This is a genomic window from Pseudanabaena sp. FACHB-1998, assembly GCF_014696355.1.
Taxonomy (GTDB): domain Bacteria; phylum Cyanobacteriota; class Cyanobacteriia; order Pseudanabaenales; family Pseudanabaenaceae; genus Pseudanabaena.
Window position 1 is genome coordinate 57672 of the sequence record NZ_JACJQA010000045.1, and the last position, 57671, is coordinate 115342.

Genomic DNA, 57671 nt, shown 5'->3' on the forward strand with positions numbered 1-57671 from the left:
CATTGGTGATGTCAGAGATTTTCATAGCGTTAGTTCCTGTTTGCGTAATGCCGATGTCGTCTTTAATGCCGCAGCCTTAAAACAGGTTCCTACCTGTGAATATTTCCCCTTTGAAGCCGTCCAAACAAACATTGAGGGACCTCAAAACATAGTCAGAGCAATCCGCGAACTTAACCTTTCTGTGGAATTGGTGGTTGGTATTTCCACAGATAAAGCCTGTAAGCCAGTTAATGTTATGGGCATGACCAAAGCCATTCAGGAAAGATTATTTATTCGGGCTAATTTGGACTGTCCAGATACTCGGTTTATCTGTGTACGTTACGGCAATGTTCTCGCCTCGCGCGGTTCCGTAATTCCGTTATTTCATGAGCAAATTCGTCAAGGTGGCCCCATTACGATCACTACTGAAGACATGACTCGCTTTTTGCTAAGCCTAGATCAAGCAGTTGACACGATCTTTGCTGCTGTAAAAGATGGCTATCGAGGCGAAACCTATATTCCTAATGTTCCCTCCGCAAAAATGACCGATCTTGCTAAAGTAATGATCGGCGATCGCGCTATCAAGACTGAAATTACAGGTATCCGTCCAGGAGAAAAAATCCACGAAATATTAGTTTCCGAAGAAGAAGCCCATCGCACTATTCCCAGAAATGGCTATTATGTCATTCTGCCAATTCTACCCGAATTAAGAACAGCAGAAGAGGAAAGTAATTACCTCATCAAAGAATATAGCTCTGCCGACTATTTAATGTCTGAAAATGAATTAAAAAGACTTTTGTATGACTATCAGTTACTCAAAATAGAACAATCTGACTTGCAGCCTGAGCTATTGAGATAAAAAATATGTTTCTTAAATTAACACTTGAAACTCTTACTATAGATAAATGAAAATTATTACAATCTTAGGTACTAGACCTGAAATAATTCGCCTTAGTCGCATCATTAATAAACTTGATCAATTTTGTGATCATGTCTTAGTTCATACAGGACAGAACTTTGATAAAAATCTTAGTGATGTTTTCTTTGAGCAATTGCAAATAAGGAAGCCAAATTATTTCTTAGGAATTCGTGGAGATACCTTTGGCGAACAAATAGGCAAAATTATTATTGAATGTGAAAAAGTATTTAATAAAGAACAACCTGATAAAATTTTAATCCTCGGTGATACTAACAGCAGCCTTGCGGCGATCGTTGCTAAAAGAATGGGAATACCTGTTTACCATATGGAAGCAGGGAATAGATGTTATGACAATCGCGTTCCCGAAGAAGTTAATCGCAAAATTATCGATCACAGTAGCGATATTCTCATGCCCTACACAGAGAGAAGTCGCGCTAACTTACTGCGAGAAGGGATACCAAGCGATCGCATTTATGTCACAGGCAATCCCATATTTGAAGTAATTGAACATTATGCATCCCAAATTGCAGAATCTCAAATTTTGTCACATCTAGCCCTTAAGCCGCAAAAGTATTTTTTAGTTACCATGCATCGTCAAGAGAATGTTGACATTAAAGAAAGATTAATAGCTTTAACTCAATCCTTAGAATCTCTTCAAAAGCAATACCAAATACCAATAGTTTGTAGTTGGCATCCACGAACTAAATATTGGATGCAACAACATAGTATTTCTATACATAATTCTGAAATTTATTTTTGTGAGCCTTTTAATTTTTTTGATTTTATTTCACTAGAACGCCATGCTCTCTGTGTACTTAGCGATAGCGGAACCGTCCAAGAAGAATGCTGTATATTTCAAATCCCAAATGTCACCATCCGTGATGTGACTGAACGCCCAGAAACTATTGAATGTGGTAGCAATATATTAAGCGGAGCCGAGCCTGAAACAATAGAGCGTAGCGTGAAAATAGTTTTGTCAGAACCAAGTAACTGGGCTATTCCACCAGAATATTTAGTTGAATCCGTGAGCAATAAAGTTATCAAAATATTACTTGGATATTCTTTATGACCAATAAACCATTTTTTAGTATTCTTATCCCCACCTATAACCAAGCTCAGTATTTGGGCGCGGCTCTTGATAGTGCGATCGCGCAGACACATACAAACTGGGAAGCAATAATTATTAACGATGGCTCTACAGATACAACTGCGGAAATCATAGAAATATATTGTAATAAAGATTCTCGTTTTAAAGCGATCCATAAAGAAAATGGTGGAGTTAGTTCAGCTTTAAATAAAGGACTTGAAAATGCTCGAGGTGAATGGATCTGTTGGCTCAGTTCAGATGATTTATTTGAACCTAATAAATTAGAAATACATCAAAAGTGGATTAATGATTTTCCAGATTATAAATTTTTCTACTCTAATTATTATCAGCTATTTGAAACTACTAATGGTTTTACTAAAGTTAAGATTAACTTATCAAAAGAAATACCTCCAATTGAACTACAAGTAGTCCAATTGTTGAAAAACAACTATATTGCGGGTATTAATATATGCATTTCAAAATCTGCTTGGCTAAATGTTGGGTTATTTAACGAAAAATTACGATACGCTCAAGATCATGACATGTGGTTCCGTCTTATGATGAGATATCCAGCTTTGTTTATCTCGGAATATACTTGCTTGCGTAGAGTACATCAGGAACAAGGAACAAATAAATTTAGGAGCTTTTGTATATTTGATTCCGCTAAATTAACTATACAAATTCTAAACAAATATGAGATTGAAGATTTACTCCCATTAATAAACCTACAAGACTGTAAGCAAATAGAGTGTACTCTTAAATATATTTTAAACATAGCCTTAGATTCTAACTCATTTGTTTATAAATTTGGCTTCCATCCACTCTTAATATTTAAGATCCAAAAATTTATTGCTAAATATATTGATATGAGCAATAGTATAAATAAAGTCTTGATCGAAAAAATAAGGTTTTATTCTAATGTATTTGGAGATACTCCTCAAGGCTTTTGGTGTAAAATGACTAAAACCATTAACTCTGAATTCTCTTTTATCGTGGACGATTCCTTTTTTCTTTGTTTCGAGAAACTGGGGGAAAACTATTACTGGTGGTTAAATTATACTAATTCTGATTTGCAAGATGATGTTTTATATTACCTGCATTCTTTTTGTGGATATGAGATATCTTTTAAAAAGGATTGCAGTAGTAAATTTCAGAATGGTGTCAATGAAATAATTAAATTCAATAATTCCGAAAGTCAAGAAATATATACTAAACTATTAGAGAGGAACCAAGTTGACTTTTCTAAATATACCTTTACAGATCAAATAATTACCTTTGAAAAATTTAATGTTTCTCTTAAGTTGATATCTAAATTAGTTTTTGAAAAATATGGAAAAATAATAGGATATTTAATAGTTTTTAAAATATATACATTGCGAATTTTTCGTTTGTGTAAACAAGGAATTGTTTGGGTTCGTTTTAAGAATTATTTACTAAGTTTAATTTGTTGAATTATAACGAAAATACTACTTCAAATAATTCTTTGGTTCAAGCTTTTAAAGAATATCAGAAACTAATTTTTATTGTTAAAGTATATTATTAATTATGGATGTGAAATCTTCATCTCAAAGATCTACTATAATGAATCGTCTTACTTATGAGGCATCTGGAGATCCAGAAAAGTTTATTGTTCCTTTATTGCGGAATCAAGTCGAAGAGGTAGTGGCAAGGTATAGTAAACCAAAATCTACTAACCCACATGTTCTAGATGTTGGATGTGGTCGTCAGCCTTTCCGTGAAAAGCTTGAAGAAATTGGATATATCTACAAAAGCTTAGATGTAAAACAAAATTTAGAAAAATCAGTTGATATAATTTGGCAAATAGATAAATTACTACCAGAAAATCTTATTCCATTTGCATCTTTTGAGTTTATCTTTTGTACCGAAGTTTTAGAACATGTTGCTGATTGGGATATAGCATTTAATAATTTTAGTAAACTTTTAGAGGTAGGCGGAAGGTTATTTATAACTTGCCCTCATCTTTATATGCTTCATGAAGAACCTTATGACTTTTGGAGACCTACACCTTATGCTTTGAAGTATTTTGCTGATCGCTATGGATTTAAAGTCTTATATGAGGTTAAAGCAGGAAATGGGTGGGATGTAATAGGTACTGTATTGGCAAGTTGTTACTGTTCTCCAGTAAGTCGAAATATATTAGCTCGCTTATTAAACCAAATAATTGCTAAAACTCGTCGTCTATCGATTTTGCTTATTGCTAGTAAAATATTACAAAATCATGTGAACTTTGATAGTTCTCTTTACTTAAGTAATATTATTATGTTTGAAAAGTTGTAATATTTTATGGATTTTACTATAAACATTACAAATAAAAATGACAACATTCATATAGCATTTTGTATTGACAAAAATTATATTCAACACTGTGCAGTAACTATTACATCTATTTTTAATAATACAATAGCATCTAACATATCAATATCAATTATTTACAGCAATATTGATGATAAATCAAAATTAAAACTTGATTCATACATTAGAAAATTTACCTCTGATGTAAAATTTATATTAATCAATGAAAAGCGATTAAAAAGATTTCCAGTCTCAGATCATATTACTTTAGCTAGCTATTATCGAATCTTTTTAGCAGATCTTCTAGACTCAGAAATAAAAAAAGTTGTTTTCTTAGATTGTGACTTAATTGTTAGAAAAGATATTGTCGAGCTATGGAGCATTGATGTATCGAATTATAGCCATGCTGCGGCAATTGAAAATGGAGTAGATATTGCTCATAAAGATTCTATAGGAATAAAAGAGAATTTTCACTATTTTAACGCTGGTGTTATGTTGATAAATTTAGAATATTGGAGATCTAATAGCGTAGCTGAAAAAGCTGTGGAATATATAAATAAAAATACAAATAAAATTCAATTATGGGATCAGGATGTATTAAATTTTATATTACAGTCACAATGGTTAGTTATTAATTCCACTTGGAATGCTACTTGGATTGTTTTTATGAGTTCTGCTTGGACAAATTACAACTTTACAACACTAAAGTGTCAAGAATTAAAAGATATTAGTTTAGATCCTAGTATCATTCATTTTACTGGATCTGAAAAACCTTGGCATAGTTATTATGAGCATCCTTATAAAGACGAATACTATAATTATCTGAATAAAACTCCTTGGCAAAAATTTAGACCTATAAATAGACCTAACTTACTTGCAAAATTCTTGATAAGAATCAAGAAAATTATGTCTTGGTTTAACAATATTTTATGAAAGAGATACTGTACATTCCTATTATATTTATCCATTATGGTGACAGTGATTATCTAAGATATACACTCAAGTCAGCTAGAATATTTAATCCTAAAACTAGAATTATTCTATTAGGTGATCAGCTTAATCAACACTATATCAATCTAAATATTGAGCATTTTTTCTTTGATAAATATAGCAATTCTTCAGAAATTCTTTTGTTTAAAAAAGTATACAAGTTTATTGCTGGGAATAAACATGGAAAAAATGAGTGGACTCAATTTGTATTTCAACGCTGGTTCCATATTTTTGAGTTTATTCAATCTGAGTCAATTGAACAATTTTGGACGTTTGACTCTGACAACCTTATATTTACAGACTTACAAAAATATGTACCTCTTCTCTCAAACTATGACTGCACCGAACAATGTAATGGCTGTTGTATGAATGGATTTGTAAATAGTCCAAAAATTGTCAAAGGTTACATTGATACAATTAATAATTTGTTTATGGACTCAAATTATTTAGAGAAACAAATTCAGGAATTTGTTGATTATCCAGATTATGCTTTTACTGAAATGAGAGCATACTATGAATATCGAAAAACAAATAATCTAAATAGCATTCGACTCCAAAATATATCAAAGAATGAAACATTTGATGAATGCTTCTGCCAAGAGCATGGCATGGAATTTATAAATGGAAAGAAAAAACTTTGTTTTAAAGAAGGAATTGTTTATCAAATAAACAAACTAGATCAAAAGCCAGTAAAAGTAAATACAATTAATATGAGTTGGGCTAAATTATATCTCATAGAAGAAATATTTACCTACACTGTAAATAACCATTTCGATTTATTTCCTAAAAATTATTTTATTATTCTCTGTATTACTAGATGTAAATTCTATATTTTAAAGTTGATATCCACTATCAAAAAGCTTTTTATCAATCTAAATCTATAGTCTAAATCTAATGCTAAAAACTCCGATCGCTTTTTTGATTTTCCGTCGTCCTGACCTTACGTCTAAGGTGTTTGAAGCCATTAGGCAAGTTCAGCCACGACAATTGTTTATCGTTGCTGATGGCGCTCGAAATGAGACAGAAGATATATTATGTCAGCAAGCTCGCGCTGTAACTGAAGTTATTAATTGGGATTGTGAGGTGTTTAGAAACTATTCTGAAGAAAATCTTGGTTGCCGTAAGCGAGTAAGTAGTGGACTAGATTGGGTTTTTTCCCAAGTGGAAGAAGCTATTATTCTAGAAGATGATTGTCTACCCCATTTGTCATTTTTTGATTATTGCCAAAATTTGTTGGAATACTATCGTGAAGATCAACGAATTATGGGAATTAGTGGCAATAATTTTCAGAATGGAAAACATAAAAATGAATATAGTTACTACTTCTCAAAGTACAATCATTGTTGGGGATGGGCGACATGGCGGCGGGCTTGGAAATATTGGGATTGCAGTCCTGTAAAATGGATAGAATTTCATAAAATGGGCTTATTAAGAACTATATGTGAAGATCCCTACGAACATAAATACTGGGAAATGATATTTGATGAAATTTTCTTAAAAGGTAAACCTGATACTTGGGACTATATTTGGACTTTTACCTGTTGGTCGCAGGGCGGCTTAACGATCCTACCAAATGTTAATTTAGTCTCCAATATTGGTTTTGGCAAAGATGCTACTCATACTCATAAAGAGAGTCATTTCGCTAATATGAAAACCAATGAAATCATTTCAATTAAACATCCTCCTTTTATGATTAGGAACTTAGAAGCTGATAACTACACCTACAGAAAACATTACGCAAGTAAGTTTCAATTGATTAAGAAATTGATTAAATCTAAGTTAAAAAAATAGTAGAGTTAATACGATGCTTGAAGCTGCATTAACATAAAATCTGGATATAAGTAATGGAGTTAATAATTGATGAATGACATAGTATGTCCTATTTCTCAAAAATCAATGAAGCCGATCTTTGCTGAGACTATTTTAAATAAATATCTGGTTACTTACTACTATTGTGAAGAAAGTGGTTTATTAAAAACAGAAACTGCCTATTGGCTGGATGAAGCATATATTTCACCCATAGCTAACACAGACACAGGAATTTTACAAAGAAATATATATAACAGCTTGTTTCTTGAAGTATTACTTGGAAATTTATTTAAAGGAGAGGGAAAATTCCTTGATATATCAGGTGGATATGGAATCTTAGCTAGATTGATGAGAGATAAGGGATTTGATTTTTATACAACTGATAAATATTGTTCAAATATATTTGCAAATAATTTTGAACCAGAAATAGGATTTAAAGCTAATGCACTTTGTGCCTTTGAAGTGCTAGAACACATAGAAAATCCTAAACTTTTTTTGAGTAATACATTAGAAGAATTTAATTGTAGAACTTTAATATTCTCTACTGAAACATTCTTAAACGATCAAATTCCTGACAAGAGTTGGCAATATTATTCCTTTGAAACTGGACAACATATAACATTTTATCAGCCTAGAACTTTACAGCTATTAGCTGATTCATTACAACTTTCATACTATATGATCAATCCAAGTATGCACCTTATTACAGATTTAAAGCTGTCGCCAACACTTAGATATATAATATCTAAGTATAAGCTTCTAAAAATCCTTTCATTATGTTTTGAGTTTAAGTTTCCAAATAAGAGTAAATCCTTGGATGATCATATTTATATTAGCAAAGGATTAAAAAAGAGTAGATGAATATTTTCTATGACGGAGAGATTTATGCCACTTACTCCAATAGAGTAGGTGGCATCAGTAGATATTTTGATAATTTAATTAGTAGATTACCTGAAAATTTTTACCCTGTATTAACAACTGCACGCGATCGTAACGGAAGCCATCCAAATCATCCAAACTTAAAACTCTGTTACTATAATTTCAATTTCCGTCCTAGAGCCATAAGTAAGATCTTTAGAAATAAATATTTTCAGTCTCTCTCCAGTCATTTTCATCCACAGATAGCCCATCCCACTTATTACTTACTAATGACAGGGAGGGAAATCAGCGAATATAAATGTCCCACTGTCATTACAGTTTATGACATGATCCACGAGATATTTGCCGAATCAGTAAAAGGCTACAGACAAGTAGTTGCCTTTAAGAAAAAAGCACTTTTCTCATCTCAATCAATACTTTGTATTTCAGAAAATACGAAGAGAGACTTATTAGAGCGATATCCTTCATTAGAAGATCGCGTAACTGTGACTCTACTTGCTACCGAACTAAATAAAAGTTACATATGTCATTCCAATCTTGTCCCTGAAAAACCATATTATTTATACGTTGGTAGTCGGGAAAGTTATAAGAATTTTGATAGATTGCTACTGGCTTTTAGCCATATAGTCACTAAGTTCCCTGAGATATTACTATGCGTTGTTGGGGCTAGTTTAAATAAAGCTGAAAGCAAACGTATTATGGAACTTAATCTTGCTAATCATATAAAGTGCTACAGTTCTGCTAGTGATAGTCTACTTGCTACACTTTATAATTCTAGTATTGCACTTGTTTATCCCTCACTTTACGAAGGATTTGGCATCCCCCCATTGGAGGCTATGTCCTGTGGGACAACAGTTATTGCTTCAGCTTCATCTAGTATTCCGGAAGTAGTGGGAGAAGCAGGGTTACTTTTTAATCCTACTTCAACGGATGAGCTTGTCGATCAATTATTAGTTCTCTTAAATAACTCTAGTAAACGAGATATTTTGCTGGAAAAAGGGAGAGAGCAAGTGCAAAAATTTAGTTGGGAAAAAACAACGACAGAAACCGTTAATGTCTATAAATCATTACTTTAGTTACTCATTTAACTGAGGATTCAATAAAATGAAAAGAGCTTTAATTTGTGGTATATCAGGTCAAGATGGAACCTATCTAGCACAAATGCTCTTGAATCAAGGTTACGAAATTTGGGGAACATCTCGTGATGCGCAGATGACAAATTTCCATAACCTTGTAACTATTGGGATAAAGCATAAAGTAAAACTGGTATCAATGGCTCTAAATGATTTTCGGAGTGTTCTGCAAGCTCTAACCTTATGTAAGCCTGATGAAATTTATAACCTCGCTGGACAAAGTTCGGTCGGATTGTCATTTGAGCAACCTGTAGAAACTTTAGAAAGTATTGCCACGGGAACATTGAATCTACTAGAAGCAATTCGCTTTTTGGGCTTGCCAGTGAAATTTTATAATGCTAGTTCTAGTGAATGTTTTGGAAACGTTAATGAGAATGAGGCTGACGAGAATACTCCTTTTCGTCCACGTAGTCCCTATGGAGTCGCTAAAGCAGCAGCATTTTGGGAAGTAGTAAACTATCGAGAAGCTTATGGTTTATTTGCTTGTTCGGGAATTTTATTTAATCATGAGTCCCCATTACGTCCAGAAAGATTTGTGACACAAAAAATTGTTTCAGCAGCTTGTCGTATTGCTAGGGGATCAAATGAAACTTTATATTTAGGGAATATAGATATTAAAAGAGATTGGGGATGGGCTCCAGAATATGTAGTTGCGATGTTTTTAATGTTGCAAAAGTCAGAGCCGACAGATTATGTGATAGCCACAGGAGAAAGTCATTCTCTGTTAGATTTTGTCTCAGAAGCTTTTGAATACCTAGATTTAGATTGGAAGCACTATGTAAGTATAGATATTCAACTTATGCGACCAAACGATTTAGGAATAGGTCTAGGAAATGCATCTAAAGCCAAGACACAACTAGGGTGGCAAGCTAATTATAAAATGAAGGATGTCGTCAGAGAGATGATTAAGTATAATCTTATGAATAAGTAGTGACTATTAAAGCGTTACAAGCGCTCTAAAGGAAGAGTAATAGAGATGTCTATTCATATCATTGTTCCTGTTCATAATCGCAAATCTCTTACGTTAGCTTGTCTGGAGAATTTAAAAATCAATGGCGATTTGCAAAAATATCAGGTAGTAGTGATTGATGATGGATCGAGCGATCGCACTGTCGAAGAAATTACCACAAACTATCCCGAAGTGATTATTCTTAGGGGTGATGGAAATCTTTGGTGGACGGGGGCAATGGCTTTAGGCATGACCTATGCCTATGAAAGAGGGGCAAACTATTTTATTTGGTTAAATGATGATAGTTTGCCTGCAATGAATACCTTAGATTTATTAATTGATTTTTTGCGATCGCATCCTAATTCAATTGTTGGCGCAGCTTGTTATGCGTCGGAAACAGGAGAGTTAGTAGAGACTGGTTTTAAAGGACGACAAAGAATAAAAGCTATAGAAAATGAATTAGTAGAAGTTGATGGGTTAAGTGGTTATTGTGTGGGTATGGAATCAAGTATATTTAAAGAAATTGGCGCTCCTGATGCTGTTAGATTTCGTCAATATGCAGGGGATGGAATGTATACCCTTAAAGCAACTAGGGCAGGATTTAGAGCTTATATTTTAGGAAATGCAAAAGTAATCTTAGCCGAGGAAAAAGATCCAATTCACAACTTTAGTAGTTATATTCAAAAATTTAAAAAATATACTTTTAAATCAATTTTCTGGAACTATAAATCTCCCTATCATCTACCCACTCAGTTTTATTATCATACTTATAAATATGGTTATTTAATTGGTTTACCACTATTTATAATTAAAGCAACTTCTTGGGTAATAAGTTTCTATGTCTAAACCACTACATATTGTGATGATTCACGATCGCTATCAATATGTTGGTGGTGAGGATGTCTCGACTGATGCTGATGTGGAACTGTTGCGCGAATATGGTCATCAAGTGACACTAATTGAGGTTCACAATGACATTATTAAGGCTTATTCTCAATTTGAGAAACTTAAACTATTTGCCCAGACGGCTTGGAATTTTCAAGTTTATCGCGAGATGCGATCGCAGTTCCAAAAACTCCAGCCCGATCTTGTTCATGTACAGAACTTCTTTCCCCTATTTTCCCCCTCTGTCCATGCGGCGGCGCGATCGCTAAATATCCCTACAGTCCAACATCTGCATAACTTCCGTTTAGGTTGTCTAAATGGATATTTGCTCAAGGATGGCAAAATCTGTGAAGCCTGTGTGGGTCGAAATCCTTGGCGAGGGGTAGTTTATGGCTGTTATCGCCAATCTGTGATCGCTTCTATAGCAGTGTGGGCAATGGTGTCAGTTAATCGATGGCGGCGTACTTGGACGCAGGATGTGAATGCATTCATTACTCCTAGCCATTTTGCCGCTCGAAAACTGATAGAGATGGGGATTCCTCGCGATCGCCTCTATGTGAAACCCTATGTAATTAATCCCCCAAATAATCTCCATGATGCTGAACATCAAGATATTGTTATAAATTCTAGACATAGGGATACGGTTAATTTTCTGTTTGTGGGTCGATTATCGCCAGAAAAAGGCGTAATCAACTTATTAAAAGCATGGGCAGAATTAAATAGAACTGATTGGCAGTTAAATATTGTGGGGGAAGGGGATGAGAAGCTTACTTTACAGGGCTTTGTTAAGGATTTCGGTTTAACTAATGTTCAATTTTTTGGATATTTACCACCTTCCAAAATCATAGAAATCATGCAAACTGCAACAGCGATCGTCGTACCTTCACAATGGTATGAAACCTTTGGGCGGGTTGTAGTTGAATCTTTTGCCTGTGAGAAACCCGTTCTCGCTTCTGATTTGGGCGCTCTATCGGAATTGATTACTCCTGAGCATAATGGATTGCTAATTTCTAGCGATCGCCCCAGCGATTCTCTCAGTAGTGCATGGGCAGAAAAATTATACTGGTGCGGCACAAATCTTGAAGCTTTGGCAATTCTCGGGAAGAATGCATCTCAAACTTATCAAGAACTTTACACTCGGTCTACCAATTATCAGCAGTTAATGGAAATATATGCTTCAGTTCTATAGCTCATCCCATAAGAAAAACACAAGGCGGACGTATCAGGTTGTGGGAGGGGCAAAGATCGCGCTACATCCACCTAAAACCCGTAAATTATAGCTATAACCAGTCTTGTTACTCCCTTCTCACTCAAGAAATAGCTATGCGCGGCTTCGCCGCGCATAGCTATTTCTTGGTTTTATATGTATATTTCTTCGGTGGGAAGGGAGTAGGACACAAAGCCCAAGAAGAGAGGGGCGGCGCTTCGCGCCGCCCCTCTCTTCTTGGGCTTTGGTAATGCAAGTCACTACAGCTACCTATCAACTCACGAAAGTGTGACAACACTTTTGTGAATCAAAAAGCCGATCCAGCAAGGTTTTTCAAAACTAAAAAATGGCACAGCCATTTTTAGTTTTGGTACTTAAAAGCAGTGAGTTATGATTATTTTAGATTGTGCAGACTCAAGGCGTATATTTGTGCGAAAGGAAAAACTATGACTTTTACCTTAGATCCATCTAGCGATCGCGTCACACTTCCCGACCATACTCAACTTCCAGAATCTGACGGTACGTTTGTGAAAAATTTTCAAGAACATCCGCAAAGTATCCTGCTCACTGATTCGATTGAGCCGATTTTGCAAAAATATCATCCTGATGGACAGTACGCGATCGGGCAGGATTCGGGCATCTATTGGCGTATGACAGAACCACCCGAAAAGGGAGCCGAAGCACCCGATTGGTTTTATGTGCCGAATGTGCCGCCAACCTTAGATGGTCAGACGCGCCGCTCCTATGTGCTTTGGCAAGAATTTATTGCGCCTCTAGTTATTTTGGAATTTGTGTCTGGAACTGGTAAAGAAGAACGCGATCGCACTCCTTGGACAGGTAAATTTTTCATCTATGAGCAGGTGATTCGTCCTGCTTTTTATGGAATTTACGAAGTACAAAAAGCCAGCATTGAGCTATATCGCCATGTGACCAATCACTTTGAATTGGTTCCTGCCAATGAGAGGGGGCATTTCCCCATTGAGGAGTTAGGCGTGGAACTTGGCATTTGGCAAGGAGTTTACCAAAATTCTGACCTGCCTTGGCTGCGTTGGTGGGATGCTAATGGCAATTTACTGTTAACAGGTTGGGAAACCTCTGAGCAAGAAAAGTTAATTGTTAAGCAGGAACGATTAATTGCTGAACAAGAGCGCCAACTGGCAGAACAGGAGCGCAAAAAAAATGAGATCTTGATCGCCCAATTACGGGCGGCAGGAATTGAACCGCAGCTATAGCTGGGCTTCGATCGCGGCTAATAATTTTCCCTGTGACCAGTCTTGATAGAGATGCGCCGCGATCGCGGCTCCACCTGCGCCAACTCCTTCCTTCACAAAGCCTTGCTCATAGGCACGTAGTTGGGGAAATTGGGATTTAGCAAAGCTTAGTTGGGTGGCGAGTAATGGGACATCCCGCACTGCTAGGGCTAAATCGACAGTGTGACTTGTGGGATCTTCGGCAACCCATCGAGTTGTGCCTATGACGATCGCATCGGGATTCCATAGGAGTTTTTGATAGGTGGCGATCGCTCTAGTGAGGGCATAGACCGCTAACATTTGAGTGCCGCCTGCGAGTAATACACCACTGTGACGACTGGCGGCGATCGCCATCCCTGCGACGACTATTTGCATCGGATCGCCTACGGTGGCAACAACTTCAAAGGGATTTGGGTTAGAACTGAGATGGGTTAAGCCTGATTGCACGATCTCCCATTTTTGAGAATGATTACAGGTGGGATGAGAACTATTGACTTTATCTTTCGCATCAATTCCTAATCCCGTTAAAACAGCCAGAGCCGTAGTCGTGCCACCAACTACGCATTCACTCAAAAGTACATAGGCTCCAGATTGTGCTAATTTTTCGCCCCATACTAGTCCTTGGACAAATAATTGCAGTACCGTTTCTATAGGTAAAGCATGACCTGTACTTACACATTTTGCAGGTAATCCATCGAGATTGATTGTCTCAACGGTGGGCGCGATCGCTAAGCCAGCATTGAAAATGAATAGAGGTAGTTTTTGGGCATCGACCACCGCACGGGAAATGAGAACAGGCGAAGCACCAGCAATTAGGGGTGGCAAAGGGAAATTGGGGTTTGCGCCTGTGGCAAGAAATTCAGCATCAGCGATCGCCGTATATTTACGGTCTTCAGGCGTAGCACCTGCGGCGGAAATATTGGGGATTAGCCCTGTTTCGGTGAAACCTAGCACACAGGCAAATACGGGACGCTTCCCGCGATAGGTTTTGAGCCAAGCCTTAGCTTTTTTGCGTTGTGTGTAGATTTTGATCATAGTATCTATTTAAAGCGATGTAGAGAGTGGCGGCACTTCGTGCCGCCACTCTCTACATCGGATAGCTTAACTATTACTTTTTTGTTGGCGACAGCGATCGCTACAATACTTAACTTCATCCCAGCACCTTCCCCATTTCTTGCGCCATGAGAAAGGTTTACCGCAAACTATACAATCTTTGCTCGGTAAAAAGGATTTATTGCCCTTGGCAGCCATAGTAGTGATAAATAAGTGAATGGGCGCGAAGCGCCGCTCATCCTTACTATACTAAAATAGAACTGCGTTGATTAGGTAGGGTGAGGGCTTTGCCCAGCCACACCAATGCGTAATTTCCCTGATTCTGTCAGTAGAGGATAGACCGTAATGATTGCGATCGCTAAATCACCCCTATCATCAGCACCAACTAAGCATCGCTTTACCGTTGAGCAATATTACAAAATGGCTGAAGTTGGTATTTTGGGCATAGAAGAACGCACGGAATTAATTGAAGGAGAAATTACTGAAATGTCACCGATTGGAGCAAAACACGCTGGTAGCATTAATCGGTTGAATAGAAGATTTTCGGCAATAGTTAATAATCAAGCGATTATTGCAGTTCAAAACTCCATTAGTTTAAATGACTATTCCGAACCACAACCCGATCTGGCTATTTTGCATTGGCGAGAAGATTTCTATACCCAAAGTTTACCTAATCCTTCAGAAATTTTCTTGTTAATTGAAGTTGCTGACTCCACTATAAAATACGATCGCGAAGTTAAAGCTCCTCTCTATGCGAAAGCGGGTATTCCTGAACTATGGATTGTGAATTTGGAAGCACAGGTATTTGAAGTCTATCGACAACCTAGTGAAACTGGTTATCAGCAGATGCAAATTTACACCAAGGGACAGACGGTTCAACTAGAACAACTTCCAAATGTAGAGATTGAGATTGATTTTGTCTTTTAATGAATATCCCAAAAGAGAATGGGGCGGCGCACTGCGCCGCCCCATTCTCTTTTAGGCTTTGCAACCTTCGACAATATGGATATCTTCAGCCGTCGGTACAATGCGAAGTAGTTTTAAACCTGCTTGCTCAAAAATACTTTGAAATTCTGCTTCTGTCCGTTCTTTGCCCCCTGGACACATGACTAGCATATTAATATCTAGCATTTTGGCAGCCGCAGGAAGATTAGCCGCAGGAACTACCTGCTCGATGACGAGAATTTTGCTTTGTTCACTCATCGCTTTTTGGCAAGTTTGGAGAATCTTGATCGCTCTTTCATCATCCCAATCATGGACAATATGTTTGAGTAAGTATGCATCTCCGCCAGTTGGTACAGCATCAAAAAAGCTGCCACTCAAACATTCACAGCGATCGGCAATGCCATGCTTTTCTAAAGTGGAATAGGCATGGTCGATGACATATTTTTCATCAAAGAGAATGCCTTTGCTGTGAGGGCATTTTTGCAAGATTTCCGCGAGTAGCTCTCCGTAGCCTCCACCCACATCCACAAGGGTTTTGAATTCTGAGAAGTCATAGGCTGGGGCGATCGCCCTTAATTCCATTGCCGAGAAGTTGTTCATCGACTTCTCAAAAACGAGAGCCGCATCGGGATTGCTGCCAAAATACTCAAATACGCCTTTGCCAAAGCGATGATCAAATGCTGGTTCGCCAGTTTTCACACTATGGAGTAAGTCCCCCCAAGCTTGATAATGTTCGGGGTCGCCGAGCATGATCGCCGTAGACTGGAGTGACTGAGGATTGTCACTGCGTAAATATTCTGCCAAGGGAGTCATGGCAAAGGTTCCTGACTCTGTTTCGGTAAAAATGCCAATACTGGCTAGGGCGCGTAAAACTCGATATAAAGCACTTGCATTCGTATTAGTGCTGTCCGCGATCGCTTGATAGGTTTGAGGCGCTTCGATTAGGCGATCGGCAACACCTAGTTTTGCGGCGACATAAATACATTGCGAAACCCAATAACCAGTCATCATCTGCATCAGTTGGATGTGCAGAGGCAATTGAGGAGGATTCATAGATAAATTATGAAAATTTACAAGTTTATTATAAAAATTAGTCTGCCATTTGATCAAGACTGTTTTGCTTCTTTTAGGCTTCTATCCAACCCAAAGTGGCGGCGCTTTGCGTCGCCACTTTGGGTTGGAGAATTCTTCAGGCTGATTTTTGCTGAATCAGAATAACTTTCTGTTCGGCTTTTTCTAAATAATCGCGACAAAATTGCGATCGCTGCATTCCTTCTTCATAAAGAGCTAACATCTCATCAAGCGCCGCCTCCCCATCATCCAGAATCTCGACAATTTCCTCAAGGCGTTGCATTTGTTCTTCAAAAGATAAATTTTGCAAATTATTCTGCAACTTGGTCAGATCTTTCATATACTTTCTCGATTTTGACTTGGGCTACTTCCGATCGCCGCACAATTTCCACTTTAGCAAATGGATCTGTAAATTCTGACAGGGATTCATTTTCGTTAAGATAGCGATCGCCTACTTGCAATAGCGCAAAGCCTCGCCGCAAAGGGGACAAAGGATAAAGCGACTGTAAATGGGCTTTAGTGCGCTCCAGTTTCGTGGCGGATTGGCGGAGATAGCGCAAGAGCGACTTTTGCATTGACTGCTCGGCTTCGTCTAACTGCTGAATGCGATCGTGGAGGCGATCGCCGAGGTTTTGCAAGGCATAACTATTTGTGAGGGTATTGAGTCGTTGGCGATAATTTTGGATTTCGGTTTGCACACTTTGGGCAAGGCGATTTTTCCAAAAACTAATTTGCTGTAAAAGCGTATCGCGATCGCATTGAGAGACAATCTCGGCGGCAGCCGTTGGCGTGGCGGCGCGTAAATCCGCCACAAAATCAGCGATCGTAAAATCGGTTTCATGCCCCACCGCCGAAATGATCGGAATGCGGGAATGATAGATCGCCTCAGCGACAGGCAAAGTATTAAAAGCCCAAAGATCCTCAATCGAGCCGCCACCTCGTCCGACAATTAACACATCGGCATCGGTATTTTGCAAAGAGGCGATCGCTAAGGCAATCTCTTCAGGAGCCGTTTCGCCTTGCACGGTGGCGGGGGCTAAATAAATTTGGCAATGGGGCGATCGCCGCTTGAGGGTACTGAGAATATCTTGAATTACGGCTCCTGTAGAAGAAGTCACCACCCCAATTTTGAGAGGCAAAGCAGGAATGTCTCGCTTATGGTCTGGCTCAAAATATCCGCGTTGGGCTAGTTCCTCCTTGAGAGCAGCAAAGGCTAAATATAAGTCACCTTCCCCTGCGGCAGTCAGGCGATCGCAATCAATTTGATAGCGCCCCCGAGGCGCGTATACCGTCAGCCGTCCTTGCACAACCACCTGCATTCCATTTTTAGGACGAAATGAGAGACTACGACTTGCCCACATCACACAATCAATCTGAGATGATTCATCCTTGAGGGTAAAATAGCGATGTCCAGAGGCAGCAGTTGTATATCCCGAAATTTCTCCCGTTACGCGCACAACGCCAATTTCCTCGCGCAACAAAAGTCCGATAGCTTGCGTCAAGCTACTGACAGTTATAGCTTTATTTTCAGTTTTACTTGTTGCCGCTTTAGAACTTCCCATAGATTTTCTTACTAAACTTTCCTAAATAGGTAAAGATAAGCGCCGCCCATCCTTACCATAGTAAATACTTGCGATCGCCATGCCTAAACTCTGCAAATCTCTCATCTATTCTATGCTGCTCTTGTTCTTGCCCGTAGCTGTGCAAGCCCAAACGACCGACGACCAAGGCAATTATTATCGTAATGAATCCCCTGTGCAAGCGCCTAATCGACTAAATCGGATTGCTTCAGGCTCCCTATGGCGCGTCATAGTTGATGGACTAAATTGTCGTCAGCAGGCAAATATCAATAGTCCCATCGTTCGCACTTACTTAGCAGGTGAGCTATTAGAAGTGGAAGTTTATCGCGGCGGTTCCGATGAAGTGTTAATTAATCCAATCGATCGTAGTGGTAAGCCTTGGATGCCTGTACGCGGAGCCAATAGCGAGGATGTTTGCTATGTCCGAGCCAATAGTCGCTACATTCAGCCAGTAATGCGCTAATGTCTGGGTATTTAAGAAAAGTTATCGTCTTTTCTTAAATACCTAGACATTACAGCGCTTTGGGCTTTCCTAAAACCCGCAAAAGGCTGTAGTTAAATAAACGCTCTCTTCCTACCAATATAATAGGCTTTCCTAGTAGATAATTAGTAGCGTGTGACAAAGCCGTATAGCCCTAATTATCTACTAGGAAAAGAAGAGTTTCAAAGATTTATATACTTTTCTACATTTCTATAATTATTACTATCCAAGACCTCTAATCTTAAATTTACATTACAATAAATTTACATCAAAATAAATTTTAATTACAATAAACCAAGCTCTATTTATAATGAGATTTATTCCTCAAAATCTATGCTTTCAAATCACTTTTGCTACGTTGTGGTTGTAATGACACTGCCTTGGGGATTTTTAGCATTTATTCCTCCTACTCAAGCTGCGGGAGAATCGATTACTCTAAATAATATTTCTCGCCCCGTATTGGAATGTATCAAAAGAGACAACAAGCACGCTAAGGGAGAAATGTATTATACGGGGGGAGATAACGGGGAAGGTACGATAAGGTACGATTTCAACGTCCTAGGGAAGATTCGCTATAACTTTGAAGTGACGCAAAGCAAATTGACGGTACAACTTACAAAGGGTAGCCATTGGACAGAAGTAAGCAATGGATATATAGAAACTGCGGAAAAATGTAGACAGAACCCAGATTATAAAAAGTAGGATTACATCACTTCTTATTTTATTAAAAAATAAGACCATTTTCTCTCATGTATTTTATGTTTGTTTGCAAGTAAAATGTATTAAAAATAACTTTATAAGTTAGAACGTCATTAAAAGTATTGAAAAAATTAAAATACTTTCAAAATAAATTAAAAAGATGCAAGAATGTTTCTGAATTCTATTGGTTATAGCAGTCAGGAGCTAGGGATGAATTTCAAAATCTACTTTGTCATGGGAGCTATAGGGTTTCTCTTCAACGCTCTTACGGATTTGGGAAATAAAGCATTAGCGTTGGAAATCGATTCACATACAAAAGTAACACCACTCTCACTTTCCAGTCATTCGATTCCATCAGAATCAAGCAATCACATCTCCAACTATGTTGTTACATCTTCTTACGATCAACAGGCTGCTCAGTTAACCTCTGTATCTCAACTTTCTGACGTAAAAGCCACCGATTGGACATTTACTGCTTTGCAAAGTCTGGTTGAACGCTATGGTTGTATCGCAGGATATCCAGACCGAACCTATCGAGGGCAACAAGCAATAACCAGATACGAATTTGCCTCTGGTCTAAGCTCCTGCTTAGATAAAATCAATGAAATTGTGAGTGCGGGACTTGCAGATAAAGTTAGACAAGAAGATCTCGCTGCCCTTAAAAAGCTTCAAGAGGAATTTGCTTCCGAACTTTCAGTATTAAGAGGTAGGGTCAATACAATTGAGGTAAACACTAGCCGAATTGAATCTCAGCAATTCTCGCCTATTACAAAGCTCAACGTTCTTAGTTCATTTAACCTAAGTAGTTTTTCCTCTGGCGGAGATATTCGCGCTGAAGGAGTACCGATTCTTGGGAGTGTCCCTGTAGCGCGTTTTGCCTTCCGCAATCCTTTGAATGGAAGTCCAATTGTAGGCGTAGTTACAGATAAACCCAACACTACCTTAAGTTATTCCAATTATCTAATTTTGACTTCCTCATTTACGGGGAAAGATACTCTCAATCTTATTTTAGCAATGGGAAATGGTAATCCACCTGCTAGTACCTTTGCTTCGGCAGGATTTTCTAGCACCTTTGCAGTTCCCTATGCCGATTCTAATCCTGTCGTTCCCTTGCCAGCGAATAGTGTGGGGTTGTTTGAACTCTTTTATAGCTTTCCCATTAGCGATAACCTAAGATTGCAAATTGGTCCTCGTATTCTACCTTTTCGCCAATTTGATGCCAATCGCTTCACCTCCATTCTTAATGGAGCAGGGGGACTAAACTCTTATCAAAGCTCGATCGCCAATAGTGGATTGACAGGAGCAGGAGCGATTATTGATTGGAAGATGTCCAGTCAATTGACCTTAAAAGCAGGCTATCTAGCCCGTAACGATGCTTCTTTTTTATACTTTGGTGGTGATGCTTCTAGCAATCCCAATCGGGGATTGTTTGGTGGTTCTAATCAAATTCTGACTGAACTCACTTATTCCCCCAACGATTCTACGAACCTCAGGTTTCTCTATAGTCGTACTTACAATCAAGCCCCACCAGCCTCACCTCTCGGTCAACCAAACTTTCCATTCTTTCTAACTTATTCTGCTCGAGGGGTTGTAGACGATGGTTTGGGTGGTAGGTTGCAAGATAGTACAGGCGATAATTTCGTTTTTAACTTTGATTGGCTACTAGATAAATCCTTTGGCTTATTTGGTCGTTATTCCTATAGCAATTTCCGAATCCTGCCTGTGAATCCAGTAATTTCTGGTGGTAACCTCAGTCTTCAGGCTTTCCAGTTTGGTTTGGGTTTTCCCGACCTTGCTGTAGAAGGAGCTTTAGGAACTGTTTCTGTTACCATTCCATTTCAAGTCCTCTCTGGACGTAATTTCCTAGTATCTGGGAACGGCGATGGTGGCACTCAGTACGATGTGGAGATGACCTATTCCTATCCCATATCAGAATATATTACTCTTGTGCCTTCTTTGTTTGCTATATTTAATGCTAATAACTTCAGTAGTAATCCTACAATTTGGGGAGCAGCATTGCGAACTCAGTTTTTGTTTTAAGGCTAATTTATAGCGCTTTTCTAGACCAGTGATGTTTGTGATTTAGAAAACGTTATAAGGAGTTAGAGGACTTAATCAAAAATTACTTGAAATCCTTATTTCAAGATAGGGGTAATTCTTAAGAATTACCCCTATTATTTAATCTTCGGAGTAAATCTTGATTTCTTAGAAGAAAAGTAGTTTTTATAGAAAATTGCGATCAAAAAGCATAGATGCCTTATGGAAAAAGTGATCCCCACAACATTAGCAGGACATTATCAAGTAATAGAGCATCTGGGGAGTGGCGGCTTCGGGCAGACTTTTCTTGCAAAAGATGTTCATCTTCCCGGAAGCGGTTTGTGTGTAGTCAAACAATTTAAACCGATCGCAAATGATCCCGAAACCTTGCAGATAGCTAAGCGATTATTTGATCGGGAGGCAGAAACCTTATATCATCTCGGCGATCGTACAGATCAGATTCCACGATTGATGGCACACTTTGAGCAAGATGGTGAGTTTTATCTAGTCCAAGAATATATCGAAGGTCAAGCTCTCGACAAAGAAATTGCCTCGAGTAAGCGGCTCAACGAAACTGAGGTCATCAAGCTTTTGCAAGATGTACTACAAGTACTGGCGTTCGTACACCAACAAAATGTGATTCATAGGGATATTAAACCTGCAAATTTAATCCGACGCAGTAGCGATCGCAAGTTTGTCTTAATTGACTTTGGGGCTGTCAAAAGAGTCAGCGAAAAATCTGTAAACTCCTTAGGGCAGACTAGTACATTAACCGTAGCGATTGGTTCTCAAGGTTATATGCCCAGTGAGCAAATGGCTGGACAGCCGAATTTTAGCAGTGATATATATGGCGTAGGAATGCTTTGCTTTCAAGCGCTAACTGGATTGAGTCCCAAGCAATTCCTAAAAGACAACTACACTGGAGAATACACTTGGGCTTTGTGTCGCAAGCAAATAGTTGATAATCAGGTCGCACTTGACATTCGAGATGGGCTTGCTGTTATCCTCGAACGTATGGTGCGCTACGATTATCGTCAAAGGTACAAAGATGCGACTGTTGCCTTACAAGCACTCGCAGAATTTTTAGAACAAAATTCAGACGATGAGGCTACGGTCATTCATGGTAATCCATTTATTTCCGAAGCAAATGCTCCACAAGAACTATGTTTAGAGTCGCCTGAAGGACAGGTGAATATTACTTCACCTTTTTATGTTTTTTCTCCCTATGAGCAACGATGCTATGAAGAGATTGATAAATCTGGTTCATTGCTACGCATTAAGTCGCCGCAGCGCATGGGTAAATCATCTTTAATGATCCGAATTCTCGATCAAGCTAAACAGCAAGGTTATCGCACGGTAGCTTTAAATTTAGATCAGGCAAGCCAAAAGCTATTTTCAGACCTTGATAAGTTCATGCAGTGGTTTTGTGCGTCCGTCGGCAAACAACTTGGAGTCAAGGTTAAGCTCGAAGATTATTGGGATGATATTTTTGGAGCAAATGACAACAGTACGGATTATTTTGAAAAGTACTTACTAATGGAGTCCGAGCCCCCCCTTGTGCTTGCTTTGGATAATTTTGATCGCATTTTTAAGTATCCCGATGTCGAAGTGGATTTTTGCGGTTTGCTACGTGGTTGGTATGAAAGCTCTCGGATCAAGCCATTATGGAGTAAGCTACGCCTTATTATCGTTCACTCTCAAGAATCGTATGCTCAAAAAGATATCAATCAATCACCGTTTAATGTAGGTTTGCCAATTGAATTGGGAGAATTTACGTTAATACAGGTGCAATCCCTCGTAGGTAAACACGGATTAGATTGGACTGAGTTTGAGATTATCCAACTAATGAATCTAATAGGCGGGCATCCTTACTTAGTGCGATCGGCGCTCTATCATATTGCTTCTGGAGACATCTCTTTGGAGCAGTTTATAAAAACATCACCCTCAGAAGCGGGAATCTATAGCAGTCATTTACTGGGGCTATTACGCATCCTAGAAGAACATGCCGATCTTTCCAAAGCGATGCAAATGGTGGTGAATTCTGAAGTTCCCGTTCGATTACGGGCGGAGGAAGCATTTAAGCTCGATAGCATGGGGCTAGTGGTGAGGATCGACAATAATGTAACTTCAAGATGTAGTTTGTACCGTCAATATTTTTGCGATCGCTTAGGATCTACTTAATGGTGTAAATTTCTTGAGAGGCGGAGAGATTACTTAGAAATGACCAATTAAAAACTGTAATTTAAAGATGACTACCTCGACTCCATCTGCCAGTTTTAGCTATCATGTCGGCGGAAGCCTTGCTGTAGATGCGCTTGCCTATGTAGAACGACAAGCAGATCTGGAGATATACGAACGCCTCAAAAAAGGTGAATATTGCTTTGTATTTAACTCTCGGCAGATGGGCAAATCGAGCTTGCGGGTAAGAGCTATGCAAAAACTACAGCAAGACGGGGCTATCTGTACGGTAATCGACCCGCAAACGAGGGGAACGACTTTGCGCGAAGACCAATGGTACGCGGGAACCATCAAGCGCTTGATTGGTGATCTACACCTTGAGGAACACATCGACTTCTTGAAGTGGTGGAAAGAACTGGATGCTCAATCGATTTCGGTAGTGGAAAGATTTTATGAGTTTATTGATAGTGTGTTACTGCCCCACACTACGAGAAAAATCATCATTTTTGTGGAAGAAGTCGATAACCTACTCAGTCTAAAGTTTGACACCGATGGCTTTTTTATTTTGATTCGCTCATTATATGAACGTCGTGCCGAAAAGCCTGAATACAATCGACTCACATTTGCTTTTTTGGGTGTGGCTACCCCCTACGATTTAATTCGGGGTTTAGATCGATCTTCTTTTAATATCGGTCATCCTATCGAGATGAGTGGATTCCAATTGTATGAAGCAAGCCCACTTATTCGAGGATTGGAAGGAAAGGTAAGCGATTCGCAAGCGATTCTACAAGAAGTTCTCTATTGGACAGGCGGACAACCATTTTTGACGCAGAAATTATTGAATTTAATATTACAGAATGTAGACTTTTCAAAGTCCGCAAAGGATTTAGTGGAACAATCTGTCTATTCCAAAATTATTGACAATTGGGAAGCGCAAGATATGCCAGCCCATTTGAAGACTATTAGGGATAGGATCTTGCAAAGCGATGAGAAAGTGCGGGGACGATTGTTAACGTTGTATCAACAGATTCTAGATCTTGATGGCATAGCGGCGGATGAGAGTGGCGAACAGATGCAGTTGCGCTTAACTGGGTTAGTTGTTAAGAAAGATGGAAAGTTGATGGTTTATAATCCCATCTATGCAGCAGTATTTAATCGCCTATGGTGTGATCATTCGTTAGCAGATTTGAGACCATCTTTCTACGCAGAAGCTTTGAAGGCATGGCGAGAAGAAATTGAAGAACAAAAAATATCTTTTTTACTACGAGGACAAGCGCTAGAGGATGCTGAGGCATGGGCTAATGGTAAAAGATTAGGCGATGAAGATGAGCAGTTTTTGCGTGATAGTCGGGAGATGGTAAAGTTAGAAAATAATCTTAGGTTAGAGTCAGAACAACAGGCAAGAGAAGTAGCGGAAAAAGAACGATTGATTGCTCAAAAGCATCAAGAAATTGCCGAGGAAGAAGTCCGAATCTTGGGAGAAGCCAATCAAAAAGCCAATCTCCGAGTGCGCGTTGGCTCAGCCGTATTAGGATTGACACTTGTTTTAGCTGTGGGTGCAGGAGTTTGGGCTACTAAGTCAGTAAAAGAAGCAAAAGTAGAGGTTATTGCGACAAAGAATGATGCCCAAGCTAAAGTGCAAGATGCGAACCTTGCGGTGGGAGATGCCCAGAAACAAGCTGAAGCAATTCGTAAAGACTCTAAAAAAGAGAAACAATTGGCAGCACAATCAGTTAGGGAAGCTCTAGCAAAGCGGAAAGAAGCGGAATTAAGAGTCGAGCAGGAACAAAAGAATTTGGAAGCCGCTAAGTCGGAGTTAGAGAAAGTATCACAACAATCTTTAGCGCAGGTGGCGATCGCCCAAGCGAAGATAGTCGATGCAGAGACAAAAGTTAAGGAAGCAAAGCAAAAACTAGAACAAGCCGATCGCGATGCAGCCTTGACAAGTACGCTTGCTGACGTACGTCTAAAAAGCATAGATGCTAAAGGTGATTTTAAGGTAGGAAAAGATTTTGATGCTTTGGTGCAGTCTGTAAATGCAGGACATAAGCTACAGGAAGTAGATCGATTACTCTGGTCTAAAAACAATACCCAAATGCTGCTGATATCCAACTTGTCGCAGTTAGTTTATGGGGTCAAAGAAAAAAATCGATTTTCTCATACAGATCCTGTCATGAGTATCGCCTATAGTCCCGACGGTAGGACAATTGCCACAGGTAGTGGGGACAATACTGTAAAATTGTGGAGCTTAGAGGGTAAAGATCTGCAAACTTTCAAAGGGCATAGCGATCCCGTTGTTAGCGTCGCTTTTAGTCCCGACGGCAAGACGATTGCTACGGGTAGTGGGGACAATACCGTGAAATTGTGGAGCTTAGACGGTAAGGCAATACATACTCTCAAGCATACCGCCCCTGTCTGGAGTGTTGCTTTTAGTCCTGATGGTAATACAATTGCCACGGGCAGTTTTAATAGTAACTTGAAGTTGTGGAGTATAGACGGTCGGGAACTGCAAACTTTCAAAGGTCATAGAGGATCTGTCCGCAGTGTCGCTTTTAGTCCCGATGGTAAGACTATCGCTACGGGTAGTGAAGACAACACTATGAAATTGTGGAATATAGATGGCAGAGAACTAAAAACCTTCAAAGGTCATAGTGCAACAGTATTTAGTGTTGTCTTTAGTCCTGATAGCCAAATAATTGCCACAGGTAGTGGGGATAATACGGTGAAATTGTGGAATATAGATGGGAGGGAACTACAAACTTTTAAAGGTCATAGTGACCTTATCAATAACGTTGCCTTTAGTCCTGATGGCAAAACAATCGCTTCAGGTAGTGGGGACAATACGGTGAAATTGTGGAATATAGATGGGAGGGAACTACAAACTTTTAAAGGACATATTGCAACTGTCTATAACGTTGCCTTCAGCCCTGATGGCAAAACAATTGCTTCCAGCAGTGCGGACAATACCGTAAGGTTATGGAGCTTAGATACTAAGGAAATTCTAACCTTCAAAGGGCATCCTAAACCAGTCTATAGCGTTGCTTTTAGTCCCGATGGCAAGACGATTGCCAGTGGTAGTGATGACAGTACCATGAAATTGTGGAGCCTAGATGGTAGGGAACTACAAACATTTAAAGGGCATAGCTCAACTGTCTATAGCGTGGCTTTTAGTCCCGATGGTAAAACTATTGCCACAGGTAGTTTTGATAATACTGTGAAATTGTGGAGCCTAGATGGTAGGGAACTGCAAACCTTCAAAGGACATCCTAAACTAGTCTATAGTGTTGCTTTTAGTCCCGATGGCAAGACAATTGCGAGTGGTAGTGATGACAGTACCGTGAAATTGTGGAGCCTAGATGGTAGAGAATTACAAACTTTTAAAGGGCATAGCTCAACTGTCTATAGCGTTGCCTTCAGCCCTGATGGTAAGACAGTTGCGAGTGGTAGTGATGACAGTACCGTGAAATTATGGAACCTAGAGGGTAGGGAACTACAAACCTTCAAAGAGCATAGCTCAGCCGTCTATAGCGTTGCTTTTAGTCCTGATGGTAAAACTCTTGGCACGGGTAGTTTTGATAATACTGTGAAGTTGTGGAGCCTCAACAGCAAAGAAGTTCAAACCTTTAAAGGGCATATCGCCCCTGTCAGAAGTGTCGTTTTTAGCCCCGATAGCAAGACCGTCGCTACGGGTAGTGAAGACAATACGTTAAAATTGCTGAGTCTAGATGGCAAGGAACTACAAACTTTTAAAGGGCATAGCGCACAGGTCTGGAGTGTTGCTTTTAGTCCTGATGGCAAAGCGATCGCTACAGGTAGTTATGACCATACTTTAAAATTGTGGGATTTAAATTTTGACAACCTGATGACTAAGGCATGTGCATGGCTAAATGACTATCTCTCTAATAACCCCAACGCCACAGAAAGTGACAGACAAATGTGTAGCATCACAAAGCGTTAGACATTTATGTTTTCATTAAAACCATAATTTACAGTGTCATACCGTAGTATGATGTAGTAATAGGTAAAGCTTACGGCTTGCCTATCACAACCCTCAATTCAAAACACTACGGTCAGTTGTGGAACTTTCTTTAAAGAGTGAATATGCAATCTTGGCAATGCTTGAGCTAGCCAGTCACTTTGCGCTCGATCAGCCTCTGCAAATTCGTCAGATTGCTCATCAACAAAATATCCCCGATCGCTATTTAGAGCAGTTATTAGCAACGCTGAAGCGTCAAGGTTTAGTTAAAAGTCAACGTGGCTCTAAGGGTGGGTATATTTTGGCGCGTGAGCCTTGGAAAATTAGTGTTTTAGAGATTATTCGAGGGATCGAAGGTCACGACCCGATCGCCGAAAAAAGTAATAAAGCAAATAATGAAACGGCTTCGCTTTCGGTAATTCGGGAGGTATGGGAATCCGCTCAAAAGGCAGCTTCAAACGTATTAGATAGTTGCAGCCTTAAGGATCTATGCGATCAGCAACGCCAACGCCAAATTGCTACCACTATGTATTACATCTAGTCAGATGTAGATGTAATACGTTGCTACTCGCTTCCTACCCAAGAATGAGTTATGTGGCGCGAAGCGCCGCATAACTCATTCTTGGGTTTTGATGTCTGGCATAATTAATTCCAATTTGCGTAACCCCCAAGATAGGTGAAAGCGCTTTCACCTATCTTGGGGAGGTTTAGGTAAAAATTGCGCCGCCTTGTAAGCGTTGATAATGCATATCAAACTCTGCCTTTAGTAAGGGAAAAAGATCGAGGGTGGGATCTTTTTTGATAATGCGTTCGGCGGCTTGACGGGCTATTTGGAAGATTTCTTGACGGGCTGCCTCATCGGGTAATCGATCCTCAATGGAGAAACCTGCATGACCAGATTGCTCCGTGCCTTCGTCCTTGCCCTTACCCCGTATTTGGAAATCACGCTCAGCGATGAAAAATCCATCCTGTGATTGTTCGAGAACTTGTAAACGTTCTTGAGCCGTTTGCGATTTGGAACTACTTAAAAGCAAACAATAGGACTGGGCAGCTCCCCGTCCAACTCTACCGCGCAGTTGGTGAAGTTGGGCTAAGCCAAAGCGATCGGCATGTTCGATGAGCATCACTGAGGCATTGGGAATATCTACGCCTACCTCTACAACGGTGGTGGCGACAAGGATCTGGGTTTCGCCACGACGAAAAGTATTAATCGCCTCATCCTTTTCGCTGGAGGACATTTGCCCATGGAGTAAGCCAATTTGGAAGTTAGGGAAAACCACATTTTGCAAGTGTTCGCGTTCTTGCGTAGCAGCTTTGATATCTTCCATTTTTTCGGATTCTTCTACTAAAGGAAAAACAATATAAACCTGTCTACTTTGGGCAATTTCGCGACGGATGAGGTCATAGGCATCTTTGCGTTGAGAAGGCTTTAGTAATACGGTTTGGATGGGTTTGCGTCCGGGGGGAAGTTCGTCAATGATGCTGACTTCTATTTCAGAATTGGTTAAATAGAGGGTGCGCGGAATCGGTGTCGCGGTCATGATCAGAACATGGGGATCGGTTCCTTTTTGTAAGAGGCGCGATCGCTGATCTCTACCAAAACGATGCTGCTCATCAATGACGGCTAAGCCTAAACGCGCAAAATTTACGCCATCTTGAATTAAGGCATGGGTTCCAATTACCAAAGGCAATTCCCCTGTTTCCAGTTGGCGTAAAATTTCCCGTCGTTTTACGGTTTTTGTGGAACCTGTGAGGATTTCTACAGGTAGATTTAGCTGCATAAACCATTCGACAATTTTGCGGTAATGCTGCTCGGTGAGAACTTCCGTGGGAGCCATCAGCGCAGTTTGATAACCAGCCTCGATCGCTGTCAAAAGAGCATATACCGCCACAATCGTTTTACCTGAGCCGACATCGCCTTGAACGAGGCGGTTCATCGGCGTTTGTCCTTGCAAGTCAGCACGAATTTCCGCGACTACCCGTTTTTGGGCGTTGGTAAGCTCAAAGGGGAGGATTTTTTCTAGTTGAGCGATCGCCTGACTTTGGGGAATAAACTGAATAGCCTTCTGCTGTTGGCGGCGGTAGAGGGAAACAAGGCGGCGATAGAAATATTTGTCAAAAGTAAGCCGAATAACCGCTTGCTCTAAACTTTCACTGTTGTCGGGATAATGAACTTGGGCGATCGCCTCGGATAGTCCCATCATTTGATAATCGCGCAAAAAGCGATCGGGCATCGGATCGACAATTTGCGAAACTGCGGGTAAACATTGGGCGACAAGACGACGGATCGCTTCGGGCGTAATCCCTTCGGTGAGGGGATAAACTGGCACGACCCGCCCCACGGTTTTCGATTGAATCGTGTCGTGGGTATGCTCTAGAACTTCTATTTCATAGTTTTCGAGGGTCAAGCCATATTTGCTTTGTTTGACCACACCCGAAGCGGCGATCGTGCAACCTTGAGGATAGAGCTTTTTTTGCGACTCTTGCCAACCACGATTGGAGTAACGCTTTCCTGTCCAAAAGCGGCTTAATTTAATCTGTCCCGTATGATCGCGGAGAATGATTTCCACAATCGTAAGATTGGGATTTTTGGGACTTGTAAAGCACCCAAATTTCTTAATCGTGCCGATGACCGTGACCGTATCCCCATCTTTGAGTTCGCGAATGGGAATCTGACGTGCGTAGTCAATATGATCGCGAGGATAATAACTCAGCACATCGCGCACGGTATATAAATCTAGAAGCTGAAACCTTCTCGCCATGAAGGAGCCAACGTCTTCGATATCCTTTAACTCAGTTTCGAGGGTTAGCTTTTTGGGAGATTTTGGTTCTGTCGCCGCGATCGCTTCAGTTTTGGGCTTTTTAGGTTTAGGTGAGGCACTAGTATCTATAAGCTCACGGCGGCGAACTTCGTAAAGGAGGCGGCGTGTCTCGGCGATCAGGTGCTGCCTTCGCGCTAAGGGCAGTTCAGGGTATTGGGCATATTGATTGGCAAGGGTCTGGGCTTGGAGGCGATCGCTCATTTCCCATGCTTCAGGCAATTCTTCTTGTAAACTCACCTGCAAAAAATCCGCAAACAAAAATTGCTTTCCCTGCAAATTGGAAAAGCCTTTCTCAGCCTCGATACTTAAGGCTTGCTGTAAACGGTTGATATCAATTGGCACAAATCAGTAGATTAGTATGCAAACGATAATTTTATAGCGATTTTCAAAAGCCCGAAAAAAGCTATATGTTAATATAATAATCCTTAGAAGACTGATAAAAACATGGATTGTATATGGGAATGCGACTTTGTCTCGACTTGCTTGCAACCTCAATTCAGCAACTACATCAGCTAGAAGGTATTGCTGCATTACCCGCATCATCTTCTGACGAAATTGAATCTCAGCATCTTTCATTACAAGATACGATTAGCAATCTGCAATCTAGCTTAACAGAACTAGAAATTGCTCAGCGATCGCTACTGGGGGAATTAGATCGCTATCGCGAACTATTTGACTTTGCGCCTGACGGCTATTTTGTTACCGATGCCGATGGTGATATCACCGAATCAAATCGCGCCGCCACGCTTATGTTTGGTTCCCATCCCATTGGTCAAAATCTGGAAAAGTTTGTCTATCCCACCTATAAAGAACAATTTCAAAGACTGATTGGACAACTTCAACGGGGTCAAAATATTAAAAGTTTAGACTTTCGGATGCAGTTCCCCACGGGGCAACCCTTTGATGCCAGCTTTACGATTATCAGCATCCGCGCTCTAGATGGAAAAGTTATCGGAATGCGGTGGTGGATTCAAGACATTACCCAGCGCAAGCAGGAAACTGAAAAACTGCAACAGTCCCATCAACGGCTAGAAATACGGGTTGCGGAAATGAATGCCAAGCTTAACTTAATGGATCGTCAGATTCGGGTAGAGAGAGATGAACAGCGCCGCATATCCAAAAATCTTGCCCGTAATGAATCAAAATTGCGAGCAATGATGCAACATTCATCGGATATTGTGCATATTCTCGATATTGACACGACAATTCACTATTGTAGCCCTGCTCTATTTAAAACTTTGGGCTATTTGCCCGAAGATGCATTGGGCAAAAAATTCGTGAAGTTCCTTCATCCTGACGATCTGCCAATTTTCCATGACTTCCTTGCCCAATCCGTAGATGCCCTGTCTGTGTCCAAACCAATTATCATGCGCCATCAACGGATTAATGGCGATTGGATCTACCTAGAATCAGTTTGCTGCAATCTCTTGCAAGATGCAAATGTGCAAGGCTTGGTGATTAATTCTCGCGATATTACCGAACGCAAGCGCACCGAGTCCGCCTTGAAAGAAAGTGAATTAAGATTAGCTACCCTCGCCTCGAGTATGCCCGCAACTCTCTATCGACTTGCCATGGGTAATGACAATAAAATCTTTATCCCCTTCATCAGTGATGGGCTAATTGATCTCGTCGGCATTAGCCCCAAACAGATTATTGGGAATCCCTATCAGCTTCTTGATCTCATTCATCCAGAAGATGTCGATCAGTTTAAAGCATTAGTCAAAGCAGGTTTTGATAAGCTTGCCACATTCCGCCATGAGTTTCGGATTATTACCCTCAATGGAGAGGTGAAATGGGTACAGAATATCACTCGTTACTACAGAACTGAGGATGGCGGGATCTTAGCCGATGGAGTTTGCATCGATATTAGCGAAAGAGGAGAAGCGGAGTCTAGTCTCCAACGCACTAATGAGCTATTGAGAGCCGTGATTAAATCGGTTCCTGTGGCGATCGATATTATTAGTCCCGATGGTCAAGTTTTACTATGGAATGCTGTATCCGAAAGACTGTTTGGGTGGAATAATGCTTCAGTCTTAGGTAAGGCGGTTCCAAACATTTCGGAAACCCAAAGTATTGAATTACAAACTGCAATTCTGGATACCTTAGCGGGTAAATCCCTTGAAGCAGTCCAGATGTCCTTCCAAGTGCGTGAAGGCAACTGGGTAAATGTAAACATGTCTACGGTGTTAGTCCATGATCCCCACGGCAAGATCATCGGCGTGTTGAGAATTATTGATGAGTTAGACGATCGCCTTGATCCAGAACCTAGTAAATCTAATGGCACGACTAATCAGCCCCATGCTTCTAATATGATTCCCAGTAATAAAGAGGCGATCGCTAATTTTGGATTGATTAACACTAATCTGCTAATCCATCAATACAATCTAGGACAGCGTAATTTTGCGGGCTTAAATTTGAGGGCTGCTTATTTTGCCGAAGCCGATCTTCAGCAAGTTGATTTTAGTGGTGTTGCTCTCAATGGTAGTAATTGCAGTTATAGCAACTTCCAGTATGCCAATCTCCGAGGCGCAGATTTGCGTGGTGCAAATTTCCAATATGCTGATTTAAAGTGGGCTGATTTACGGGGTACAGATTTGCGCGGGACGGATCTGCGGAATGCTGATACCACAGGCGCAATGCTTGATGATACGAATTTCTTAGGCGCACTCTTATCTGTCGCTTCTTAACAAAAAAATAGATTAGATGCTAAGCATCTAATCTATTTTTTTGTTAAGAAAAAACCTGCATAGCAGGTTTTTTCTTTAAGTTAGCTAATCCACTCAGGAATTGCTTCTTCCTTGGTATTAGTACGACGCTCAAGGGTTTGACGCTCAAACTTCATGTGGATAGCGCGATTTTGTTCGCCATCCGCAGCCACAGCGAAGATGGGATAATCTTGGATACCATCTTGGAAAGAAGTGTGGAAACGGAAAGTCCCATCGGGATTGAGCTTGATGGGGCGACCACCAATAGTGACCGAAGCATCTGGCTCCGTAGCACCATAGACAATCAACTCCGCATCAGCCACTAGCCAGAATTGACGAGGACGGATCGGCGCTTCGCTAGAGAAGAAACTATAGCTAGACTCCATGCCGATGCCAGAGTAATTAATGCCACTAGCGCTAATTGCACCTGCTGCACCTGCAAATAAGCCTGCACCAGATGGGAAGATGTAGGAGCTAAGGGATTCAGGAGCCATGCCAAGCCCTGATTCATGCTGCATGGAGCCATAGAGTGAACCAGAGATACGTTGCACTTCAGCTTCGCGAGCGATGTTGAAGATTTCATCGTAGGAAGTATCGGGCTTGGCTACTTCTTCCGTAGGAGCAGGAGCTACTTTCTTCTCAGGTGGAACCAAGGTGAAGAAGGTTTGACCCTTGAGGGTTTGATCCCAAGGTACAGTAATAAAGTTGTCTTCTACCCATTCCGAAGGGAATACAGGGGGAACATGCACAACCTTAGAACGGGTTAGCACCAACCAACGTCCATCAGCACAGCGATAGCCAAGTTCGGCTACATAGTCGCGATCGCTAATGGGAATAGGTAAATACCATTCACGCGCTAATTCGTCGCTATTGTATTCCTGTAAGTTGTTAGGAGTTTGGTAATCTAAATTAACATCCGTGGCATCGTATAGACGTAGAGCCAATTGCTGTCCACCTTGACGACGCAATTCTTCTTTTTGAGAATTAGGAACATCCCAATACACATAAGCCCACTGGGGATCGCGAGGTAATAGGACAATCCGACTTTCACCATATCCACTTGGTAGCTCGCCGATACTTTTGTCAATAGCGGCAAGTGGTTCTAGATTTTCTTCTGTTTCTTCACTACCCAAATTAAACTTTGATGCTTCCACGATTTCTTGTGTCTCCGAATTAGTGCTATCTGTTTGGGTTGAGGCTGAGCCTTTAGCCGAGAGAATGGTTTGGATATCAGCTAATAACTGAGATTTTCGCATTCGACTATAGCGAGAAATTTCTAGTTCTGCTGCTACTTTGCGAAGCTGACGCAAGGTCATCTCTTCTAGGGGAGGACGTTCCCTCGCCATACAATTAACCTCCAACTGCTTGTGATAATGTCTACCCGAGTTCAGAGCAACTGAGGGATCGGACTGTAGCTAAATACATTTTGCCAAATTTTCTGAGATGGTCAATGGCTGAAAGGGTTATCTTCTATTGCTTTTAGCTATTTATCACAAATTTTAAAGTACAAATACTTAGCCAAAACCAAATACCTGTAATTGTTATAGCCTTTAGGTCATCAGTTTAGAGGCGGGATCAATATGTCAGGAAATTATAACATAACGATCCCCTCCTTTGGATACTGGGGGAGGTTGTCCGAAAAGCAATAAGATTAGAGGGACAACAAAAAATGTAATTTTATAAATTTATAGATATGAAGGCAAAATACGAGTCTTTGTTTAAGTCTTTAAGTAATGTTGGTAAAGGTTATTTAGAGAGCTTGTGTCGTTCCGCGATCGCCTTTGTTTTAGTAGGATTAGTGATCTTCGGTGGTTTTGCCTCAGATGCAAACGCAGCTTTATTTAGCAAAAAAGGCGATGGACTTTCTACCAAGGAAATTCAAACACTCGTCAATGCTGGGTTAACAGGTAATTATGTGGCTGATACGACAGACACCATCCAAACTTTACGGGATGCGATTAACCTCCCTGAAACTGCGGAAAATCGGGCGGCTGTAAAAACTTCGGCTAGATATAAGATCAACGCCTATGTATCTCGCTATCGAGCCGATCGCGAAAAGAGCGGTATGTACTCCTACACAACAATGTTGACGGCTCTGAATACTTTGGCGGGATATTACAATGGCACAGTCAAACGGGCTGTTCCTGCAAAAGTGCGCGATCGCCTGCTACAAGAGTTTGACCGTGCAGAAACGGCTCTTGCTCAAGGACGTTAAATCGTCAGAAGCAGGGGCTTAGCCCCTGCTTGCCGCAACTAATGTGAGGACATCCCAAATTGGCGACAGGATTGGCGACACTATACGAAGCATTGCAGCAAGATCCACAAATCCGTGAGTTTGTCGAAGAGTTGCACCAAACTGACGCGCAGGAGTTTTGGCATCGAGTGATCGCCATGCTCCAGCAATTTTCTCTCCAGAGACAACTTAATGGTTGTTTACTCACTCATCATCCCTATATTTTCCCAAAGGCAGCCTTTCGCCAGCCCGATTTACAAACTTGGGTCTTTACCACCAGCAAATCTTCATTATTTCCTACAGGTTCTTTGCCCGTTGGAAATACGCAGGTTGTGTCCCTATTAAAGTCCGATGTACTCAATCAGGAATGGTTTTGTATTTTAGTCACCGAGACCTTTAGTGTTTTGGTCTTGTCTTCTCCTCAAAGCCATAGTTGCCTTTGGTCATTTCATCCTCAAGCGATTCAGATTGCGATCGCCACTTTAATAGCCCGTGTGCGTCGGTCGGAACAGCAGAATTTATTACAAACTACATTACAGCGATTTCCGCTAACCATGCCTCCCTATCAAATCATGGCAAGGTTTGGCGCGATTTTAATGGCTCAAAGTTCGATTCATCAAGATTTGCCAATTCCTGAAATTCAGGAAGTCGATATCATCAAGGCGATTACCCATGAGGTCAGGACTCCGCTTACAACGATTCGGATGCTAGTGCGATCGCTGAAACGTCGCAAAGATATTTCCACCGAAGTTAAAACGCGCTTAGATCGGGTGGATGCGGAATGTACAGAACAGATTGAAAGATTCAATTTGATTTTTGAGGCGGCGCAATTGGATAGCTATCCAATTATTTTAGAGGCAACACAAATCGAAGAGATTCTCAGTGATGGATTTATGCGTTGGCAAGACCATGCAGGAAGACGACAGATTTCCTTAGAAATGATTTTACCCACGGAAATTCCTCCTATTTCTAGCAACGCTTTACTTCTATCTCAAGTTCTCAATGGCTTAGTTGATCGCCTAGTTCGTAGCTTTCCGCCCGACAGCCATATTCAACTAATTCTCACCAGTGCAGGGGAATACCTCAAGCTCCAATTTCAATCTCAAGTAACCAGTCAAGGCAGTGGTGATTTGCCTTTGCTCAAAGCCGTAGGACAATGGCTGATGCTCCAACCTGAGACTGGAACCTTAAGCTTGAGTTTACCCACGACCAAGACTTTATTAAAAGCTTTAGGCGGAAAGCTCACAGTGAGAATGCACTCTAGCACCGCCGCCTACGATGGCGAAATTTTGACAATTTTCTTACCATTCCATAAGTAACTAAGACAAATCAAAACCCATAAAGTTGCGCCCCTACAGGGGCGCAACTTTATGGGTTTTGGTAATTTTTGCACAAGTACTTATAGCTGTGGTCACTTGCATTAAGACAAATCAAAACCCCAGAAGTGAGTTGCGGCGCTTCGCGCCGCAACTCACTTCTGGTTTTGTGTCCTAATAAGAATGGCAACAGCTATAGCAAAGCTTAGGGCGGCGCTTCGCGCCGCCCTAAGCTTTGCTATAGCTCAAAGTTCCATTAGCTGAATTAATTTCAGCATAGCAACCCACGGGTAAGGGTGCATTTTCGCCATCATGTCCAAAGGGCAAATTGATCACGATGGGGATTCCTAAATCACCTAGGCGATCGCGCCATATTTCTTCCATGCTGAAACTGGGCGTGGACACCTCCGCCTGACTGAAGCGACCGATCGCTATTCCCTTGAGCTTTTGCAAATGTCCTGACCAGCGCCAATGGGTTAACATGCGATCGACCCGATAGGGAGCCTCGCCCACATCTTCGATCGCTAAGATTACATTGTCTAAATCTGGACAGATTGGCGTACCAATAAAGTTCGTGGCGAGAGTGAGATTGGCAGGCAAGAGAACGCCTGTGGCTTTGCCTTGCCCCCATCCTTCGCCAGTTAGGGTAATCTCGTTAGCTTTACCTTCTAGCCAATCGAACAATTGTTGCTGCGATCGCTCTGGCTCTTTACCTAAAGTGGTCAGCACAGGAGCATGTAAGCCACTAATATTTTTATGTTTAGCAAATCCCCACAGTAAGGCGGTTATGTCCGAGAAACCAATGAGCCATTTGGGGCGATCGCTTAGTTGTTGCCAATCTAATTTTTCTAATAATCGCATCGAGCCGTAACCACCCCGCGCACAGGCGATCGCCACACATTCAGGATCATTCCATGCCTCAATTAATTGCTGACAGCGTTGCTCATCGGTTCCTGCCAGATAGCCCCAAGGCTGACTAAGATCTTCGGGAATTACGAGTTCGTAGCCGCGATCGCGCCAAACTTTGACACCCTGTTCAAAACGTTCCCATTCTCGTAATGCGCCACTGGGGGCAATGACACGCACTTTTTGAGTGGAATTGATACTTGGCGGTAGTTGGGTTGGTTGCATCAGGCTAGTAGTAAGTGTTGGCTCACTTAGGAAAATTGGTATTAGTCTATGCTACTTATACTCCCTTCCCCGTATAAAAATAGACATTAAAAACCAAGAATTAGTGATGCGACGCGAAGCGCCGCATCACTAATTCTTGGGTGGGATGGGATTAGTTCAAAAACTTCTCGACACAACGGGCAAAGATCTCTACACCAGTGGCTAGGGCGATCTCATCGAAATTGAAACGGGGGTGATGATGGGGATAGGCTAAACCCTTATCAGGATTCGCAGAACCGAGGAAGAAATAGCATCCGGGGACAGATTCTAAAAAGAAAGATACATCTTCGCCGCCCATCGTTTGGCATTCGGGAACGATCCCCTCGGGAGTCTCGATGACGTTTTCAGCAACGGAGCGCACTAGCTCAGCGATCGCATAGTCATTAATTACCGCAGGATAGAGCTTCGTATAGTTCAATTCATAGGAAGCCCCATGCGCTGCACAGATTCCTGCAATTACTTCTTCAATCCGTTTAGCTAACTTTGCGCCAACTTCATGATTAAAGAATCTGACTGTTCCACTAATTTTGGCGAAATCTGCAATAATGTTAGTCGCAGAACCTGCATGAAATTCTCCGATGCTAATTACAGCCGACTCAAGGGGGCTGACATTACGGGAAACAATGCTATGGAGTGCATTCACAATCTGGGATGTAACGAGAATAGAATCGATAGTTTGATGGGGAAGTGCGCCATGTCCACCACGTCCAGTAATGGTGCAATGGAAGTATTCTGTCGCCGCCATTAATGCACCACTTCTCACACCGACCGTGCCAAGGGGTAGATTATTCCAAATATGTAAGCCAATTAGGGCATCAACCTGAGGATTTTCTAAGACTCCCGCCTCAATCATTGGCTTTGCGCCTCCGGGTCCCTCTTCCGCAGGTTGAAAAATAATTTTGACCGTACCGCTAAAATCGGCGCGATGTTCCCATAAATATTTAGCAGTGCCTAGGGCGATCGCTGTATGTCCATCGTGACCGCAGGCGTGCATCATGTTATCAATTTGGGACTTATAACTGATGATATTTTCTTCTTGAATTGGTAAGGCATCCATGTCCGCACGGATTGCTAAAACCTTTTGATTAATCTTGTTGTTGGGATTACTTTTTTTCTTGCCTTCGATTATCGCGACAATCCCCGTTTGCGCTATCCCTGTTTGGTGAGGAATACCCCATGCAGTTAACTTTTCGGCGATCGCTGTCGCTGTGCGTTTTTCTTGAAAACCTAATTCGGGAAATCGGTGAAAGTCTCTCCGCCATTGCACTAGGCTAGGCTGGAGTTCAAGAATATCAGCCCGAATTTTAAAGTTAGTATGGGTGGGTGAACTGGTTGTAGCAAAGGTCATGGGCTTATATGGGTTTATTTAAAGGGCAAGGATGTAATATTGACTATTTCCAATATAACAAGCTAATTCATTACCTACAGCGTCAAGGGATGGCTTACAACCTCAAAAACTATGGCGCAAGCGCAGCGTGCGCCATAGTTTTTGCTCTTGAGTGCAAAGCGCTCTCACAGTATGATGGTTAGATGAATCAATATTTTGCAACTGTGGCAAGAGGATTGGAAACTCTTGCAGCACAGGAATTAGAACAACTAGGCGCTCATTCAGTTGAGGCGGGATTTTGTGGTGTGAGCTTTGAGGGCGATCGCCACTTACTATATCGCGTTAATCTCTGGGCTAGACTACCTTTCCGTATTCTGCTGAAACTAGATGAATTTGATTGTGTAGATGCGGATGACCTCTATCAAGGAATTAAAGCAATTGACTGGTCAGAATTCTTAACCCCTGAAATGACTCTGGCGGTAAATGCTACGGGCAAAAGCGATCGCCTAAATCATACGCATTTCACGGCTCTACAGGTAAAAAATGCGATCGTCGATCAGCAAATGGATAAATTTGGCGAGCGATCGGATGTAGATACACAGGAGGCTGATTTGCGAATTGGTGTGCATATCGATCAAGATATCTGTACCGTCAGTCTTGATAGTTCTGGCAATAGCCTACACCGTCGCGGCTATCGTCCTGCTGTGGGTGCGGCTCCGCTTAAGGAATCCCTCGCGGCGGCGCTAATTCAGATGTCCGAGTGGCAACCTGACCAAATGTTTTACGATCCTCTCTGTGGGTCTGGCACTTTACCCCTAGAAGCCAGTTTAAAGGCTCTCAATATTGCTCCTGGAATGTTTAGGGAGAGTTTTGGGTTTGAGTCTTGGCTAGATTTTGACCAGTCTCTATTAGAGCAGTTAATTCAAGAAGCGGATGATAATCGCCTTGATGCTCTACCTGCACCAATTTGGGGTAGCGATCGCAACCCTGAAGTAGTGGATCAAGCGGTGATTAATGCTAAAAATTGTGGCTTATCCAATCATGTCTATTTCTCAGCTTTAGATTTAACCGAAGTGGTTGCACCAGCATCGAGTGGCGTTGTTTTTTGCAATCCGCCCTATGGCGAACGTCTAGGCCGGGATAGCGATCTGGGTGCTTTTTATAAGCAATTAGGGAATGTTCTCAAACAACAGTTTAAGGGATGGACAGCTTTTATCCTCAGTGGTAATAAGGAACTCTCTCAAAATATCGGACTCAAATCATCTCATCGTATTCCTGTATTAAATGGAGCTTTGCCCTGTCAATTAATGAAGTACGAGCTATATTAAAGTTAGCAGTGCGGCGCATCGCGCATCACTGCTAATAATTAGAAGTGATGCGCGATATAACTAATGAATGTAATTTTAGCTGGTGATATTGGCGGAACTAAAACCTTATTACGCTTAGCAGAAAAGAATAAAGATGGGTTTATAACTTTCTATGAGCAAAGATTTGCCAGTAATAGTTACGTAAGCTTTTCGGATGTTGTCCGAGAATTTATGGCGATCGCCCAAAAACACTTCATCCAAAACCATCTTGAAATCCCTAAATTATCCAGCGCATGTTTTGGCATTGCAGGTCCCGTTCGCGATCGCCAATCCCAACTCACTAATCTCGGCTGGACTCTCGATAGCGATGACCTTGCGGCAGAATTAGGAATTACCCATGTGACCTTGATTAATGATTTTGTGGCGGTGGGCTATGGAGTTTTGGGATTACAGTCTGAAGATATCTATACCTTGCAAACGGGCTTAGTAAAAGCGCGATCGCCCATTGGCGTAATTGGTGCTGGCACAGGCTTGGGTGAAGCATATTTAGGATGGAGTGGCGATCGCTATGAGGTCTATCCCACTGAAGGCGGGCATACGGATTTTGCGCCAAGAAATGAACTGGAAATCGAACTATTGAAATATTTGCAAAAGCGCCACGATCGCGTCTCCGTAGAACGCATTGCGTCAGGAACAGGAATTATCGCCATCTATCAATTTTTGCGCGATTATCTTGGCTTACCTGAATCCAGCGAAATCGCGGCGAAGATTAGACTTTGGGAAGCTGGAAATCAAGATACTGATGCGGCGGCAGCGATCGCAAATGTGGCTTTAGCAAATTACGGTTCTAAGAAGATTGCAGAAAGCGATCGGCTAGCCGTCCAGACCATGCAAATGTTTGTAGAAGCCTACGCATCAGAAATTGGCAACCTCGCCTTAAAATTAATTCCTAATGGTGGCTTATATATCGCGGGTGGCATCGCGCCAAAGATATTACCCTTCCTCCAAGATCCTCAATTTTTAGCAATCATCAAAAGTAAAGGTCGAGTTAGCCCCGTCCTAGAAGATCTTCCTATTCACATTGTTCTCAATCCCGAAGTAGGTTTAATTGGCGCAATGTTTTACGCAGCTACTTCTCTCCCCATAAAGAATTAGTGTTGCGCGGCGAAGCCGCGCAACACTAATTCTTTATGGGATATGCAATGATTTGCACTGCCGATACTTTTATAGATTGTATAGCTGTGGTCACTTGCATTAGGACAAATCAAAACCCAAGAAGCGAGTTGTGGCGCTTCACGCCGCAACTCGTCTTCTGGTTTTGTGTCCTCAAGACTGACCAAAGCTATAAAGAACTACATTCTCTTGTTCGTTAGGATCATTTCGAGAAACGATCGCATGGGCGGCTTCCGTATCACTGAGATTGTGTGGTTGATGTGGCACACCTGCGGGAATAAAAATAAAATCACCAGCCTCATTGATCACCGATTGTCTCAAGCCTTCACCATAGCGAGTTTCGACTTTCCCCTTCACCAAATAAATCGCTGTTTCATAATCTCGATGGAAATGGGGTTCCGCCGCTCCACCCGCAGGGATAATCACTAAATTCATCGATATCCCCTTGGCCCCCGCCGTTGCCCCCGAAATACCAACAAAATATGGCAATTTTTGCAAGGTAGCGGTTTCGCGATCGGGTCGCACGGTAATGATTTGGCTCGAATAATCAGGCAGAGGTTCAGCATTAGTCATCGTAGTTACCTGTGATTTGTTATGCACGAACTAGATTTTTGGGGATGAGGTGAAGCCATACCCCAAAATCTAGTTCTTTATTTTCCTAAGCGTTCATTGTGTCGTAATTCATCCTTAAATACTCGCATTGCTTCAAGGCGCGAAGAGATTTGCACACAGCGTACTATTAGATCAATTTTCAGATCTGGCAAAAGTTGACTTTGCTTAACTTCTTGATAGTCACCGTTTTGAAAAAAGTAAATTCTTAGTTGATTATCTTCCCATAACCAGACTTCAGGAATCTGAAAACGTCGATATTTCTCAAGTTTGTGTAAACTGCCACTGCTTAAAATTACTTCAATGGCAAGGTCGGGATTATCCTTTTTCTCGCCAAGATAATAGGATTCATCTGGCTCAAAGGAAGTTTTCTTTTCTTCACCTCGACGAGTAGCACTACCTACTGGAATAAATTCAATCCCCATTTCAATAAAATAAGTTTCTAAGAACATTCCCAGTAAAGATTTAATCAGTTCGTGGGGTTCTCCAAGAGTCATGAGTTCAATCCATCCATCTAAATAAGTAATGCGTAAACCGCTCGATTCAGCGAGAAGAGATTCTAATGCTTTAAACTGTTGCCAATCATAGGTTCCGGGCATCATCAGTCTTTGTTCTTGATCGGTATCTGACTGCACAGATAAAGTGATTGCCATTTTCCTAGCCTCCTGAAGCGAAGTAGAATCAACTATGAAAAAACCTTAACTTTTCTTTATTCTAACTAACTTCCTCAACTCTAAACCGATCGCTATAAAATTTGTGATAAGAATTTTTTCGTACGTTCTTCTTTAGGATTTTGGAAGAACTCTTCAGGATCTGCCTCCTCGACGATTACGCCGCCATCCATAAACACGATGCGATCGGCGACTTCACGGGCAAAGCCGACCTCATGGGTTACCACTACCATCGTCATCCCTGAATCAGCAAGCGATCGCATCACATCCAAAACTTCGCGCACCATCTCAGGATCGAGGGATGAGGTCGGTTCATCGAAGAGCATGATTTTGGGCTGCATGGCTAAAGCTCTGGCGATCGCTACACGTTGCTGCTGTCCACCCGATAACTGGAGAGGAAATTTGTGAGCTTGCTGAGAGATGCCCACTCTTTCTAATAACTGAATCCCCACTTCCGAAGCCTTGGTCTTTGACCATTTGCGAACCCATGATGGCGCAAGGGTAATATTTTGGAGAACCGTGAGATGAGGGAATAGATTGAACTGTTGAAAAACCATGCCGACTTCTCGCCTGATTGCATCAATGTTGCGATGATTTTCAGGAGAAAGTTCGATGCCTTCAATTAAGATTTTGCCCTGTTGATATTCTTCTAAGGCATTAAATGTCCGTGCAAAGGTGGATTTACCAGAACCTGATGGGCCCATAATCACCACCACCTCACCACGATTGACCGTCAGGCTCACACCTTTGAGAACATGGAAATTGCCGTACCACTTATGGACATTCTGCGCCACGATCATTGGCTCAGACATGGAGGGAGGAGAATCTAAGGGTTCTTGCATGATTTTTGGGAGGTGGTTTGAATATCCAGCATAAAAGTAGCTTAGCTATTTTTATGCTCAATTAGAGCGTATTTTGATGGATAACACGGGCATCTAATCCCAGTTCCGATCGCATGATTGTTTTGACAACTTCAGCGCGATCGCGATCGGGATAGCCTTGCACCATAATGATATTACCAAAGCGCGAAGGGATAATTTTGGCGGAAGGGACAACACTCTTGACGCGATTGAAGGTAGCGTCTTCGTTGGTAGGAATCACCACCAGATAGGGAGCTTGCTCACGCGCAGGGGGCGGGATTAGGGCGGCGACTCGATTGTTATAGGGAATTGGAATAGGCGGCAGTGGTGAGAGGGGAGTAGGTATGGGATTATCAGGTATTGTCTGTGGTGGCGGCGTATTCGGGATAAATTGCGTGGCTGGTGGACTAGGAATCTGGGGTGGTAAGGTCGGTACTGGATCGCGATCGATCAGAATATCATTGGAACTTTGAGGGCGGTTAGGTGATGGATTAGAGGGTTTGGGCGTACTGGGGAGAATGGGTGCATTGTCCCAACTTGGCTTCGGTGAATTATTGGGTGAATTATTGGATTGAGGAACATCGGGAAGAGGTTCAATGAATACTGTGTTATTAGAAGGCGCGAGGGCAGGCGGCGGCGTTGCGGGAGGCTTAAAACTAGTTTCAGGCGATCGCGTGATTTCTACAGCATCAACGGTGCTACTCGCCACATTTGGCACAGGTGTTTTGGGAGGATTATTAAGCGGCGGTACTGGGGTGTTAGCTAATTGGGGTGCGGGAGCCGTTGGAGTATCACCGCTAAAGGAAATTTCACCCGCAATCTTTTTAGGATCGAGTTCGTTACCTACCGCCACCTGCGGCACTCCCGAATTATTATTGAGATCCTTGCCTCCATTATTACGGAAGATATTTTTGCCAAGATTAAGGGAAGTTCCCAAATCAGGAGTAGGATAGCCCTTGCGATCTTGGAGAATGACCACGCCATTGCGTTTGTTATCGGTGATTAAGTTATTGCGTAAGGTGGGCGCAGACAAGTTGGAAATAATGATGCCATCGGTGTTGTTAATAATATTGTTGTTGCTGACATTCACTTGGGACTTCTGCCCGATCGCTAACCCAAAACCCGTACTTTCAAAAATGTTATTGCGAATTTCCCCCGTGCTACTGCCCACTGCTGACAGCCCATTGGCTCCATTATTCTTAAATACATTCTCATTGACGATCGCATTTGCAGTTCCTGTTAAAAATAAGCCTTCGCGATCGCTACTGACAAAACTATTATTGTTAATCACCACCCCCTTAGAGGATTCCACCCATAGAGCCGTCCCCCTTGTACTCGGATTCGTCAGGGTAATTCCTTCAACTCTGACATTATCTTCAGCAAGAACTGTAATATTTTGACTGGCAAAGGAAGGGCTAATAAATCTACCACTACCCTTAATCACCGTATTTATACCCCTAACCGATGGCTCGCCGCGCAATGTCACTCCTGAGGGAAGTTTAATCGGAAATGATTCCCCTGTCTCTTGACTGTATAGTCCCTGATTAAGTTGGATGACGGTTCCTGCTAAGGGTTTAGTGGCGATCGCGGCGGTAATTGACGGATAAGGATTATTGGGCGAACCATCACCACCCGTAGGATTTGGAATTGGGGTTACATAGATTAGCGCCGCAGTTTGGGGAAGGGCGGCAGGTTCCTGTTGACTAATTTTCCATGTGGTTGGCGGCAAAGTTGTCACTGGCAACGCAGGCTGTGCCAAGGTCGGCTGCCCGATCGCCCAAAACGTCACACCTATGGCGATCGCCCTAAAGAAACGAATCTTGCACCGCATACAGGAAATCCTCTTAATCGACATACTTTAGCCAATCAAAATACACGAAAAACTTTAACCTTGCCAAGTTAAGCACAAAAAAGGGATTGCGTAGCAATCCCTTTTTTGTGCTTAACCTTGTCTTCTTTTTTCTGAAAGCCGCATTAAGATTTCTGTATGGACTTCGCGGGTAATGGGATAAAAATATGCCAAGACTAAACCAATAATCAAAGCGATCGTTGGCAAGGGACCGATCGCCACCCTAATCGCAAATAAGGCGGATTCAGGCTGTACTGGCAAAGGCTGACAGGCGACACTTTCTTTAAATTGCGCCCAAGACAAACCAATCCCTAACAAAAATAAGCCGCCAGCCAGTCCAAACTTTTGTAATAGCACCATGAAAGCATAGAAAATTCCTTCGCGACGCTGCCCCGTTTCCAATTCATCGAGATCGGTCACATCGGGAATCATTGACCAAGGAATGAGATAGGCGGTAGAAACTCCTGCACCAGCCATAATTGCCAATACATAGAGCAGTACCACTTGACCTTCTTGCAAGAAAAATAATCCTGCCTGAGCAATAATCCATATTCCAGAACCCATAAAATAGGCGGCTTTTTTGCCAAATCTTTTGCTGATGGCACTCCATACCGATAGCATGACTAGAGCAGTTCCTTGGACAGCGATCGTCACCAAAATAAAATCACTCTCCTGCATCTTCATCCAATTAACGACGAAATAGGGAATGATGGAAGCGGTGATTTGTAAGGCGAGCCATGAGCAGAAGTAAATGCCAATCACAAATAGGAAGGGACGATTGTTAAAGACAACTTTTAGCTGTTCCACAAAGCTCATTTCTTCAGTTTCATCAATCATTGATGTATTTTGGAGGCGGTGGCGATCGCTAGCGATCGCTCTTTTTTTAATTCCAAGCACACACCAATAAATTGAGATAGTCGAGATAATCGCACAGACCGCACCCAGCACGATATACTGCATTCCGCCCGTGTTACAACTGCCTGTTTGCCGTGCAGGATCTTTGAAAAAGGCAAAGATGATTTGGGCAATAATCAGCGAGACTATACTGCCACCGATGGAAAAGGTAAAACGGAAAGTATTCAGACTTGTCCGTTCATTGTAGTCCTGTGTAATTTCGGGAGTGAGCGCGGTATAGGGCAGGTTAACCGCCGTGAAGAAGGTATTAAAAATGATGCTCACAATGGCGTAATACCAAAACAGCGTCATTTTGTCGGTACTAGGGACTATCCATTGCGCGAGGAAGGTCAGACCAAAGGGAATTGCCGAATAAATCATCCAAGGCAATCGCCTTCCCATTTTCGATTTAGTGCGATCGCTGAGTACCCCAATAATCGGATCGTTAATCGCATCAAAGATTTTGCCAATCAATAAAACTAGACCCGCAAGGGCGGGATCAAGTCCTGCAACATTGGTAAAAAAGAATAATAGAAAGAATGAGAGCAGATTAGTGGTGATCGAAGTGCCAAGATCACCTGCACCATAGGCAAGTTTTTCACCAAAAGTAAGTTTGGCTTGGGTGAGGTCATATTCAGATGCATCAAAGGAATTCTCAGAATTACTCATAGCTTAATTGTGTAGGTAGGTAGGCAGCAATGTGGACTTAAATGACGGATTACGCGATCGCTAAAACAATTTACCGTTTCCATTCAATATGTCCATTAATATTAAAATCCTCAAAGGTATTGAGAATACTAACGCAAAAATCTTGTAATTCCTGATTATTTTCTTTCTCAGCAAGTTCATACAGTCGAATAAACATCTTTTTCCCTGTTTCAGTCTGTTTGAAGTTTTTCTTAAGAAAGTTATGCTGGCTACACAGAGTTTGACCATTTTCAATTGTGGCTAATCCCCCCATATCTTTAGGCTTGATATGATCAATGTGTAATTCCACTCCATTCTCTCGACCTGCTCCACAAATTACACATTTATATCTATCTCGCTTTAAAATCTCTTGCTTTTGAACACTTGTAAAATCTTGTTGTTGCTTATCTTGAGCATATTTAGGGGCATATTTATAAATCCCCTTTGATATTTTTTGTAGGAAACCTCTTTGATATAAAGATCTAATTCCTCTATCAGGATCTCTAAATATTTTCCCAGTACGCTCAAGATATGCAGACGTAACCCAATCAACAACATCTTTAGTATGTATTTCAAGATTGGGATGCATTGAAAAATATTCTTTGATAAGACTAATTTGAGCTAAGCTTTGTTCTTTAGATTTATCACCTTTATCATTACTATTAGGCACTAATCAAGCTCCCTTTAACTTGAAAATTATTTGAAATAACTTGATAACTCTCTAACAATGCAATTAAATTTATTGCAACTTGACGAACCACTGGGACTGCAACTGAGTTGCCAAATTGTCTATACATTTGAGTTCTAGAAACAGGAATAATAAAGCTTTGAGGATATCCCATGATTGCTTTACATTCATTTTCACTAAGCAATCTAATTCCAGTTTCTCCATCTTTAACAAAAGTTCCAGTTAGTCTTTGAATTTTATGATAGGTCGAACATAATGTCTTAACTTGAACTTTAGAGGTTTGATCAATTAGTTCTGGTCTACCATCATCTTGCTTAAATAGATATGATTCCTGTAAATGCTTAGATATTGAATAACCACTGATATTTTTTTCTACATATGAGCCTACATATTCTTTGTTTTTTATGGGTAAAGGGAATCTAAAATCAGGTATATCTTTGGAGATGTCCTCAGATATGCCTACTATAAATATTCTTTTTCTAACCTGTGGCACACCATAGTCTTTGGCATCTAAAATACTCCAAAATACATGATATCTAATATCGGGTTGACTAAAAAAAAGGTATTGTCTATTTATAGATACGGATAGAGTATCTAATATAATTCTTAGCGTTTTTCCATGATCATGAGTTACTAATCCTTCAACATTTTCTAGAATAAAAGCCTTTGGTCTTTTATTATTTAAGATTTTAACCACATCATAAAATAGAGTTCCTTGAGTAGGATGAGCAAATCCTTCCCGCTTGCCGATTGAACTAAATGGTTGACAAGGAAACCCAGCAGTTAATATGTCGATATCTGGAATAGAAGATGTTTGAATTTGAGTAATATCTCCATTGGGAATATCGCCAAAATTAGCTTTGTATGTCATCTGTGCATATTTATCCCACTCAGAAGAAAATACACATTTACCACCTATGCTCTCTAGAGCAAGCCTAAAACCTCCAATACCTGCAAATAAATCTGCAAAAACAAAACTCATTTTTATTTCTAAATCTTTATTCTTGTTTACTATACACGCTATTAATTTGTAAATGAGATTGCCCAAATCTCCCAATTCCCGAAAATGCGATCGCCTCAACACTCAAGGCAAAATCCTGAATCTTGCTTGCTTGAAAACCCTATTATGTCAAGCTCTGCTTGGCATAATAGGGTTAGTCACTTTTATAATTTTTTACAATTTTTATAGTCATGAATCCAGAGCAAATATCAAGTCCGACCTCTACGCCTTCCCATAAATTACGCAATCTATTAGTGGCGATCGCCGCGATTATCTTAACGACAGCCCTATATTTGGGATTTCAGACCCAGCAAAGCAGTACATCTCTCGATGCAGTCGCCGCCGCCGCCCAGCCCATTGATGTGGCTCTGGCGAATGATAAGCCCACCACCATTGAGTTCTATGCGGATTGGTGTAGCAGTTGTCAGTCGATGGCTGCGGATAATTTGTCACTGGAGCAGGAATATGGCGATCGCATGAATTTTGTAATGCTGAATGTGGACAATACTAAGTGGTTGCCCGAAATTACTAAATATCGCGTTGATGGGATTCCTCGATTTATTTTCTTAGATCGCCAAAATCAAGCGATCGGTGATGCGACGGGTGCGATTCCCCGCGAAATTATGGCTGCAAATATTGAGGCGGCGATCGCTAATCAGTCTTTGCCCCATAACAGTATTAGTAGCGATCGCACTTCGCCCATGAAAGAACCCAAAGCCTCCGACAACGCCCAACCAAGGGATCACGGCAAAAAGCCAGTATAAAAAAGGCGGCGCGATGCGCCGCTTTCACAGATTAAAAAAAGCGGCGCATCGCGCCGCTTTTTCAGGGTTTTTTAAGGTGTTTGGCGAGTTACTTCGGGGGTAGTTGGTAATGTGTTTGGCGAAGGCGATGCGTTAGGTGTTGCATTTGGTAATGGCAACGGAATCGACTCAATCACACTGGTACTACCACCATTGCTAGGAGTTGCCGAAGGATTAGAGTTTGTGGCATCCGTAGAATTAGAATTCGCAGGATTAGCATTATTAGCAGGTAAACTGCCCCCAGTTAAGAAAAACTCATAGGTAGCTCGCGAAATCTGACGGATTAACTCATTAGCTCGCTGATCATTGTCAGGACGCTTTACCATGACCGCGATCGCATAGCGCTTACCATTCGGCATATCCACGATCCCCGCATCACCCACAGCTAAGCCAATATCTCCAGTTTTATGAATAATTCGGGCTTCTTCGCCAATCCCCTGTGGCAAAAGCGTATTAGTAATTGGGCGACGCATGATATCCATAAAGCGATCGCGACTGCGGGGTTCGATCAACTTACCGCGATCGATCATCGCTAACAAGGTCACCAAATCCTGAGTACTAATCGTATTTGTTCCCTCTAAATCTGGCAGTTGATTATTGATAACAATCGAATTCAAGCCCCAAGATTTAAAGCGTTGATTAAGAACCGCAAGGCCACCTAAGCGTTTGATGATCATGTTCGTGGCAGTGTTGTCACTAATCACGATCATTTTAGTGGCAGTTTCTAAAGCCGAAATCTTTGTGCCTGTGGGTAAATATTGCAAATCGCCAGCCTGACCAACTTTGACATCGGCGGTCATTTCTAGCTGCTCATCAAGCTTAATTTTGCCTGCATCTACATCTTGAAAAAAAGCTACCAAAATGGGCGTTTTGATGGTGCTTGCCGCCGCAATCGCTTGATTTGCGCCGATCTGAGCAAAGGCTCCTGAGTCAATATCCACCACCATCATTTGCATGGATAGATCTTTTTCCTTGGCAGCTAAATCTTTGATCTTGCTCACTAAGGTCGTTGCTTCAGTCTTGAGTTCTAGCGGAACTATTTCTTTATTTTTAGTCTCCTCTTTGGCAACCACCTCTGGCACAGTGTTTTTAGTTCGCATAGATTGCTGATTTTGCCAGAAGGAGATCGCTGTCCCTGCAATGACACTCAATCCCACCCCAGCGATCGCTAGCCGTAGGACTTGCCAACCAAAAGATTTTGCAGGAGATTTAATGGGGATCGGGCGATTGGGAGGATTGCCAGATGGTTTGCGGCGCGTCCTTACCTCGGTCTTCGCTTCAGGGCGATTGGCTGACGGATTTTGACTACGCTGTTCAGGACGGGCTTCAATTCGACCTTGACGATTGGGGAGGGGCTTAACCTTATTTTCAGCTAAGCGAGTTTCAAAGCGATGATCGATAATTGGCTCAGGCGATCGCGTGGGACGAGGCTTCGGGTCGGAACTTAAGGGACGCAGAATGGAGTCACTGCTTGTCACAGCCTTAGTGCGACGCTCTCGCAATTTATTTAAACGCGCTTCTCGGCTTTTGTCGGTAGCGTCAGGCGATGAAAAGTTTCTTGGTTCCACTGCTATTTATAACTCCGATACAAGAATTTCTCTGGATTTTTCCCAAAAAATTGACTTAGTCAATTTTTTTTAGAAGTAAGTAATGTCTCTAAGCTTTCTTCAAGAAATTTACTATGCAAATTTCTTGAAGAAGTCAGTCAAGATGGGCTGTAGCCCAATTGACTTGGCGTAAAATTCCTCGCAGCATCGTCACCTCAGCAGAAGTTAGATTTGCGCGATCGCCTATATGCCGAAACTTTTGCAACCGAGCAAAGGCTGTATGTGGATAAACATAGCCAATCTTGAGCAATATCGCTTCAAGTTGCTGGTAGTAAGCCTCTACCTCTTCGCGGGGGGCAAGGTCTATGGGTGCTGACTTTAGCAAATCTTGCGCGATTTGGCTAGTCAAATTTTCGTGACATTGGGGATTCACTTGCAGCAGTTGCCATTGATAGCAGCAAATGCCTACGGCTTGGGCTAAATTTAGCGATGGATAATCAGGATTAACGGGGATTCGCATTACCTGTTGGCAATGTTGAATTTCGGCATTGCTTAGCCCACGATCCTCCGCCCCAAAGACGATCGCACTGGTGGTTACTTGCGATAACCAAGTTAGCCCTGTCTGGGGATCAGTAACCGCTAATTCGCCATTGTCAATGCGCCCTGCGGTAGCGATCGCTCGCTGACAACCAACTAAGGCGGCAGGTAAACTATCAACGATTCTTGCTTTTTCTAAAATTTCTGGCGCATGGACTGCCATCTGTAGGGCTTCTTCGCTGAGGCGATCGCATTGCGGATTAACTAACCACAGTTCCGACAATCCAAAATTTTTCATGACTCGCGCCACTGAGCCAAGGTTTCTCGCCCCCGCCGTCTCAATTAACACGATTCTAGGATTTGACATATAGCGATCATATTATTATTCGTATGGATTGGGATTTTATAGCTCTAGTTTTATGTCCTGATACCAAATCACGAAAGTGCGGCAACACTTTTGTGATTTAAAAACCAAATCCAGTAAGGTTTTTAAAATGAAGAAATGGTGTAGCCATTTCTTCATTTGGTATGACTAGGATGGCTACAGCTACAGAAGCAAAATAAATACATTATCAATGGACTTACCACTCGTCTATCATCCCAACTACGTCGCCCCGATCGCGAATACCCATCGCTTCCCGATGGAAAAATTTCGGCTACTGTATGAGATGTTGATTGCCGATGGAGTAGCCAGATCAGAACAGTTTTATCGACCAGAATTACCAGATTTAGAGGTTATTGCTTCAGTCCACGATCGCCAATATGTCGAGGCATACTGGCAAGGCACTCTGGAACACAAAGCTCAACGCCGCATCGGGTTGCCTTGGACTCGCGAACTTGCCTACCGCACTAGAATTGCCGTGGGCGGATCGCTTTTAACGGCGAGACTTGCACTTCAGCATGGCTTAGCTTGTAACACCGCAGGGGGAACCCATCATGCTTTTCCTAGCTATGGTTCAGGCTTTTGTATTTTTAATGATCTGGCGATCGCTTCGCGAGTACTGCTCAATGAGGGGCTAGTTAAGAAGATATTAATTGTTGATTTGGATGTGCATCAAGGGGATGGTACAGCGCTTATTTTTCAGGATGAGGCGAAGGTATTTACCTTCTCGATGCATTGCCAGATTAACTTCCCTTTGGTTAAGCAAATCAGCGATCGCGATGTTCCATTGCCTGAAGGGATGGAAGACGATGCTTATTTACAAACTCTTGCCAATCATCTGCCCGATTTATTAACGGAATTTAAGCCCGATCTGGTGCTTTATGATGCGGGTGTTGATCCGCATATTAGCGATCGCCTTGGTAAACTGGCTCTCACCGATGCGGGACTCTATCGGCGCGATATGCAGGTTTTGAGTACCTGTGTGTCTCAAGGTTTTCCTGTGGCAAGTGTGATTGGGGGCGGTTATTGCGAAGATATGCGATCGCTGGTCTATCGGCATTCGCTCTTGCATCGTGCCGCTAGTGAGGTTTATCGCCACTATCGCCTTTAAAAACAGAAAATGGCGTAGCCATTTTCTGTTTTTAAAGTGCAAGAAAATAGGGGGGTAAGTAGCGAAAAAAACAAATTTGTAGCGCACGCGCAGGGTGCGCCACAAATTTTGTTTTTTTAAGAAAGTGTGGTCACACTTTCTTGATTTGGTATTATCCGAAATATAGGTTTAAACTATATAATCAATTTTTTAGATTCGGCTAAGTAGCTGGGCATCATTAAAATATAAAACCCTAAAAGCTGTAGCTTACGCTGCGCTTGCGCTATAGCTTTTGGTTTTATATTTTAATGATGCCTCGCTAGTTATCTATAATTTAAGGCACTTCTTTTTGCTCTAATCACAATCCGAAAAGGCAACAATGGGCAATACATCTAATCAGGCTTCAGAAAATATTTCATCTGATAATAAAGAGCTATTACAAGAGCTATCGATGACTTTAGAACTCTATGAAGATGAGTTTAAGTTACTCTTAGCCCGATGTAATTATCAAGATTTGCGCGATCGCCTGATTACTCACCTTAAGGAAATTCACCCCCAAGCGATTTATGAAATAAAGTTGCCGCGATCGCAAAAGGATCTCTATAGCTACATCATGGCTCAAGTGCGATCGGAGACTCCCAAAGTATTGTCGATTGTGGGGCTAAATGAGCTGGAAGATTTACACGCCGCACTTTTGGATATCAATCTCAATCGTGAGATGTTTCGCAATAATTGTCCTTATCCGATTATTTGGTGGATTTCTGACAGTACCCATAAGCGAATTATTCGGACTGCGCCAGACTTTGAGAGTTGGACGACGACGCTAGAGTTTCCCATTGATACCGATGAGTTACTGACTTCTCTACATGATGGCAGTGAAGCTCTCTTTAGTCATGTGCTTGAGCCGAGTAAGATTCCTTTTTTCAAAAAGTTAGGAGAGATTGATCAGCTAGGTTCCCTTCAATGCTCTGAACTAGAAATAGCACTCAAGGATTTAAGCGATCGCGGTTTGAATATTGAACCAAAATTGCAAGCAAATCTTAACTTTATTCGCGGTTTAGATGCGCTGCCGCCAAGTAGTTCGCCTAAAAAAGCTCTGGAATATTTGCAAGCAAGTTTGACATATTGGCAGCTTGTAGCAGATTTTGAGCGTTCTGGGCTATTACTTAATCAAATTGGCGAATTAAATTATCAAATCACCGATGCTGAAAAAAATCGTCCTCCAGAGTGGAACATAGCAAGATCAGCATTTCAAGCTTCTATCGAATTTTTTGAAAAAGCGAATCGTCCTGATCTTTTAGCAGATGTGATTCTGCGATTGGTCATGACGGCTAAACGAATGGATGATTGGGATGCTATGGAATCTCTAGTTCAAAAAGCCTTACCTCTACATCTTGAGTTTCATAATGCTTATCACCTTGCCTTAGATCATCGATATTTGGCTGAAATTGCGATCCGAAAGCAGGACTGGGAATCTGCCAGAACTCAGGCAAAGATGGCTTTATCTTTTTTAACCCAAGTACCAGAAGCAAATCAAGAATGGCGCAATTTATATTTATCCACAATCGCTGAAACTGAAATCAGACTTGGTAATGATCGAGAAGGATTGCAATTATTGCTTGAGGCCAGAGAGTTAGGAGATACGGGACATCCAAAGGTTAATATTGCCTTTTTGATAGAATTGCGATCGCTTTACACTAGACAAAAGCAATATCTTGAAGCTTTTGTCACTAAGCAAGAACAATTTGCGATCGAGCAGCAGTATGGTTATCGGGCTTTTATTGGTGCGGGAAGATTGCAGGGTAAGAAGTCGGTCGGCAAATCGCAAACTGATGTGGCAACGGAAATAGAAGCTTCGGGACGGAAGCATGATCTTGATGAGTTAATCACGCGCATTGCTAAGCCTAGCTATAAGATGATTGTGCTGTATGGCAAATCTGGCGTGGGCAAGAGTTCGTTAGTGAATGCAGGATTAATCCCCAAGTTGGAGCATACTTCGTTTGAGGGTAGAGATGTTTGCGCGATCGCTATGCGAGTTTATACAAATTGGGAAGAGGAGTTAGAGAAGGCTTTGAAGCCCCTCACCCCCCAGCCCCCTCTCCCAATGGAAAGTAAAGCCCTCACCCCCCAGCCTCCTCTCCCATGGGGAAAGGGGGAGACAGATTCTTTGTCTATAGATAAAGAATCTGAGAATGAAGTCTTGCTCCCCTCGCCCTCTGGGAGAGGGGCTGGGGGTGAGGGCATCATTGCGAAACTGCGAGAAAAAGAATCGCAAAACTTCCGTTTAGTTTTGATTTTTGATCAATTTGAGGAGTTCTTTTTTGTTTATTACAATCAACCTACTGAGCGTCGCCGCTTTTTTGAATTTATTGGAAAGTTGCTGAATGACTCGCAAAATCTATCTTCGCTGAAGGTGGTTTTGTCGTTGCGGGAGGACTATCTGCATTATTTGCTGGAGTGCAATCAGATTGAGAGTATGGCAGCGATCGATCAAGATATTCTCAGTAAGAATGTGTTGTATCGGGTGGGGAATCTCAAGGTCGAGGCGGCTAAGTCGCTGATTCAGACTCTTACTCAGAAGTCTCGATTTTATTTGGAGCCTGAGTTGATTGGGGCGATCGCAGATGATCTCAAGGATGAGCTAGGTGAGGTACGTCCAATAGAGCTTCAGGTGGTGGGGGCGCAGTTGCAACAGGAGGGGATCAAGACTTTGGAGCAATATCGTCTGTTGGGTGCGAATCCGAAGGCGACATTAGTAGAGCGATATTTGAATGATGTGATTGTGGATTGTGGGGAGGAGAATCAGCGCTTAGCTAAGTTTTTGCTGTTTATGATGACGGATGAGCGGGGGACTCGTCCACTAAAGACTCGTGTGGAGTTAGAGAAGGATTTGCATGATTTGCTGACTGAGATGCAGGGAGATACATCGGCGTTGGATTTGGTGTTGGAGATTTTTGTGCGATCGGGTTTGGTGGTGTTAATCCCTGAGTCACCTTTGGATCGGTATCAGTTGGTGCATGATTATTTAGCGGAGTTTATCCGTGCGTCGCAAGCGCCTGAGATGGCGAAGTTGCAGCAGGAGTTAATGGAGACTAGGGAGACATTAAAGCAAACTGTGGATCGGCTGAGTGTTGCGGTGAAGGATGAAGAGGCGGCGAAATTTAAGGCAAGGGGTCGGAGTCGGTTGGCTTTTGGGGTGGGGATTGTGGCGAGTGTGATGGCAGTTGGTGCAGGAATTGCGAGTTTTATTGCATTAAAAAGTAGTGTTGACTCAAAATTTATCTCTGATAGTTACAAGATGGTATCGTTGCTGAATGGAAATCTTCAGCTTGAGGCTTTAGTTGAGGCAGTGGAGACGGGGGAGAGATTACAAAAAAATGCGATCGTCTCTCCTGATACCAAGATCCGTGTAATTACCTCTATCCAAGAAGTTGTCTATGCCATGCAAGAAAAAAATCGTCTTCTTGGGAATAACGGTTTTGTCACAAGCATATCTTTTAGTCCCGATGGCAAGACTATCGCCTCTGGCAGTTCTGACAACACTATTAAATTGTGGAGTCTGGAAGGCAAAGAACTCCAAACCTTCAAAGGGCATAGCGCTATTGTATGGAGCGTCGCCTTTAGTCCCGATGGCAAGACGATTGCCTCTGGTAGTAGGGACGCAACTATTAAGTTGTGGAATTTGGAAGGTAAAGTACTCCAAACCTTAAAAGGACATAGCGGATTGGTCGCAAGCGTAGCTTTTAGTCCTGATGGCAGTACTTTAGCCACAGGGAGTTCTGATCGCACCGTCAAATTGTGGAATCTGGAAGGCAAAGAACTTCAAACTTTCAAAGGGCATAGCGATAGTGTCTGGAGTGTAACCTTTAGCCCCGATGGTAAGTCTATTGCTACTGGCAGTGATGACAGAACAGTCAAGTTATGGAATCTTGAAGGCAAAGAACTTCAGACCTTCAAAGGGTATAGCGATAGTTTCCCTAGCTTAGCCTTTAGTCCTGATGGCAAAATGATAGCTACTATTGGTAATAATACGGTCAAATTGTGGAATCTGGAAGGTAGAGATCTCCAAATCTTTAAAGGGCAGATTAATGATATCTGGAGGATTGCCTTTAGTCCCGATGGTAAAGCTATCATTACAGGAGATTTGAACGGAGGCGTTAAATTGTGGAATCTGGAAGGTAAAGAAATTCAAGCTTTCAAAGGGCATAGTGCTAGTATCTGGAGTGTTGCCTTTAGTCCCAATGGCAAGGTGATCGCCACTGGTAGTTTTGACAGAACCGTCAAATTGTGGAATCTTGAACCCAAAGAACTTCCAACTATCAAGGGGCATAGTAATGGTGTTAGTAGCATAGCTTTTAGTCCTGATGGTAAAATCATTGCCACTGGTAGTTGGGATAACATTGTAAAACTGTGGGATTTAGACGGTAAAGAAATCCAAAGCTTAAAAGGGCATAGCGATAAAGTCAATAGTGTAGCTTTTAGTCCCGATGGCAAGACGATTGCCTCTAGCAGTTGGGACAACACTATTAAATTGTGGAATCTGGAAGGCAAAGAATTCCAAACTTTTAAAGGACATAATAG

At 41.7% G+C, this 57671-nt stretch carries 46 protein-coding genes (2 of these 46 cut by a window edge); 28 read left to right on the forward strand and 18 right to left on the reverse strand.

Annotated features, from left to right (window positions below; all coding sequences use genetic code 11):
- The 13 genes from H6F42_RS18000 to H6F42_RS18060 form a co-directional block, all read left to right on the forward strand.
- Nucleotides 1-838: the 3' portion of a polysaccharide biosynthesis protein gene (locus H6F42_RS18000; protein ID WP_190400753.1), read on the forward strand. Its footprint begins 221 nt before the window's first position; only the last 838 of its 1059 coding nucleotides appear in the window; its start codon lies off the left edge, out of view; the stop codon is at nucleotides 836-838.
- 46 nt (nucleotides 839-884) lie between these two features.
- On the forward strand, nucleotides 885-1967 hold the full coding sequence (gene wecB / locus H6F42_RS18005) for a UDP-N-acetylglucosamine 2-epimerase (non-hydrolyzing) (protein WP_190400754.1): 1083 nt from the start codon (nucleotides 885-887) through the stop codon (nucleotides 1965-1967).
- Nucleotides 1964-3436, forward strand: coding sequence for a glycosyltransferase (locus H6F42_RS18010; protein WP_190400755.1), 1473 nt, complete (start codon nucleotides 1964-1966; stop codon nucleotides 3434-3436). Before wecB ends, H6F42_RS18010 begins: the two co-directional genes overlap by 4 nt.
- A 130-nt stretch (nucleotides 3437-3566) precedes the next feature.
- Nucleotides 3567-4283: a class I SAM-dependent methyltransferase gene (locus H6F42_RS18015; protein WP_190400756.1), complete on the forward strand. Its 717-nt coding sequence runs from the start codon at nucleotides 3567-3569 to the stop codon at nucleotides 4281-4283.
- Between the two features lie 6 nt (nucleotides 4284-4289).
- Entirely contained in the window at nucleotides 4290-5231 is a 942-nt protein-coding gene (locus tag H6F42_RS18020) for a glycosyltransferase family 8 protein (protein WP_190400757.1), read from the forward strand.
- Nucleotides 5228-6172, forward strand: a complete 945-nt coding sequence (locus tag H6F42_RS18025; protein WP_190400758.1) for a hypothetical protein — start codon at nucleotides 5228-5230, stop codon at nucleotides 6170-6172. The genes H6F42_RS18020 and H6F42_RS18025 overlap by 4 nt, the downstream gene beginning before the upstream one ends.
- A 10-nt stretch (nucleotides 6173-6182) precedes the next feature.
- Nucleotides 6183-7079, forward strand: a complete 897-nt coding sequence (locus tag H6F42_RS18030; protein ID WP_190400759.1) for a glycosyltransferase family 2 protein — start codon at nucleotides 6183-6185, stop codon at nucleotides 7077-7079.
- Between the two features lie 69 nt (nucleotides 7080-7148).
- Nucleotides 7149-7958 (forward strand): class I SAM-dependent methyltransferase, encoded by an 810-nt coding sequence (locus tag H6F42_RS18035; protein WP_190400760.1) that lies wholly within the window; start codon nucleotides 7149-7151, stop codon nucleotides 7956-7958.
- A complete protein-coding gene (locus H6F42_RS18040) occupies nucleotides 7955-9052 on the forward strand; it encodes a glycosyltransferase family 1 protein (protein ID WP_190400761.1) in 1098 nt (365 codons plus the stop codon). Before H6F42_RS18035 ends, H6F42_RS18040 begins: the two co-directional genes overlap by 4 nt.
- A 28-nt stretch (nucleotides 9053-9080) precedes the next feature.
- The gene (locus H6F42_RS18045; protein WP_190400762.1) at nucleotides 9081-10040 is read left to right on the forward strand and encodes a GDP-mannose 4,6-dehydratase; all 960 of its coding nucleotides are present in this window, start codon (nucleotides 9081-9083) and stop codon (nucleotides 10038-10040) included.
- A 45-nt stretch (nucleotides 10041-10085) separates the two neighbouring features.
- Entirely contained in the window at nucleotides 10086-10904 is an 819-nt protein-coding gene (locus tag H6F42_RS18050; protein ID WP_190400763.1) for a glycosyltransferase family 2 protein, read from the forward strand.
- The gene (locus tag H6F42_RS18055) at nucleotides 10897-12132 is read left to right on the forward strand and encodes a glycosyltransferase (protein WP_190400764.1); all 1236 of its coding nucleotides are present in this window, start codon (nucleotides 10897-10899) and stop codon (nucleotides 12130-12132) included. Before H6F42_RS18050 ends, H6F42_RS18055 begins: the two co-directional genes overlap by 8 nt.
- A gap of 464 nt (nucleotides 12133-12596) precedes the next feature.
- The gene (locus H6F42_RS18060) at nucleotides 12597-13382 is read left to right on the forward strand and encodes a Uma2 family endonuclease (RefSeq protein WP_190400765.1); all 786 of its coding nucleotides are present in this window, start codon (nucleotides 12597-12599) and stop codon (nucleotides 13380-13382) included.
- Here the strand turns inward: H6F42_RS18060 and cobT are convergent.
- Together cobT and H6F42_RS18070 are read right to left on the reverse strand one after the other, a co-directional pair.
- Nucleotides 13377-14435, reverse strand: a complete 1059-nt coding sequence (gene cobT, locus H6F42_RS18065) for a nicotinate mononucleotide-dependent phosphoribosyltransferase CobT (protein ID WP_190400766.1) — start codon at nucleotides 14433-14435, stop codon at nucleotides 13377-13379. The two genes, H6F42_RS18060 and cobT, sit on opposite strands and share 6 nt — an antisense overlap.
- Nucleotides 14436-14501: 66 nt before the next feature.
- Nucleotides 14502-14651, reverse strand: a complete 150-nt coding sequence (locus tag H6F42_RS18070) for a DUF2256 domain-containing protein (RefSeq protein ID WP_190400767.1) — start codon at nucleotides 14649-14651, stop codon at nucleotides 14502-14504.
- 147 nt (nucleotides 14652-14798) lie between these two features.
- Between H6F42_RS18070 and H6F42_RS18075 the strand changes: the two genes are divergently transcribed.
- The gene (locus tag H6F42_RS18075; protein WP_190400768.1) at nucleotides 14799-15380 is read left to right on the forward strand and encodes a Uma2 family endonuclease; all 582 of its coding nucleotides are present in this window, start codon (nucleotides 14799-14801) and stop codon (nucleotides 15378-15380) included.
- A 51-nt stretch (nucleotides 15381-15431) separates the two neighbouring features.
- Here H6F42_RS18075 and H6F42_RS18080 read toward each other — a convergent pair whose 3' ends face one another.
- From H6F42_RS18080 to xseA, 3 genes are all read right to left on the reverse strand, one after another.
- Complete coding sequence (locus H6F42_RS18080; RefSeq protein ID WP_190400769.1) at nucleotides 15432-16451, reverse strand: methyltransferase; 1020 nt, start codon at nucleotides 16449-16451, stop codon at nucleotides 15432-15434.
- Nucleotides 16452-16587: 136 nt separating this feature from the next.
- Nucleotides 16588-16809, reverse strand: coding sequence for an exodeoxyribonuclease VII small subunit (xseB, locus tag H6F42_RS18085; protein WP_242018508.1), 222 nt, complete (start codon nucleotides 16807-16809; stop codon nucleotides 16588-16590).
- The gene (gene xseA / locus H6F42_RS18090) at nucleotides 16781-18031 is read right to left on the reverse strand and encodes an exodeoxyribonuclease VII large subunit (protein ID WP_190400770.1); all 1251 of its coding nucleotides are present in this window, start codon (nucleotides 18029-18031) and stop codon (nucleotides 16781-16783) included. Before xseA ends, xseB begins: the two co-directional genes overlap by 29 nt.
- A 79-nt stretch (nucleotides 18032-18110) precedes the next feature.
- Here xseA and H6F42_RS18095 point away from each other — a divergent pair, with 79 nt between their 5' ends.
- The 6 genes from H6F42_RS18095 (at nucleotide 18111) to H6F42_RS18120 (ending at nucleotide 27961) form a co-directional block, all read left to right on the forward strand.
- The gene (locus tag H6F42_RS18095; RefSeq protein ID WP_190400771.1) at nucleotides 18111-18512 is read left to right on the forward strand and encodes a hypothetical protein; all 402 of its coding nucleotides are present in this window, start codon (nucleotides 18111-18113) and stop codon (nucleotides 18510-18512) included.
- Nucleotides 18513-18899: 387 nt separating this feature from the next.
- The gene (locus tag H6F42_RS18100) at nucleotides 18900-19232 is read left to right on the forward strand and encodes a hypothetical protein (RefSeq protein ID WP_190400772.1); all 333 of its coding nucleotides are present in this window, start codon (nucleotides 18900-18902) and stop codon (nucleotides 19230-19232) included.
- Nucleotides 19233-19397: 165 nt separating this feature from the next.
- Nucleotides 19398-21269, forward strand: a complete 1872-nt coding sequence (locus tag H6F42_RS18105; protein WP_190400773.1) for an iron uptake porin — start codon at nucleotides 19398-19400, stop codon at nucleotides 21267-21269.
- Between the two features lie 219 nt (nucleotides 21270-21488).
- Nucleotides 21489-23447 (forward strand): AAA-like domain-containing protein, encoded by a 1959-nt coding sequence (locus H6F42_RS18110; RefSeq protein ID WP_190400774.1) that lies wholly within the window; start codon nucleotides 21489-21491, stop codon nucleotides 23445-23447.
- Between the two features lie 67 nt (nucleotides 23448-23514).
- Nucleotides 23515-27402: an AAA-like domain-containing protein gene (locus H6F42_RS18115; protein WP_199289146.1), complete on the forward strand. Its 3888-nt coding sequence runs from the start codon at nucleotides 23515-23517 to the stop codon at nucleotides 27400-27402.
- Between the two features lie 118 nt (nucleotides 27403-27520).
- A complete protein-coding gene (locus H6F42_RS18120) occupies nucleotides 27521-27961 on the forward strand; it encodes an Rrf2 family transcriptional regulator (protein WP_190400775.1) in 441 nt (146 codons plus the stop codon).
- Nucleotides 27962-28127: 166 nt separating this feature from the next.
- On the opposite strand, the gene recG is transcribed toward H6F42_RS18120, so the two are convergent.
- Complete coding sequence (gene recG, locus H6F42_RS18125; RefSeq protein ID WP_190400776.1) at nucleotides 28128-30584, reverse strand: ATP-dependent DNA helicase RecG; 2457 nt, start codon at nucleotides 30582-30584, stop codon at nucleotides 28128-28130.
- Between the two features lie 113 nt (nucleotides 30585-30697).
- Here recG and H6F42_RS18130 point away from each other — a divergent pair, with 113 nt between their 5' ends.
- Nucleotides 30698-32929 carry a PAS domain S-box protein gene (locus H6F42_RS18130; RefSeq protein ID WP_190400777.1) on the forward strand — a complete coding sequence of 744 codons (2232 nt, stop codon included), beginning with the start codon at nucleotides 30698-30700 and terminating at the stop codon, nucleotides 32927-32929.
- 80 nt (nucleotides 32930-33009) lie between these two features.
- Here H6F42_RS18130 and H6F42_RS18135 read toward each other — a convergent pair whose 3' ends face one another.
- Nucleotides 33010-34293 carry a DUF4912 domain-containing protein gene (locus H6F42_RS18135; RefSeq protein WP_190400778.1) on the reverse strand — a complete coding sequence of 428 codons (1284 nt, stop codon included), beginning with the start codon at nucleotides 34291-34293 and terminating at the stop codon, nucleotides 33010-33012.
- Nucleotides 34294-34640: 347 nt separating this feature from the next.
- Here H6F42_RS18135 and H6F42_RS18140 point away from each other — a divergent pair, with 347 nt between their 5' ends.
- Nucleotides 34641-35162, forward strand: coding sequence for a photosystem II protein Psb27 (locus H6F42_RS18140; protein WP_190400779.1), 522 nt, complete (start codon nucleotides 34641-34643; stop codon nucleotides 35160-35162).
- Between the two features lie 71 nt (nucleotides 35163-35233).
- Nucleotides 35234-36499 (forward strand): histidine kinase dimerization/phospho-acceptor domain-containing protein, encoded by a 1266-nt coding sequence (locus H6F42_RS18145; RefSeq protein WP_242018509.1) that lies wholly within the window; start codon nucleotides 35234-35236, stop codon nucleotides 36497-36499.
- Between the two features lie 225 nt (nucleotides 36500-36724).
- Here the strand turns inward: H6F42_RS18145 and H6F42_RS18150 are convergent, their stop codons facing one another.
- Both H6F42_RS18150 and H6F42_RS18155 read right to left on the reverse strand, forming a co-directional pair.
- Nucleotides 36725-37627, reverse strand: a complete 903-nt coding sequence (locus H6F42_RS18150; protein WP_190400781.1) for an LD-carboxypeptidase — start codon at nucleotides 37625-37627, stop codon at nucleotides 36725-36727.
- A 151-nt stretch (nucleotides 37628-37778) separates the two neighbouring features.
- Complete coding sequence (locus tag H6F42_RS18155; RefSeq protein WP_190400782.1) at nucleotides 37779-39014, reverse strand: amidohydrolase; 1236 nt, start codon at nucleotides 39012-39014, stop codon at nucleotides 37779-37781.
- A gap of 182 nt (nucleotides 39015-39196) precedes the next feature.
- Between H6F42_RS18155 and H6F42_RS18160 the strand changes: the two genes are divergently transcribed.
- The gene (locus tag H6F42_RS18160) at nucleotides 39197-40321 is read left to right on the forward strand and encodes a THUMP domain-containing protein (protein ID WP_190400783.1); all 1125 of its coding nucleotides are present in this window, start codon (nucleotides 39197-39199) and stop codon (nucleotides 40319-40321) included.
- Between the two features lie 63 nt (nucleotides 40322-40384).
- Nucleotides 40385-41455, forward strand: coding sequence for a glucokinase (locus H6F42_RS18165; RefSeq protein ID WP_190400784.1), 1071 nt, complete (start codon nucleotides 40385-40387; stop codon nucleotides 41453-41455).
- A gap of 171 nt (nucleotides 41456-41626) precedes the next feature.
- On the opposite strand, the gene H6F42_RS18170 is transcribed toward H6F42_RS18165, so the two are convergent.
- From H6F42_RS18170 to H6F42_RS18200, 7 genes are all read right to left on the reverse strand, one after another.
- Nucleotides 41627-42046 carry a cupin domain-containing protein gene (locus H6F42_RS18170; protein ID WP_190400880.1) on the reverse strand — a complete coding sequence of 140 codons (420 nt, stop codon included), beginning with the start codon at nucleotides 42044-42046 and terminating at the stop codon, nucleotides 41627-41629.
- Between the two features lie 77 nt (nucleotides 42047-42123).
- The gene (locus H6F42_RS18175; RefSeq protein WP_190400785.1) at nucleotides 42124-42735 is read right to left on the reverse strand and encodes a Uma2 family endonuclease; all 612 of its coding nucleotides are present in this window, start codon (nucleotides 42733-42735) and stop codon (nucleotides 42124-42126) included.
- Between the two features lie 92 nt (nucleotides 42736-42827).
- Nucleotides 42828-43595: an amino acid ABC transporter ATP-binding protein gene (locus H6F42_RS18180; RefSeq protein WP_347272328.1), complete on the reverse strand. Its 768-nt coding sequence runs from the start codon at nucleotides 43593-43595 to the stop codon at nucleotides 42828-42830.
- Nucleotides 43596-43656: 61 nt separating this feature from the next.
- A complete protein-coding gene (locus H6F42_RS18185) occupies nucleotides 43657-45444 on the reverse strand; it encodes a DUF1565 domain-containing protein (RefSeq protein ID WP_190400786.1) in 1788 nt (595 codons plus the stop codon).
- Between the two features lie 111 nt (nucleotides 45445-45555).
- Complete coding sequence (locus tag H6F42_RS18190) at nucleotides 45556-47025, reverse strand: MFS transporter (protein WP_190400787.1); 1470 nt, start codon at nucleotides 47023-47025, stop codon at nucleotides 45556-45558.
- A gap of 70 nt (nucleotides 47026-47095) precedes the next feature.
- Nucleotides 47096-47632, reverse strand: coding sequence for an HNH endonuclease signature motif containing protein (locus tag H6F42_RS18195; protein WP_190400882.1), 537 nt, complete (start codon nucleotides 47630-47632; stop codon nucleotides 47096-47098).
- A 73-nt stretch (nucleotides 47633-47705) separates the two neighbouring features.
- The gene (locus H6F42_RS18200; RefSeq protein WP_242018510.1) at nucleotides 47706-48779 is read right to left on the reverse strand and encodes a DNA cytosine methyltransferase; all 1074 of its coding nucleotides are present in this window, start codon (nucleotides 48777-48779) and stop codon (nucleotides 47706-47708) included.
- Between the two features lie 143 nt (nucleotides 48780-48922).
- Here H6F42_RS18200 and H6F42_RS18205 point away from each other — a divergent pair, with 143 nt between their 5' ends.
- The gene (locus H6F42_RS18205; RefSeq protein WP_190400788.1) at nucleotides 48923-49495 is read left to right on the forward strand and encodes a thioredoxin domain-containing protein; all 573 of its coding nucleotides are present in this window, start codon (nucleotides 48923-48925) and stop codon (nucleotides 49493-49495) included.
- Nucleotides 49496-49566: 71 nt separating this feature from the next.
- Here H6F42_RS18205 and H6F42_RS18210 read toward each other — a convergent pair whose 3' ends face one another.
- Both H6F42_RS18210 and H6F42_RS18215 read right to left on the reverse strand, forming a co-directional pair.
- On the reverse strand, nucleotides 49567-51102 hold the full coding sequence (locus H6F42_RS18210) for a serine hydrolase (protein WP_190400789.1): 1536 nt from the start codon (nucleotides 51100-51102) through the stop codon (nucleotides 49567-49569).
- Nucleotides 51103-51235: 133 nt separating this feature from the next.
- Nucleotides 51236-51985: an RNA methyltransferase gene (locus H6F42_RS18215; protein ID WP_190400790.1), complete on the reverse strand. Its 750-nt coding sequence runs from the start codon at nucleotides 51983-51985 to the stop codon at nucleotides 51236-51238.
- Nucleotides 51986-52193: 208 nt separating this feature from the next.
- On the opposite strand from H6F42_RS18215, the gene H6F42_RS18220 reads away from it, so the two are divergent.
- Together H6F42_RS18220 and H6F42_RS18225 are read left to right on the forward strand one after the other, a co-directional pair.
- Entirely contained in the window at nucleotides 52194-53111 is a 918-nt protein-coding gene (locus tag H6F42_RS18220; RefSeq protein ID WP_190400791.1) for a histone deacetylase, read from the forward strand.
- A gap of 358 nt (nucleotides 53112-53469) precedes the next feature.
- Nucleotides 53470-57671, forward strand: the 5' portion of a protein-coding gene (locus H6F42_RS18225) for a PD40 domain-containing protein (RefSeq protein ID WP_190400792.1). It continues 1300 nt past the right edge of the window; only the first 4202 of its 5502 coding nucleotides appear in the window; its start codon is at nucleotides 53470-53472; the stop codon falls past the right edge of the window.

Coding starts and splice junctions, on each gene's coding strand:
- H6F42_RS18080 (WP_190400769.1), bottom strand. CDS start 16,451: ATGAATCCTCCTCAATTGCCTCTGCACATCCAACTGATGCAGATGATG.
- H6F42_RS18095 (WP_190400771.1), top strand. CDS start 18,111: ATGCCTAAACTCTGCAAATCTCTCATCTATTCTATGCTGCTCTTGTTC.
- wecB (WP_190400754.1), top strand. CDS start 885: ATGAAAATTATTACAATCTTAGGTACTAGACCTGAAATAATTCGCCTT.
- H6F42_RS18175 (WP_190400785.1), bottom strand. CDS start 42,735: ATGGCAATCACTTTATCTGTGCAGTCAGATACCGATCAAGAACAAAGA.
- H6F42_RS18215 (WP_190400790.1), bottom strand. CDS start 51,985: ATGTCAAATCCTAGAATCGTGTTAATTGAGACGGCGGGGGCGAGAAAC.
- H6F42_RS18075 (WP_190400768.1), top strand. CDS start 14,799: ATGATTGCGATCGCTAAATCACCCCTATCATCAGCACCAACTAAGCAT.
- H6F42_RS18020 (WP_190400757.1), top strand. CDS start 4,290: ATGGATTTTACTATAAACATTACAAATAAAAATGACAACATTCATATA.
- H6F42_RS18185 (WP_190400786.1), bottom strand. CDS start 45,444: ATGCGGTGCAAGATTCGTTTCTTTAGGGCGATCGCCATAGGTGTGACG.
- cobT (WP_190400766.1), bottom strand. CDS start 14,435: ATGATCAAAATCTACACACAACGCAAAAAAGCTAAGGCTTGGCTCAAA.
- H6F42_RS18195 (WP_190400882.1), bottom strand. CDS start 47,632: ATGCATCCCAATCTTGAAATACATACTAAAGATGTTGTTGATTGGGTT.
- H6F42_RS18180 (WP_347272328.1), bottom strand. CDS start 43,595: ATGCAAGAACCCTTAGATTCTCCTCCCTCCATGTCTGAGCCAATGATC.
- H6F42_RS18220 (WP_190400791.1), top strand. CDS start 52,194: ATGGACTTACCACTCGTCTATCATCCCAACTACGTCGCCCCGATCGCG.
- H6F42_RS18130 (WP_190400777.1), top strand. CDS start 30,698: ATGGGAATGCGACTTTGTCTCGACTTGCTTGCAACCTCAATTCAGCAA.
- H6F42_RS18050 (WP_190400763.1), top strand. CDS start 10,086: ATGTCTATTCATATCATTGTTCCTGTTCATAATCGCAAATCTCTTACG.
- H6F42_RS18060 (WP_190400765.1), top strand. CDS start 12,597: ATGACTTTTACCTTAGATCCATCTAGCGATCGCGTCACACTTCCCGAC.
- H6F42_RS18010 (WP_190400755.1), top strand. CDS start 1,964: ATGACCAATAAACCATTTTTTAGTATTCTTATCCCCACCTATAACCAA.
- H6F42_RS18040 (WP_190400761.1), top strand. CDS start 7,955: ATGAATATTTTCTATGACGGAGAGATTTATGCCACTTACTCCAATAGA.
- H6F42_RS18205 (WP_190400788.1), top strand. CDS start 48,923: ATGAATCCAGAGCAAATATCAAGTCCGACCTCTACGCCTTCCCATAAA.
- H6F42_RS18190 (WP_190400787.1), bottom strand. CDS start 47,025: ATGAGTAATTCTGAGAATTCCTTTGATGCATCTGAATATGACCTCACC.
- H6F42_RS18135 (WP_190400778.1), bottom strand. CDS start 34,293: ATGGCGAGGGAACGTCCTCCCCTAGAAGAGATGACCTTGCGTCAGCTT.
- H6F42_RS18170 (WP_190400880.1), bottom strand. CDS start 42,046: ATGACTAATGCTGAACCTCTGCCTGATTATTCGAGCCAAATCATTACC.
- H6F42_RS18115 (WP_199289146.1), top strand. CDS start 23,515: ATGACTACCTCGACTCCATCTGCCAGTTTTAGCTATCATGTCGGCGGA.
- H6F42_RS18070 (WP_190400767.1), bottom strand. CDS start 14,651: ATGGCTGCCAAGGGCAATAAATCCTTTTTACCGAGCAAAGATTGTATA.
- H6F42_RS18140 (WP_190400779.1), top strand. CDS start 34,641: ATGAAGGCAAAATACGAGTCTTTGTTTAAGTCTTTAAGTAATGTTGGT.
- H6F42_RS18150 (WP_190400781.1), bottom strand. CDS start 37,627: ATGCAACCAACCCAACTACCGCCAAGTATCAATTCCACTCAAAAAGTG.
- H6F42_RS18160 (WP_190400783.1), top strand. CDS start 39,197: ATGAATCAATATTTTGCAACTGTGGCAAGAGGATTGGAAACTCTTGCA.
- H6F42_RS18015 (WP_190400756.1), top strand. CDS start 3,567: ATGAATCGTCTTACTTATGAGGCATCTGGAGATCCAGAAAAGTTTATT.
- H6F42_RS18155 (WP_190400782.1), bottom strand. CDS start 39,014: ATGACCTTTGCTACAACCAGTTCACCCACCCATACTAACTTTAAAATT.
- xseA (WP_190400770.1), bottom strand. CDS start 18,031: ATGGGAAGTTCTAAAGCGGCAACAAGTAAAACTGAAAATAAAGCTATA.
- H6F42_RS18025 (WP_190400758.1), top strand. CDS start 5,228: ATGAAAGAGATACTGTACATTCCTATTATATTTATCCATTATGGTGAC.
- H6F42_RS18100 (WP_190400772.1), top strand. CDS start 18,900: ATGACACTGCCTTGGGGATTTTTAGCATTTATTCCTCCTACTCAAGCT.
- H6F42_RS18055 (WP_190400764.1), top strand. CDS start 10,897: ATGTCTAAACCACTACATATTGTGATGATTCACGATCGCTATCAATAT.
- H6F42_RS18030 (WP_190400759.1), top strand. CDS start 6,183: ATGCTAAAAACTCCGATCGCTTTTTTGATTTTCCGTCGTCCTGACCTT.
- H6F42_RS18105 (WP_190400773.1), top strand. CDS start 19,398: ATGTTTCTGAATTCTATTGGTTATAGCAGTCAGGAGCTAGGGATGAAT.
- H6F42_RS18035 (WP_190400760.1), top strand. CDS start 7,149: ATGAATGACATAGTATGTCCTATTTCTCAAAAATCAATGAAGCCGATC.
- H6F42_RS18045 (WP_190400762.1), top strand. CDS start 9,081: ATGAAAAGAGCTTTAATTTGTGGTATATCAGGTCAAGATGGAACCTAT.
- xseB (WP_242018508.1), bottom strand. CDS start 16,809: ATGAAAGATCTGACCAAGTTGCAGAATAATTTGCAAAATTTATCTTTT.
- H6F42_RS18165 (WP_190400784.1), top strand. CDS start 40,385: ATGAATGTAATTTTAGCTGGTGATATTGGCGGAACTAAAACCTTATTA.
- H6F42_RS18110 (WP_190400774.1), top strand. CDS start 21,489: ATGGAAAAAGTGATCCCCACAACATTAGCAGGACATTATCAAGTAATA.